56 protein-coding genes (2 of these 56 running past the window's edge) are annotated in these 54,770 nt (G+C 72.6%); 29 read left to right on the forward strand and 27 right to left on the reverse strand.

The features are described 5' to 3' along the window. From ACTWPW_RS01850 to ACTWPW_RS01860, 3 genes are all read right to left on the reverse strand, one after another. Positions 1-836 carry the 5' portion of a hypothetical protein gene (locus ACTWPW_RS01850; protein ID WP_375109095.1) on the reverse strand. Its footprint begins 103 nt before the window's first position, so only the first 836 of its 939 coding nucleotides appear in the window; it begins with the start codon at positions 834-836; its stop codon lies beyond the left edge, outside the window. Next, a complete protein-coding gene (locus ACTWPW_RS01855) occupies positions 833-1,453 on the reverse strand; it encodes a TetR/AcrR family transcriptional regulator (RefSeq protein WP_375109094.1) in 621 nt (206 codons plus the stop codon). Before ACTWPW_RS01855 ends, ACTWPW_RS01850 begins: the two co-directional genes overlap by 4 nt. Before the next feature lie 62 nt (positions 1,454-1,515). Then, positions 1,516-1,977, reverse strand: coding sequence for an RDD family protein (locus ACTWPW_RS01860; RefSeq protein WP_364113549.1), 462 nt, complete (start codon positions 1,975-1,977; stop codon positions 1,516-1,518). A 77-nt stretch (positions 1,978-2,054) separates the two neighbouring features. On the opposite strand from ACTWPW_RS01860, the gene ACTWPW_RS01865 reads away from it, so the two are divergent. Beyond that, a complete protein-coding gene (locus ACTWPW_RS01865; protein ID WP_375109093.1) occupies positions 2,055-3,125 on the forward strand; it encodes a hypothetical protein in 1,071 nt (356 codons plus the stop codon). Between the two features lie 126 nt (positions 3,126-3,251). Further along, complete coding sequence (gene glnA / locus ACTWPW_RS01870; protein WP_364113553.1) at positions 3,252-4,676, forward strand: type I glutamate--ammonia ligase; 1,425 nt, start codon at positions 3,252-3,254, stop codon at positions 4,674-4,676. A 106-nt stretch (positions 4,677-4,782) separates the two neighbouring features. Here the strand turns inward: glnA and ACTWPW_RS01875 are convergent, their stop codons facing one another. Together ACTWPW_RS01875 and ACTWPW_RS01880 are read right to left on the reverse strand one after the other, a co-directional pair. After that, positions 4,783-5,484 (reverse strand): B3/B4 domain-containing protein, encoded by a 702-nt coding sequence (locus ACTWPW_RS01875; RefSeq protein WP_375109092.1) that lies wholly within the window; start codon positions 5,482-5,484, stop codon positions 4,783-4,785. Positions 5,485-5,489: 5 nt separating this feature from the next. Beyond that, positions 5,490-6,791, reverse strand: coding sequence for an MFS transporter (locus ACTWPW_RS01880; RefSeq protein ID WP_443167764.1), 1,302 nt, complete (start codon positions 6,789-6,791; stop codon positions 5,490-5,492). A 109-nt stretch (positions 6,792-6,900) separates the two neighbouring features. Here ACTWPW_RS01880 and ACTWPW_RS01885 point away from each other — a divergent pair, with 109 nt between their 5' ends. Continuing rightward, positions 6,901-7,269 carry an Mth938-like domain-containing protein gene (locus tag ACTWPW_RS01885; protein ID WP_364113559.1) on the forward strand — a complete coding sequence of 123 codons (369 nt, stop codon included), beginning with the start codon at positions 6,901-6,903 and terminating at the stop codon, positions 7,267-7,269. Positions 7,270-7,320: 51 nt separating this feature from the next. After that, a complete protein-coding gene (locus tag ACTWPW_RS01890; RefSeq protein WP_443167765.1) occupies positions 7,321-8,199 on the forward strand; it encodes a LysR family transcriptional regulator in 879 nt (292 codons plus the stop codon). 32 nt (positions 8,200-8,231) lie between these two features. Here ACTWPW_RS01890 and ACTWPW_RS01895 read toward each other — a convergent pair whose 3' ends face one another. Together ACTWPW_RS01895 and ACTWPW_RS01900 are read right to left on the reverse strand one after the other, a co-directional pair. Beyond that, a complete protein-coding gene (locus tag ACTWPW_RS01895) occupies positions 8,232-8,759 on the reverse strand; it encodes a GNAT family N-acetyltransferase (protein ID WP_375109088.1) in 528 nt (175 codons plus the stop codon). Beyond that, positions 8,759-9,184, reverse strand: coding sequence for a nuclear transport factor 2 family protein (locus ACTWPW_RS01900; protein WP_443167766.1), 426 nt, complete (start codon positions 9,182-9,184; stop codon positions 8,759-8,761). The genes ACTWPW_RS01895 and ACTWPW_RS01900 overlap by 1 nt, the downstream gene beginning before the upstream one ends. 85 nt (positions 9,185-9,269) lie before the next feature. On the opposite strand from ACTWPW_RS01900, the gene ACTWPW_RS01905 reads away from it, so the two are divergent. Then, a complete protein-coding gene (locus tag ACTWPW_RS01905) occupies positions 9,270-9,824 on the forward strand; it encodes a TetR/AcrR family transcriptional regulator (RefSeq protein ID WP_443167767.1) in 555 nt (184 codons plus the stop codon). A 29-nt stretch (positions 9,825-9,853) separates the two neighbouring features. Here ACTWPW_RS01905 and ACTWPW_RS01910 read toward each other — a convergent pair whose 3' ends face one another. Together ACTWPW_RS01910 and ACTWPW_RS01915 are read right to left on the reverse strand one after the other, a co-directional pair. Further along, positions 9,854-10,888, reverse strand: coding sequence for a hypothetical protein (locus ACTWPW_RS01910; protein WP_443167768.1), 1,035 nt, complete (start codon positions 10,886-10,888; stop codon positions 9,854-9,856). Between the two features lie 73 nt (positions 10,889-10,961). Continuing rightward, positions 10,962-13,883 carry a bifunctional [glutamine synthetase] adenylyltransferase/[glutamine synthetase]-adenylyl-L-tyrosine phosphorylase gene (locus tag ACTWPW_RS01915; protein WP_375109084.1) on the reverse strand — a complete coding sequence of 974 codons (2,922 nt, stop codon included), beginning with the start codon at positions 13,881-13,883 and terminating at the stop codon, positions 10,962-10,964. Between the two features lie 116 nt (positions 13,884-13,999). On the opposite strand from ACTWPW_RS01915, the gene ACTWPW_RS01920 reads away from it, so the two are divergent. Continuing rightward, the gene (locus tag ACTWPW_RS01920) at positions 14,000-14,662 is read left to right on the forward strand and encodes an HXXEE domain-containing protein (RefSeq protein WP_443167769.1); all 663 of its coding nucleotides are present in this window, start codon (positions 14,000-14,002) and stop codon (positions 14,660-14,662) included. Here the strand turns inward: ACTWPW_RS01920 and ACTWPW_RS01925 are convergent. After that, a complete protein-coding gene (locus ACTWPW_RS01925) occupies positions 14,637-15,323 on the reverse strand; it encodes a type 1 glutamine amidotransferase (RefSeq protein WP_375109082.1) in 687 nt (228 codons plus the stop codon). The genes ACTWPW_RS01920 and ACTWPW_RS01925 overlap by 26 nt on opposite strands. A 54-nt stretch (positions 15,324-15,377) precedes the next feature. Here ACTWPW_RS01925 and ACTWPW_RS01930 point away from each other — a divergent pair, with 54 nt between their 5' ends. Then, the gene (locus ACTWPW_RS01930) at positions 15,378-16,238 is read left to right on the forward strand and encodes an alpha/beta fold hydrolase (RefSeq protein ID WP_443167770.1); all 861 of its coding nucleotides are present in this window, start codon (positions 15,378-15,380) and stop codon (positions 16,236-16,238) included. Between the two features lie 57 nt (positions 16,239-16,295). On the opposite strand, the gene ACTWPW_RS01935 is transcribed toward ACTWPW_RS01930, so the two are convergent. Beyond that, a complete protein-coding gene (locus ACTWPW_RS01935) occupies positions 16,296-17,009 on the reverse strand; it encodes a PaaI family thioesterase (protein ID WP_375109080.1) in 714 nt (237 codons plus the stop codon). 381 nt (positions 17,010-17,390) lie between these two features. Between ACTWPW_RS01935 and ACTWPW_RS01940 the strand changes: the two genes are divergently transcribed. From ACTWPW_RS01940 to ACTWPW_RS01950, 3 genes are all read left to right on the forward strand, one after another. Further along, a complete protein-coding gene (locus ACTWPW_RS01940; RefSeq protein WP_443167771.1) occupies positions 17,391-18,146 on the forward strand; it encodes a potassium channel family protein in 756 nt (251 codons plus the stop codon). A 148-nt stretch (positions 18,147-18,294) separates the two neighbouring features. Next, positions 18,295-18,894 carry an AAA family ATPase gene (locus tag ACTWPW_RS01945; protein ID WP_375109078.1) on the forward strand — a complete coding sequence of 200 codons (600 nt, stop codon included), beginning with the start codon at positions 18,295-18,297 and terminating at the stop codon, positions 18,892-18,894. Positions 18,895-18,916: 22 nt separating this feature from the next. Next, positions 18,917-19,261, forward strand: coding sequence for a YciI family protein (locus ACTWPW_RS01950; protein WP_375109077.1), 345 nt, complete (start codon positions 18,917-18,919; stop codon positions 19,259-19,261). A 51-nt stretch (positions 19,262-19,312) separates the two neighbouring features. On the opposite strand, the gene ACTWPW_RS01955 is transcribed toward ACTWPW_RS01950, so the two are convergent. Then, positions 19,313-20,674 carry a glutamine synthetase family protein gene (locus ACTWPW_RS01955; protein WP_364113585.1) on the reverse strand — a complete coding sequence of 454 codons (1,362 nt, stop codon included), beginning with the start codon at positions 20,672-20,674 and terminating at the stop codon, positions 19,313-19,315. A 154-nt stretch (positions 20,675-20,828) separates the two neighbouring features. Between ACTWPW_RS01955 and ACTWPW_RS01960 the strand changes: the two genes are divergently transcribed. Beyond that, on the forward strand, positions 20,829-21,374 hold the full coding sequence (locus tag ACTWPW_RS01960; protein WP_375109076.1) for an EF-hand domain-containing protein: 546 nt from the start codon (positions 20,829-20,831) through the stop codon (positions 21,372-21,374). Between the two features lie 80 nt (positions 21,375-21,454). After that, a complete protein-coding gene (locus ACTWPW_RS01965) occupies positions 21,455-22,453 on the forward strand; it encodes a terpene synthase family protein (RefSeq protein WP_443167772.1) in 999 nt (332 codons plus the stop codon). 39 nt (positions 22,454-22,492) lie between these two features. Here the strand turns inward: ACTWPW_RS01965 and ACTWPW_RS01970 are convergent, their stop codons facing one another. Next, the gene (locus ACTWPW_RS01970) at positions 22,493-23,458 is read right to left on the reverse strand and encodes a DUF5937 family protein (RefSeq protein ID WP_375109074.1); all 966 of its coding nucleotides are present in this window, start codon (positions 23,456-23,458) and stop codon (positions 22,493-22,495) included. A gap of 58 nt (positions 23,459-23,516) precedes the next feature. Between ACTWPW_RS01970 and ACTWPW_RS01975 the strand changes: the two genes are divergently transcribed. From ACTWPW_RS01975 to ACTWPW_RS01995, 5 genes are all read left to right on the forward strand, one after another. After that, positions 23,517-24,749: an MDR family MFS transporter gene (locus tag ACTWPW_RS01975; protein ID WP_443167773.1), complete on the forward strand. Its 1,233-nt coding sequence runs from the start codon at positions 23,517-23,519 to the stop codon at positions 24,747-24,749. 93 nt (positions 24,750-24,842) lie between these two features. Next, a complete protein-coding gene (locus tag ACTWPW_RS01980; protein WP_443167774.1) occupies positions 24,843-26,321 on the forward strand; it encodes a histidine kinase in 1,479 nt (492 codons plus the stop codon). A gap of 45 nt (positions 26,322-26,366) precedes the next feature. Continuing rightward, on the forward strand, positions 26,367-26,696 hold the full coding sequence (locus ACTWPW_RS01985; RefSeq protein ID WP_443167775.1) for a sensor histidine kinase: 330 nt from the start codon (positions 26,367-26,369) through the stop codon (positions 26,694-26,696). 50 nt (positions 26,697-26,746) lie between these two features. Further along, complete coding sequence (locus ACTWPW_RS01990) at positions 26,747-28,201, forward strand: BTAD domain-containing putative transcriptional regulator (RefSeq protein WP_443167776.1); 1,455 nt, start codon at positions 26,747-26,749, stop codon at positions 28,199-28,201. 52 nt (positions 28,202-28,253) lie between these two features. Beyond that, positions 28,254-30,029 carry an NAD+ synthase gene (locus ACTWPW_RS01995; RefSeq protein ID WP_375109070.1) on the forward strand — a complete coding sequence of 592 codons (1,776 nt, stop codon included), beginning with the start codon at positions 28,254-28,256 and terminating at the stop codon, positions 30,027-30,029. A 34-nt stretch (positions 30,030-30,063) separates the two neighbouring features. Here ACTWPW_RS01995 and ACTWPW_RS02000 read toward each other — a convergent pair whose 3' ends face one another. Beyond that, a complete protein-coding gene (locus ACTWPW_RS02000; protein ID WP_443167777.1) occupies positions 30,064-30,414 on the reverse strand; it encodes a DoxX family protein in 351 nt (116 codons plus the stop codon). 90 nt (positions 30,415-30,504) lie between these two features. Here ACTWPW_RS02000 and ACTWPW_RS02005 point away from each other — a divergent pair, with 90 nt between their 5' ends. From ACTWPW_RS02005 to ACTWPW_RS02025, 5 genes are all read left to right on the forward strand, one after another. Beyond that, positions 30,505-31,428, forward strand: a complete 924-nt coding sequence (locus tag ACTWPW_RS02005; protein WP_443167778.1) for a LysR family transcriptional regulator — start codon at positions 30,505-30,507, stop codon at positions 31,426-31,428. Positions 31,429-31,442: 14 nt separating this feature from the next. Next, a complete protein-coding gene (locus ACTWPW_RS02010; protein WP_443167779.1) occupies positions 31,443-31,802 on the forward strand; it encodes a metalloregulator ArsR/SmtB family transcription factor in 360 nt (119 codons plus the stop codon). Continuing rightward, positions 31,799-32,314, forward strand: a complete 516-nt coding sequence (locus ACTWPW_RS02015; RefSeq protein WP_375109066.1) for an SRPBCC family protein — start codon at positions 31,799-31,801, stop codon at positions 32,312-32,314. Before ACTWPW_RS02010 ends, ACTWPW_RS02015 begins: the two co-directional genes overlap by 4 nt. A gap of 285 nt (positions 32,315-32,599) precedes the next feature. Then, the gene (locus tag ACTWPW_RS02020; protein WP_443167780.1) at positions 32,600-33,682 is read left to right on the forward strand and encodes a DNA alkylation repair protein; all 1,083 of its coding nucleotides are present in this window, start codon (positions 32,600-32,602) and stop codon (positions 33,680-33,682) included. Positions 33,683-34,016: 334 nt separating this feature from the next. Beyond that, the gene (locus tag ACTWPW_RS02025; RefSeq protein ID WP_443167781.1) at positions 34,017-34,730 is read left to right on the forward strand and encodes a GNAT family N-acetyltransferase; all 714 of its coding nucleotides are present in this window, start codon (positions 34,017-34,019) and stop codon (positions 34,728-34,730) included. Between the two features lie 89 nt (positions 34,731-34,819). Here the strand turns inward: ACTWPW_RS02025 and ACTWPW_RS02030 are convergent, their stop codons facing one another. After that, complete coding sequence (locus ACTWPW_RS02030) at positions 34,820-35,536, reverse strand: SDR family NAD(P)-dependent oxidoreductase (protein WP_443167782.1); 717 nt, start codon at positions 35,534-35,536, stop codon at positions 34,820-34,822. Positions 35,537-35,610: 74 nt separating this feature from the next. Between ACTWPW_RS02030 and ACTWPW_RS02035 the strand changes: the two genes are divergently transcribed. Further along, positions 35,611-35,973: a MerR family transcriptional regulator gene (locus tag ACTWPW_RS02035; protein WP_443167783.1), complete on the forward strand. Its 363-nt coding sequence runs from the start codon at positions 35,611-35,613 to the stop codon at positions 35,971-35,973. A 212-nt stretch (positions 35,974-36,185) separates the two neighbouring features. Here the strand turns inward: ACTWPW_RS02035 and ACTWPW_RS02040 are convergent, their stop codons facing one another. Next, entirely contained in the window at positions 36,186-36,992 is an 807-nt protein-coding gene (locus tag ACTWPW_RS02040; protein ID WP_443167784.1) for a nuclear transport factor 2 family protein, read from the reverse strand. 36 nt (positions 36,993-37,028) lie between these two features. Beyond that, positions 37,029-38,075, reverse strand: coding sequence for a sigma-70 family RNA polymerase sigma factor (locus tag ACTWPW_RS02045; protein WP_443167785.1), 1,047 nt, complete (start codon positions 38,073-38,075; stop codon positions 37,029-37,031). Positions 38,076-38,278: 203 nt separating this feature from the next. On the opposite strand from ACTWPW_RS02045, the gene ACTWPW_RS02050 reads away from it, so the two are divergent. After that, positions 38,279-39,223 (forward strand): PP2C family protein-serine/threonine phosphatase, encoded by a 945-nt coding sequence (locus ACTWPW_RS02050; protein ID WP_375109059.1) that lies wholly within the window; start codon positions 38,279-38,281, stop codon positions 39,221-39,223. 17 nt (positions 39,224-39,240) lie between these two features. Here ACTWPW_RS02050 and ACTWPW_RS02055 read toward each other — a convergent pair whose 3' ends face one another. Then, entirely contained in the window at positions 39,241-39,921 is a 681-nt protein-coding gene (locus ACTWPW_RS02055; RefSeq protein ID WP_443167786.1) for a TetR/AcrR family transcriptional regulator, read from the reverse strand. 77 nt (positions 39,922-39,998) lie between these two features. Here ACTWPW_RS02055 and ACTWPW_RS02060 point away from each other — a divergent pair, with 77 nt between their 5' ends. After that, positions 39,999-41,147, forward strand: coding sequence for a hypothetical protein (locus ACTWPW_RS02060; protein ID WP_443167787.1), 1,149 nt, complete (start codon positions 39,999-40,001; stop codon positions 41,145-41,147). Here the strand turns inward: ACTWPW_RS02060 and ACTWPW_RS02065 are convergent. After that, the gene (locus ACTWPW_RS02065; RefSeq protein ID WP_443167788.1) at positions 41,121-41,888 is read right to left on the reverse strand and encodes a TetR/AcrR family transcriptional regulator; all 768 of its coding nucleotides are present in this window, start codon (positions 41,886-41,888) and stop codon (positions 41,121-41,123) included. The two genes, ACTWPW_RS02060 and ACTWPW_RS02065, sit on opposite strands and share 27 nt — an antisense overlap. A 53-nt stretch (positions 41,889-41,941) precedes the next feature. Here ACTWPW_RS02065 and ACTWPW_RS02070 point away from each other — a divergent pair, with 53 nt between their 5' ends. Both ACTWPW_RS02070 and ACTWPW_RS02075 read left to right on the forward strand, forming a co-directional pair. Next, positions 41,942-42,892, forward strand: a complete 951-nt coding sequence (locus ACTWPW_RS02070) for an ATP-binding cassette domain-containing protein (RefSeq protein WP_443167789.1) — start codon at positions 41,942-41,944, stop codon at positions 42,890-42,892. Further along, entirely contained in the window at positions 42,889-43,671 is a 783-nt protein-coding gene (locus tag ACTWPW_RS02075) for an ABC transporter permease (protein ID WP_443167790.1), read from the forward strand. Before ACTWPW_RS02070 ends, ACTWPW_RS02075 begins: the two co-directional genes overlap by 4 nt. 7 nt (positions 43,672-43,678) lie before the next feature. Here ACTWPW_RS02075 and ACTWPW_RS02080 read toward each other — a convergent pair whose 3' ends face one another. From ACTWPW_RS02080 to ACTWPW_RS02105, 6 genes are all read right to left on the reverse strand, one after another. Then, on the reverse strand, positions 43,679-44,995 hold the full coding sequence (locus ACTWPW_RS02080; RefSeq protein ID WP_443167791.1) for a hypothetical protein: 1,317 nt from the start codon (positions 44,993-44,995) through the stop codon (positions 43,679-43,681). Further along, entirely contained in the window at positions 44,992-45,372 is a 381-nt protein-coding gene (locus ACTWPW_RS02085; protein WP_375109052.1) for a hypothetical protein, read from the reverse strand. The genes ACTWPW_RS02080 and ACTWPW_RS02085 overlap by 4 nt, the downstream gene beginning before the upstream one ends. Beyond that, positions 45,369-47,474: a right-handed parallel beta-helix repeat-containing protein gene (locus ACTWPW_RS02090; protein ID WP_443167792.1), complete on the reverse strand. Its 2,106-nt coding sequence runs from the start codon at positions 47,472-47,474 to the stop codon at positions 45,369-45,371. Before ACTWPW_RS02090 ends, ACTWPW_RS02085 begins: the two co-directional genes overlap by 4 nt. Positions 47,475-47,656: 182 nt before the next feature. After that, positions 47,657-48,262: a TetR/AcrR family transcriptional regulator gene (locus ACTWPW_RS02095; RefSeq protein WP_375109050.1), complete on the reverse strand. Its 606-nt coding sequence runs from the start codon at positions 48,260-48,262 to the stop codon at positions 47,657-47,659. 7 nt (positions 48,263-48,269) lie between these two features. Further along, positions 48,270-49,823: an MFS transporter gene (locus tag ACTWPW_RS02100; RefSeq protein WP_443167793.1), complete on the reverse strand. Its 1,554-nt coding sequence runs from the start codon at positions 49,821-49,823 to the stop codon at positions 48,270-48,272. 378 nt (positions 49,824-50,201) lie between these two features. Further along, positions 50,202-51,467 (reverse strand): MFS transporter, encoded by a 1,266-nt coding sequence (locus ACTWPW_RS02105; protein ID WP_443167794.1) that lies wholly within the window; start codon positions 51,465-51,467, stop codon positions 50,202-50,204. A gap of 151 nt (positions 51,468-51,618) precedes the next feature. Here ACTWPW_RS02105 and panB point away from each other — a divergent pair, with 151 nt between their 5' ends. Continuing rightward, entirely contained in the window at positions 51,619-52,449 is an 831-nt protein-coding gene (gene panB / locus ACTWPW_RS02110) for a 3-methyl-2-oxobutanoate hydroxymethyltransferase (RefSeq protein ID WP_375109047.1), read from the forward strand. A gap of 20 nt (positions 52,450-52,469) precedes the next feature. Here the strand turns inward: panB and ACTWPW_RS02115 are convergent, their stop codons facing one another. Next, positions 52,470-53,396, reverse strand: coding sequence for a threonine/serine dehydratase (locus ACTWPW_RS02115; protein ID WP_443167833.1), 927 nt, complete (start codon positions 53,394-53,396; stop codon positions 52,470-52,472). A gap of 36 nt (positions 53,397-53,432) precedes the next feature. Next, positions 53,433-54,626: a trans-sulfuration enzyme family protein gene (locus ACTWPW_RS02120; protein ID WP_375109046.1), complete on the reverse strand. Its 1,194-nt coding sequence runs from the start codon at positions 54,624-54,626 to the stop codon at positions 53,433-53,435. A gap of 60 nt (positions 54,627-54,686) precedes the next feature. On the opposite strand from ACTWPW_RS02120, the gene yczR reads away from it, so the two are divergent. Beyond that, a protein-coding gene (gene yczR / locus ACTWPW_RS02125) for an aminotransferase class I/II-fold pyridoxal phosphate-dependent enzyme (RefSeq protein ID WP_443167795.1) crosses the window boundary here: on the forward strand, positions 54,687-54,770 show its 5' portion. It continues 1,338 nt past the right edge of the window; 84 of the gene's 1,422 nt are visible here — the first part of the coding sequence; its start codon is at positions 54,687-54,689; the stop codon falls past the right edge of the window.

Here is a 54,770-nt window from a genome sequence, read left to right on the forward strand (position 1 = left end):
CCGCCCGGCCGGTTGTAGGCCGCCCAGGTGAACCACAGCGCCGTCTCGACGCCCTCCCGCTCGAAGAGGTCGACCAGCTCTTCGAGGTAGCGGACCTGCTCACCCTCGTCACGCACCGCGCCGTCCGGCACGGACCAGGCCATGCCGCCCAGCTCCCCCGCCCCCGTGTACGCGCAGGTGCCGAACTCGGTGACCGCGACCGGCTTGCCGTGCTTGAAGTGGGCGCGCAGCTCCTCGGTGAAGGTGTCCTTGTTGTACGCCGCCCGGTAGGCGTCCGTGCCGACCAGGTCGAACGGGGCCCAGTCGACGTCCTCCCACGGCCCCGAGGCGTAGGTGATCCGGCCGCCGAACCGGGCCCTGGCCACCTCCGCCGCCTCGCCCAGGAAGTCGTTGAAGCGCCGCATCACGGGCCCCAGCGAGGTCCACCAGTCCAGGTCGGCCGTGCCCATCCGCGTCAGCCGGTCCATGTAGCCGTCGCCGGGGATGTAACCGGGGCAGAAGGCGCTGGTCTCGCAGCCGGTGACGAGGACGACCTCGGCGCCGGTCCGGCGGACGGCCTCGGCGCGCTCGGCGCAGTCGGCGTACAGGGAGAGGGTCTCCTCGGCCGGGACGTCCACCGGGAACGGCGCGAACCAGACCTCCAGGCCCGCCGCGGCGGCGTGCTCGGCGGCCACGCTCAGCCGCTCGGGGTCCCCGCCCGAGACCCGGACGACCCGGCAGTGCAGCTCGTCGGCGATGACCCGCATCTCGCGGGCGACGGTGCCGGCGTCGAACACCTTGCGCGACCTCTCATCGCCCGGCAGGAATCCCGTGTCGTAGTTGATGCCCTTTTTCACGATTTTTCCCCTTTTATCAATGAGAAGCCATGTTCCAGGAGGTCGAAAGCCAGCTCGACCTCCTCCCCCAGCAGCCGTCCCGCCTCCTCCAGCGGCACCCCCGTGGAGAGCCGGTGGAAGAACGCCTCCTGCAGGGTCGTGACGGCGGCGGTGATCTGCGCGGCCATGATCTGGGGCGCGAGGCCGTGGCCCGGCATGGCCTCGGCGAGCGCGGTGGCCAGCTCGTAGCGCTGACCCATGTTCGTCTGGTGGACGCCCGCGAGCAGGGCCGGGCTGGCCGAGATCACCCGGACCCTGGTGATCATGCCCTCGACGTCCACCTCGCCCGTGTCCTGCCGGGCCATCCCCCGGTAGTGCTCGCGCAGGGCGTCGAGCGGCGACTGACCGGCCTCGCGCCCGGCCACGATCGCGGCCGTGTCGTCCTTGACGGCGTCGAGGACCAGGCACTCCTTGGACGGGAAGTAGTTGAACAGCGTGACCTTGGCGACCCCGGCCGCCTCGGCCACCTCGTTGACGGTCACGGCGTCGTAGCCGCGCTCGTCGAACAGCCGCAGCGCCACCTCGGAGATCCGCCGCCGGGTCTGCTCCTTCTTGCGCTCCCTGAGCCCCGCCATCATGCGGACAGCATAAACCGTACCGGGTACATTTTTGAACCCGGTACGGCTTTTTACCCGCTCAGCTACATCCGGACGACCATCGTGTTGGAGGCGCGGTCGTGCACCCCGCGATGGTCGCGGTCCCAGATCAGGGCGGGCACGGCCAGGGCGAGCAGCGCCGTACGCACCAGGACGGGCAGCAGCCGCGGGTCACCGCCGTCCATCGCGGCGACCCGGACGCCCATCAGCCGGTGCCCGAACGTCTGGCCCATGAACCCGACCAGGAGCAGGTACTGCAGCGCGAACACGACCACCGGCGCCCACGGCGACTCCGCCGGGTTCATCCGGAGCAGCAGCTGCACGACGACCCACGTGCAGATCATCCAGTCGATGACGAGCGCGCCGATCCGGCGCCCCCACCCGGCGATCGAACCGCTGCCCTCCTCGGGCAGCCCCAGGCGCTCTCCCGGGTATCCGAGATCGACCCCGGCGGATCTCACCCCACCCAGCCAGGTCTGCGTCCATCGAGGCTCGTTCCTGCTCATACCCTCAAAGGTAGCCGCTGCCAGGGCCGGTCCCGATTGTGACCCAACCGCGTCACAAGACGGACATCATGTACGCCATGCCACACGGGGATGACCTTGACCAGCGCTTCAACGAGCTGGTCGCGCAGATAGACGCCGACCAGCAGCGCAAGATGCGCGCGGCGGCGAAGAAGGGGGCCAGGCAGGCCCCGGAAGCCGTGTCCCGCCCCCCGCGCGAGACCCGTCCCGCCCGGACGCCGCGCCGGATCGGGCGGGCCTGGCTCGCCATGGCCGGGATCTCCTCGGTGATCGCGGCCGCCGGGGTCGTCATCACCCTCCGCCCCGACCTGCTCGCCGCCGCCGGCCCGGTGCCCGAGGAGACCATACCGGTGGCCGCGGCCCCCCTTCCGCCGGAGACCTCGGCCGCCACGGGTCCCGTGCCCGAGGAGACGCAGCCGGTGGCGACGGTGCCCGACGCCGCCAGGCCGTTCGAGGGCTCCAAGGCGGAGGGCTGGGCCGAGGGCGCCGCCGGTTTCGACATGCCCGAGGCCAAGGCGGTCGGCGGGCTGTCGAAGAAGGACGTGGCCAAGGGGATCGAGCGGACGCGCGAGCTACTGACGGCGGCCCTGCTCGACCGCAAGACGATCCTGGGCGGCAAGCCGGCGGCGTTCATGGAGCTGCTCCACCCCGAGGAGCGCGCCTGGTTCCGCAAGGGCCTGACCCGCAAGGGCGACAAGACCACCCGCGGATGGGTGACGAGCTTCGCCCCCAAGACGGCCGAGCTGGTCAGCGACGTGATCAAGGTGCACGGCAGGACGAAGCTGTCGTCGTTCAAGAAGGACGGGCGCACCGGCGCGAAGCTGGAGACCAACTACATCGTCGTCTACGCGATCCAGCGGCCCGGCCAGGCGGAGACGCTGACGCGGCTCGTCAAGCACCAGCGCGGCTCGGCGCTGGTGTACCGCGAGGCGGGCGAGACGGTCGTCTGGATCCAGAAGTGGGGCGGCAGCACGACCCCGGCCCGGTGTGACGTGAATGACGGGTACATCCACCCCTTCTACGACGACTCCGTGCCCGACAAGGTGGGTGCGGAAGGAACGCCGACAGACCCGTACGAGCTGGATGAACCCGAGCTCAAGGGTGACTGCGCCGCCTCGAAGGGAACGTGAACAACGTTCGACACACCGCTGCGTCGGACTGACGCTGCGTAACACGTGCGAAACAATCGAGACACCATACGGAAACGGCCAAGCCCTAGCGTCGGCATGATGGCCAGTCCCCAGGGAGGTTCGAGAGTGTTCAACTCCGCCGACGACGTCCTGAAGTTCATCAGTGACGAAGGGGTGCAGTTCGTCGATGTCAGGTTCACCGACCTGCCGGGGACGACGCACCACTTCACCTTCCCGGTTGAGAACTTCAGCGCGAGCGTCTTCACCGACGGACTCATGTTCGACGGCTCGTCGATCCGCGGATTCCAAGCGATCCACGAGTCCGACATGCTCCTGCTGCCCGACCCGACCAGCGCCGTGGTGGACCCGTTCCGCCAGCACAAGACGCTCAATCTGAACTTCTTCGTGCACGACCCGCTGACCGGCGAGGCCTACAGCCGCGACCCGCGCAACGTGGCTCGCAAGGCAGAGGAATTCCTCAAGGGCACGGGCATCGCCGACACGGTCTACTTCGGCCCCGAGGCCGAGTTCTACATCTTCGACGACGTGCGCTTCGAGACGAAGCAGAACGCCGGCTACTACTACATCGACTCCATCGAGGGCGCCTGGAACACCGGCAAGGCGACCGAGGGCGGCAACCTGGGCTACAAGCCGCGCTACAAGGGCGGCTACTTCCCGGTCCCGCCGATGGACCACTTCACCGACCTGCGCTCGGAGATGGTGCGCAACCTCATCGAGTGCGGCGTCGAGGTCGAGATGCAGCACCACGAGGTCGGCACGGCCGGTCAGGCGGAGATCGACTTCAAGTTCGGCACGCTGCTCAAGACCGCCGACAACCTGATGCTGTACAAGTACATCATCAAGAGCACGGCCATGGAGTACGGCCACACGGTCACGTTCATGCCCAAGCCGATCTTCGGTGACAACGGCTCCGGCATGCACTGCCACCAGTCGCTGTGGAAGGACGGCTCGCCGCTCTTCTACGACGAGGTCGGCTACGCGGGCCTGTCCGACACGGCCCGCTACTACATCGGCGGCCTGCTCAAGCACGCGCCGTCGCTGCTGGCCTTCACCAACCCGACGGTCAACTCCTACCACCGCCTGGTGCCCGGCTACGAAGCCCCGGTCAACCTGGTCTACTCGCAGCGCAACCGCTCGGCCTGCGTGCGCATCCCGATCACGGGTTCCAACCCGAAGGCCAAGCGCATCGAGTTCCGCGTCCCGGACCCGTCGTGCAACCCGTACTTCGCGTTCGCGGCGATGCTGATGGCCGGCATCGACGGCATCCGCAACAAGATCGAGCCGCCGGAGCCGGTCGACAAGGACCTCTACGAGTTGCCGCCGGAGGAGGCCCGCCAGGTGCCGCAGGTGCCGGGCTCGCTGACCGACGTGCTCAACGCCCTGGAGGCGGACCACGACTACCTGCTCGAGGGCGGCGTGTTCACGCCTGACCTGATCGAGACGTGGATCGCGTACAAGCGGGAGAACGAGGTCGACCCGATCCGGCTGCGGCCGCACCCGCACGAGTTCGAGCTGTACTACGACTGCTAGGCCGCACGCGTGACGGCCCGGGATCCGGCTCTGCCGGTCCCGGGCCGTTTCCGTGTCCGCCCGATCGCCCGCCCCAAACGTCCGCCCGATCATGCCCCGTGCGGGCTCACTCCCCCGTGAACTCGAAGCTCGGGGAGGACCGGGTCAGGATCGCGTGTTTCGGGGTGACCGGCCACAGGGCGTTCAGCTCGGCGGCGAGCGCGGACGTGAGGGACTCGATGTCCTTCCCGGCCGTGTCGTGCAGCGCCTCCGCGACGATCAGGACGTTCGCCGTCGTGTCGCGTACGGCCGAGAGGCCGCTCTGGCGGTTGGTCCAGCGGCGGGCGTGCGCCTGGCCCGCCGCGTCGGCGAAGATCACCTCCTTGGCGGGCGGGTGCTCCGTCTCGCCGGAGAAGGTGAGGTACGTCTCCTCGCCCGTGGCGTAGCCGACCTCCACGTAGCCCTCGATGCGGGAGACGTCGAAGACCGCGATCGGGACGGCGTAGGCGATGGAGACGGCGTTGCACAGGTCGATCAGGGGATGGAGCCGGGGCAGCGCCCCCTCCTTCCTGAAGCGGCGCAGCAGGGACTCCGACGCGCATCTGTACTGGGTCGGCTTGAGGCCCATCCGGGAGAAGGCGCGGCGCCACGCCTGGATCTCCGGGAGCTCGCCCTCGGAGGCGGCCGCGAGGCGGGCGGCGGCGACCTCGCCGTAGGCGGCGATCCGGGCGTCCGGGACGGCGTCCGCCGTGATGCCCTCGGCGTGGAGCGCCGCCGGGACGAGCTCGGGGAAGTCTCTCCAGATGTCGTCCGAGTGCTGGAAACGCATGGCTCTCACTCCGCGAGGCGGCTTACGGATCTTCTCTGGAAGCCTACAGCGCCGTAGGCGGCGCAGGTCACCGCCGTGAGGACGGACGCGGTCAGGAGCGGGTCGGCGTGGGTGAGGCCGCCGAGGACGGCCACGCCCAGGGTCGCGCCGACCTGGCGGGAGGCGTTCAGTACGCCGCCGGCCGTCCCGGCGGTGCCGGGAGGCGCCCCCGCGATCATGCCCGCCATCAGGGCGGGGAAGCAGAACGACAGGCCGAGGCCCATCACGGCCAGCCACACCGGGAGGCCGCCGACGAGTGCCGCCCCGGCCAGGCCCGCCGCGAGCAGGGCCAGGCCGGCCAGGATCGGGGGGCGGGCGCCGTGGCGGGCGACGATCCGGCCGGTGAGCACGGGGTTGACGACCATGGGCAGGGTGAGCGGGAGGAAGGCCAGGCCGGTCGCCATCGGGGAGAGGTGGCGGGTGTCCTGGAGGAGGAGGGTCAGGACGAACAGGGCGCCGGAGAAGGCGAAGTTCGCGACGGCGCCGGCGAGGAGCTCGGGCCAGGTGGCGGAGAGGAGGCCCGGAGGGATGGCCGCGCCGCGGTGGGGTTCGGCGGGCGGCTTCGGGCGGGCCGGCGTGGCGGTGCGGCGTTCGATGGCGATCAGGGACGCCAGGGCGATCAGGGACAGGGCCGCGGCCGGGAGGGAGGCGTCCGTCAGCGCCTCGGCCAGCAGGCCCAGGAAGGCGCACATCAGGCCCTGCGCGTACCAGTCGATCCGGCGTGTCCCGCGCGGCGAGCGGATCCGCGCCACGGCCAGCAGGCTGACGAGGGCGACGGGCGGGTTGATCAGGAAGACGGCGCGCCAGCCGTACAGGTCCACCAGCAGGCCGCCCAGCAGCGGGCCCGCCGCCAGGGCCGTGCCGGTGACGGAGGCCCACACGCCCGTCGCGCGGGCCCGGGCGGCCGGGGACGGGTACAGCTCGGCGATCAGCCCGAGCGAGCCGCCCAGGCACAGCGCGCCCGCCACGCCGAGCAGGGCGCGCAGCGCGACCAGCACCCCGAGGTGCGGGGCCGCCGCGCTCAGCAGCGAGAGCACCCCGAACGCCGCCACCCCGGCCTTGAACACCCTGGCCGCCCCGTACCGGTCGGCCACCGCTCCCCCGGTCAGCAGGGAGGCGGCGAAGGCGACGGTGTAGGCGTTCACGGCCCACTGCTGGCCGGCCACGGAGCCGCCGAGCGAGGCGCGCAGGTCCGGCAGGGCGATCGTGAGCACGGTCGTGTCCAGGAGCACGAGGAAGTAGGCGAGGGAGAAACCGGCAAGCTTCATGAGGTTCAGCCTGCGCAAACGCGATATGTCCACTCAACAGGCGCATCCGCACGGGGCATTCGGGAAAACCGTCGGCACCCGCGCCCGCGTCGCGACGTAGTCTCGCGCCATGGAGCATCGATCCCCGCTGATCACGCACGTCTCCTGGGGCCGGATGGTGGTCGAGGGCCTCGGCGAGGGCAAGGACTTCAAGCTCTACCCTGGCGGCGGGCGGCCCTGGGACTGGAACGAGACCGGCACCAGGCACAGGCCCGGCATCCAGCCCGCGGACGTGCGGGAGCTGCTCGACCACGGCAGCCAGGCGATCGTCCTGTCCCGGGGCATGGAGCTGGTCCTGGAGACGTGCCCCGAGACGCTGGAGCTGCTGAAGGGGAAGGGCGTGGAGGTGTACGTGGAGGAGACGACCGCCGCCGTCCAGCGGTACAACTCGCTCGCCGGGACCGTCCCGGTCGGCGGTCTGTTCCACTCCACCTGCTGACCGGGGGCACGCGCGGACGGCGCATCGTGGCGGAACCGTATGCTGGCGGGCGTGGAGCTGCGTCATGTGCGGGTGTTCGTGGCGGTCGCGCGGGCCGGGACCGTGGTGGGGGCCGCCAACGACCTCGGGCTCGCCCCGGCGTCGGTCTCCGAGCAGGTGCGGCGGCTGGAAAGCGGTCTCGGGGTCGCGCTGTTCGAGCGGACCCCTCAGGGGATGGTGCTGACCGGCCACGGGCGCGCGCTGCTGGAGCGGGCGCAGGGGCTGCTGGACCACGCGGAGGACGTACGCAGGGCCGTCACCGGGCAGCGGCGGCGGGTCACGGTCGGCGCCCTCGAGACGCTGGCCGCCACCCGGCTGCCGGGCGTGGTGCGCCGCCTGGCGGAGCGCCGGCCCGACCTGGACGTGGACGTGCGCACGCTGGGCAGGAAGGAGCTGCTGGCCGAGGTCGCCGGCGGCGGGCTGGACGCGGCGCTGCTGCTCGACTCCGGGATGCGGGTCGGCACGCTCGGCTTCGCGGCCCCGCCGGGGCTGGACTTCCTCGACGTGGGCGAGGTCGCGCTGCGGCTGGTCGCGGCCCCCGGCGTCGCCGCCCCCGGCATGGGCCCGCGCCGGAACGGGAGGCCTGGAGCCGATGCCGGCACGCTGCTGGTGTCGCCGCCGGAGTGCTCGATCCGGATGGCGGTGGAGCGGATGTTCGGGGCAGAGGTGCCGCGGCGGGAGCTGACCAGCATCGCGACCGCCCGGGAGTGGGCCAGGCAGGGGCTGGGGAGGTCGCTGCTGCCGGACTTCGCGGTGGACGGCGACCTGGCGTCTGGGGCGCTGGTGGCGCTCGACGACGCCTCCCCCGCGCCGACGCTGGCCCTCCGCCTGGTCTGGCTGCGCGGACGGGAGCCCGGCCTGCGCGATGTCCTGTACGCGATGAGCGCCTGACCCGGGAACCCCTTCCGGCGCTTGAGGCGGGCTTACGGGCGCTTGAGGCGGTAGACCACATGGCGCAGGATGGGGCTGTCGCGCGCCACCCACGGATGGTCGAAGTCCTCGGCCGCGTCGTGCGTCATCCCGAGCCGCTCCATCACCGCCCGGGACCGCGTGTTGCCGACGGCCGTCATGGAGATGATCTCGTCGAGGCCCGCCTCCTCGAACCCGTGGGTGAGGGCCCGCCGGGCCGCCTCCGTCGCGTACCCCTGGCCCCAGGCCGAGCGCGCCAGCCGCCACCCGATCTCCACCGCGGGCAGGAACGGCGCGTCGAACGTCTGCAGCACCAGCCCCGTGAACCCGATGAACCGGCCGCTCGCCCGCTCCTCCAGCGCCCACAGCCCGTAGCCGAACACCCCGAAGTCCCGCTCGATCCGGTCCACCATGGCGTCGCTCTGCCCGCGGGTGAGCCGGTTGGGGAAGTGGCGCATCACCTCCGGATCGGCGTTCAGCTCGGCGAAGGGGGCCCGGTCGGTGTCGCGCCACCGGCGCATGATCAGCCGCTCTGTCTCCATCAGGCCAACGATAGTGCGGCGACGAGATCGGGGAGGCGGCCGGTCGCGGCGGCCAGGGCAAGCGGGTCCTGGTATTCCCGCCAGTGCGCGATCTGGCCGCCGCGGGCCCTGAGCACGCCGGCGAACGGGGCTGACACGCGCTGCCCGGTGCCGGGGAGGGTGGCGCCCAGCTCGTACTCGACGATGATCACGTCGGGGTCGGCGGTGTCGTGGACGACCAGGCCGTGCATCTCCAGCCGGAACGGCAGCGCGGCCCGCCCGGCGCGGGCGTACTCGAGGAACGCCTGCCGCCCCTCGAAGCGGCGCGGCGCGCCGGGCGGCGCGAACGGCGTCTCCACGACGACGTCCTCCGCCCACAGCTCCTCCGCCACCGGGTCGCCGGTCAGCTCCTGTCGCAGCCGGTCGAACACCTCGCGTGCGCTCATCGCTGACTCCCTTCTAAGATGAGTCTCCACTCACGATTGGAAACATAATGAGTCGTCACTCATCTTGTCAACGGGAGCCCCGCCGATGACCCAGCTGCGCGCCGACGCCCGGCGCAACCGCGAGCGCATCCTGGCCGCCGCCGAGGCCGTCTTCGCCGAGCGGGGCGCCTCCGCCTCGACGGAGGAGGTCGCCGCGCGGGCGGGGGTGGCGATCGGGACCGTGTTCCGGCACTTCCCCACCAAGAACGACCTGCTCGGCGCGATCGTCAAGGCGCTGCTCCACCGGCTGACCGAGGAGGCCGCGAGACAGGCCGGGGCGGGCGCCCCGGAGACCGCGCTGTTCTCCTTCTTCACGCACGTGGTGGAGGAGGCGGCGGCCCGCAGGACCGTGGCCGCGCTGCTGTCGGGCGGCGGGGTGGACGTACGCGTGGACAAGCCGCTGACGCAGCTGGAGGAGCCGGTCGGCACGCTGCTGCGCCGCGCCCAGGAGGCCGGCGCGGTCCGCGCGGACGTGCGGCCGGACGAGGTGATGGCCCTGCTCGCCGCCGCCTCCCAGGCCGCCCTGCTCGGCGGCTGGACCCCGGACCTGCGGGACCGCACGCTGCGGATCGTCTTCGAGGGGCTCGGAGCACGCGGCTGAGGAACGCCTTCGTACGCGGGCCGCCCGGGTCAGCGCCTCGGCCTGATGCCGGTGATGCGCCGGAACACGTCCCACCAGAACGGCGCCCCGAACAGCAGCGCCACGTACGTCAGCAGGAAGCCCGGCCAGTGGCTCGGCGTGCTGATCCGATCCCACCACGTGCCGCCGTTCCAGTGGACGCTCGGGTCGCCCTGCTCCGGGATCGACACGCTGACCAGCGCCTGGTCCATCATCTTGACCAGGGCGGGCTGGCTGAGCACCTCCGTGACGCACGGCACCGGATCGCCGCCGGTGCAGCGCGCCTTGAGCTCGTCGTACGCGTCCGGCCCCGCCCCCGCCACGGCCGTCACCGAGGCGCGGAAGGCGTTGTCGCGCAGCAGCGTCTTGGCGTACTCCAGCCCGTCCATGGTGAACAGCAGCGTCACCCCGAGGCCGAGCACGGCGACGACCCACTTGACGTAGCGCCTGTAGAGCATGGACAGCCGCTGCATCTCCCCGTCGAACCAGGTCTCCACGCCCTGCCGGAACCGGTCGAGGTCGCGCTGCGCGGTCTCCCACACGCCCTTGAGGTGGCCGTACAGCGGGCTGTCGATCTTCTGCAGCTTGGCCAGGAACTGCTCGACGTCGCCGCCCTGCGCCGCCGCCAGCTCCATCACCGCCATCGCGAACCGCGCCGGCGGGATGTTCGCGATGCTCGTCTTTCCCCTCTTGGCGTGGTCGATCTCCCGGACCCGCTCGTAGAGCAGTTTGATCATGGAGTCGCCGGACTGCGTCTCGGGCTCCGGCATCCTGCCGGGCTCGGAGGGCGCGGGCAGGTCGTTGTGCCGGGGACGGGGGTCGCGCAGGAACGGCAGCACCCGGAACACGTCGAGCACCCCGGCCGGCAACCAGGAGCCGGTCTTCTTGTCGGCGCCGTCCATGGTGTCCCTGAGATAGGCCCACAGGAACTTGCTGCGGATGGCCAGCACGCGTACGAAAGCCTCGTTGAGCCCGCTCACCAGCAGCGACAGCAGCAGGAACGCCACCACCAGGCCGAGGGCCAGATCCACATAAACGGATAACACCGCGCATTGATACACCCACGGCGTGTGGCAGCGCAATGACGCACAGATCAGGCCCCTTGATCAGAGCCGTTGATCAGGCGCCGTAGAAGACGCGGTCCACCACCTTCCGGGCCCGGCGCGTCACCCTCCGGTAGTCGTCGAGGAAGTCCTCGGAGCCGTCCGGCGGGTAGCCGAGCGTCTGGGCGATCAGCTTGCGCTCGCCCGAGTCGCGCGGCACGTTGTCGCCCGGCCGCCCCTTCACCAGCATGAGCGCGTCCCGGATGCGCGAGGCGAAGCGCCACGCCTCGGCCAGCACCGCCTCGTCGGCCGGGGCGAGCAGCCCCTCGGCCACGGCCGCGCGCAGCGCGTCCAGCGTGCGGGTGGTGCGCAGGGACGGCAGCGTGCCGGCGAAGCGGAGCTGCAGGAGCTGCGCCACCCATTCCACGTCGGACAGCCCGCCCGGGCCGAGCTTGGTGTGCAGGGCGGGGTCGGCGCCGCGCGGCAGCCGTTCGGCCTCCATGCGGGCCTTGATCCGCCTGATCTCCCTGACCGCTTCGTCGCGCAGCCCGCCCGCCGGGTAGCGCAGCTCGTCGACCATGGACGTGAACTCCGCCCCCAGCGCCGCGTCCCCGGCCGAGAACCTGGCCCGCAGCAGCGCCTGCGCCTCCCACGGCGACGACCAGCGCGAGTAGTAGGCGCGGTAGGAGGCCAGCGTGCGCACCAGTGGCCCCTGGCGGCCTTCAGGCCGCAGGTCGGGGTCGATGATCAGGGGCGGGTCGGGGGCGGGCAGGGACAGCAGCCGGCGCAGCTCGTTGGCCACGGCGAAGGCCGCGTCGGTGGCCTCGCGCTCCGCCACCCCGGGCAGGGGCGAGTGGACGAACACGACGTCGGCGTCGCTGGCGTAGGAGCACTCCATGCCGCCGAGCCGGCCCATGGCGATGACCGCGAAGGAGGTGGTGCCGGCGGCCCTGCTGAGCGCGGCGTCGAGGGCCGCCTGCAGCGTCACGTCCGTCAGCTGCGACAGCGCGCTCCCGACGCCCTCGATGTCGATGAGCCCGGACAGGTCGGCCACCGCCGTGCGGAACAGCTCCTTGCGCCGCAGCGCCCGCACCGCCGCGACGGCGGTCTCGGGATCGCCGGCGTGCCGGGACACCGCGGCGGACGCCTCGCCGAGCAGCGACTCCGGGGAGCGTACGGCCAGCTCGGCGTCGGAGCCCAGCATGGCGACCGCGTCGGGGGCGTGCATGAGCAGGCCGGTGGCGTAGCGGCTGGTGCCCAGCACGCGGGCCATCCTGGCGGCCACGGCGGTCTCGTCACGCAGCAGCCGCAGGTACCACGGCGTGCTGCCCAGCTTGTCGCTGACCTGCCGGAACCCGAGCAGCGCCGCATCCGGGTCGGGCGTGTCGGCGAACCAGCCGAGCATCACCGGCAGCAGCGTGCGCTGGATGGCGGCCCGCCTGGACACCCCGGTGGCGAGGTTGGCGATGTGGCGCAGCGCGCCGGTGGGGTCGACGTAGCCGAGCGCTTCGAGCCGGTGGGCCGCGGCCGTGGTCGACAGCCGCGCCTCCGACTCGGGCAGCCGCGCCACGGCCTGCAGCAGCGGCCGGTAGAACAGCTTCTCGTGCAGCCGCCGCGCCTCCATCGCGTGCCGCCGCCACCGGGCCGTGAACTCCCCCACCGGGTCGGCCTGCATGCCCAGCGCCCGGCCCAGCCGGCGCAGGTCGGCCTCGTCGGTGGGCACGATGTGGGTGCGCCGCATCCGGTGCAGCTGCAGCAGGTGCTCGACCTGCCGCAGGAACGAGTACGCCTCCGCCAGCCCCCGCGAGTCGTCGCGCCCCACGTAGCCGCCCCGCGACAGCGCGGCCAGCGCCGGGAGCGTGGCCCGGCGGCGCAGCAGCGGATCGAGCCGGCCGTGCACGAGCTGCAGCAGTTGCACCGCGAACTCGATGTCGCGCAGCCCGCCGGGCCCCAGCTTGAGCTGCCGCTCGCCCTCGGCGCGCACGTGCGCCTCGACCCGGCGGCGCATGGCCTGCACGTCCTCGACGAAGTCCGGGCGGGTGGCCGCCGTCCAGACCATCTCGTTGACGGCCTCGACGTACGCGGCTCCCAGCTCCAGGTCGCCCGCCACGGGCCTGGCCTTGAGCAGCGCCTGGAACTCCCACGTCTTGGCCCAGCGCCGGTAGTAGGTGAGGTGGCTGGCCAGCGTACGCACCAGCGGCCCGGACCGGCCCTCGGGCCGCAGCCCGGCGTCCACCTCCCACAGCGAGCCCTCGGGGGTGGTGGCGGTGCAGGCCCGCATCATGGCCTGGGCCAGCCGGGTGGCCGCGCGCAGCGCCTTGGCCTCGTCGGCGCCCTCCCGCGGCTCGGCCACGAAGATCACGTCGACGTCGCTGATGTAGTTGAGCTCCCTGGCGCCGCACTTGCCCATGCCGATGACCGCGAGGCGGACCTCCTCGGCCTCGACCTCGGTGCGGGCGACGGCGAGCGCGGCCTCCAGCGCGGCGCCGGCCAGGTCGGACAGCTCGGCCGTGACCTCCTGCAGGGTGGCCTGGCCGGTGAGGTCGCGGGCGGCGAGGTGGGTCAGGCGGCCCCGGTAGGCCACGCGCAGCGCCACCAGGGCGTCGGGGGCCGTGGCGAGCGGCTCGCTCTCGTCCGGCTCGGCGCCGACGGCGCGCAGCAGCTCGGCCCTGGCCCCGCCGAGGCGCGGCTGGGCCAGGAGCGCGACCTGGCCGGGGTGGCGTACGAGGTGCTCGCCGAGGGCGGCGCTGACGCCCAGCACGGCCAGCAGCCCGCTCCTCAGGTGCTCGTCGGCGCGCAGGGCGTCGAGCACGGCGGGCTCGCGCTCGATCAGCCGGGTGAGGGAGGCCAGTGCCTGGTCGGGATCGGCCACGTCCACCAGTGATTCCAGGACGTCGTCGAGGTCGGCCTCCGACTGGCGGACGAGCTGGGCGGCCCGGGCGCCGTCGGCGAAGCCGAGCTTGGCGAGCCGCGCGGCGGTGGATTCGATCCTGGGCACCCCTCCATCTTGACAGCTCTCGCCCGCTTCGCCGTAGCATGAAACGCAACGTTGCGTTGCATTTTGCGGAGTGCTGTCCGGGGGTTCTTCGGGACGCACCTGCCGGGAGGGTGGGAATGATGGCGCGCACGCGTGGGGTGGCGGCGGCGTTGGCGGTTGTGCGCGGGGCGGTGAACTCCCGTCGAGCAGCGGGCTCCAGCGCGGTGGCGGGCGCGGGCGGGACGGCGGGGCCCGGGCGGGTGCCGACCGCCGTGGCGTGGGGGTTGCTGGGGGCGTGGGCGGTGCATGACGCCGAGGAGCTGGTGACCATGGCACGGTGGACCCGGGCGGCCCGGCCCCGGCTGGCGGAGCGCTTCCCGGGCGTGCCGTGGGAGCGGCTGGAGGTGTCGCAGGCGCACGTGAACGTGGCCATCGGGCTGATGGGCGGGGTCGTCGCGGTGGCGGCCGCGGCGGGGGCGCGTACGGGCGGGCGCAGTCCGGTGTTCCAGGCGGCGCGGGCCGGGTTCGGGGCGCACGGCGTGGTGCATCTGGCGCAGGCGGCGCTGGTGCGCGGCTACACGCCGGGCGTGGTGACCGCGCCCGTCGTGGTGATCCCGTACGCGGTGTGGGCGTGGCGGCGGCTGCGGCGGGCGGGGGTGCCGGTGCACACCGGGCGTTCAGGGCCGGTGGCGCTCCCCCTGGTCCTGGCGGGCGTGCACGCACTGGCACACGCCCTCGTCAGGAGGCGCCCGACCACGTCACCGCACGCCCTCGTCAGGAGGCGCGGGCAACGCTCCTGACCACGTCGGCGAACGCCTCCGCCACCGGGCGCCAGGTCGCGACCAGATCCCGTTCGGCGGCCTTGACCTCGGCGTTGAGCTCCTCGGCCGCGTCGAGGTCCGAGTCCGCCGTCCACGAGGCGAAGATCTCCGGCGTGGCCTCGGGGTGGAACTGCACCGCCCAGGCGGCCTCGCCGAGCCGGTAGGCCTGGTTGGCGTACTGGGAGCCGGTCATCAGCGGCACGGCGCCCTCGGGCAGACGCGTCATGGCGTCCTGGTGGTACTGGACGGCCACGGCCCGCCCGACGCCCGACAGCAGCCGGTCGGTGGCGGCGGCGGGCAGCGCGGTCACCTCGCGGGCGCCCACCTCCAGGCCGTTCGCGCCGCGCTCCACCGTGCCGCCGCAGGCCATGGTGAGCAGCTGCGCCCCCAGGCAGACGGCCAGCGTGGGGGTGGCGTCATCGACGGCCCGGCGCAGCAGGTCGCGGGTGGCGGGCTGCCAGGGGCTGCGCTCGTCCTCCCACGCGGCCGCCGCCCCACCCAGCACGATCAGCCCGTCCGCGGCCCGTACGGGGATCTCCTCCCCCACGTACGGCCGCACGACCTCGCAGGTCAGCCCGAGCCAGCCGGCGAGGTAGCCGAGCCCGGCCTCGGCCTCATGTTCGATGACGGTAATGCGCATATACGCAATTATCAGGCCTGTTCCCCACATTTCGGATACACCTAAGCTCCCTCCATGGATGTCGAATTCGATGAGGTCGGCGGGCAGCGGATCGCCACGTTCGGGACCGGGCCGCGCAAGATCATCGCAGTGCACGGGATCACGGCCTCGCTGATGGCCTGGGGCGCGGTGGGGCGGCGGCTGCCGGAGGGATGGTCGCTGGTCGCGATGGACCTGCGCGGGCGCGGGCACAGCGCGTCCCTGCCGGGTCCGTACGGGCTGGCGCGGCACGCCGAGGACGTGCTGCGCGTGGCCGAGCACGTCGGGGCGGGGCCGGACGCGGTGCTGACGGGGCACTCGATGGGCGCGTACGTGGCGGCCCTGGTGGGCGCGCGGCGCGGCTTCGCCCGGGTCGTGCTGGTGGACGGCGGGCTCCCGCTGCCCCCGCTGCCCGAGGGCATGGACGCGGACGCGGCGACGGAGGCCACGCTGGGGCCGGCGCTGGCGCGGTTGCGACAGACGTACCCCTCGGCCGAGGCCTACGTCGAGTTCTTCCAGGCCCATCCGGCCTTCGCCGGCCGCTGGAACGCCGACGTGGAGGCGTACGTGCGCTACGACCTGACCGGCCCCGAGGGCGCGCTGCGGTCGCGGGCCGTCGGGGAGGCGGTGCTGGAGGACGGGCGGTGGCTGCGCCTGGAATCGGCGCGGATCGCGGCCGCGCTGGAGGCGATCACCTCGCCGCTGCTCCTGCTCAGGGCGCCGCGCGGGCTGCTCGACCAGGAGACCGGCCTGCTGCCCGACGACCTGGCCCGGCCCTGGGCCGCCCGGCTGCCCGGGCTGCGGGACGAGGTGGTGCCGGACTGCAACCACTACACGATCCTGTTCGACGAGCGCTGCGTGGCCACCGTGGTGGACCGCCTCACCTCACCGGGCTGACCGGCGGGCGGAAAGACGAAGGCCCCCGAGGGTCTCGGGGGCCTCGCGTGACCGGTTCTAGCGTGGAGCGATCCAGGTGGCGCGGGCGGCGGCCACGAGCGTGCCGTCCGCCTCGTAGATGGCGCTCTGGCCGTACATCTTGCGGCCGTCGCGGCCGGTCGGGCGGGCCACCACGGAGTAGCGTCCGCCGGGGACGACGGTGCCGTGGATCTGCACGGCCAGCCGGCCGAGCAGGGCGCTCTCGCCCGGGCCGAAGTGGGCCCAGCCGGTGATGCAGTCGAGCACCGCGCCCACGATCGAGGCGGGCACGCCGTCCTCGCCGGCCACGGTGAACGGCACCCGCCAGCCCGCGGCCACGAGGTCCGTGCCCTCCACCGGGCCCGGGAAGATGCGCAGGCCGTCACCGGGCTCGCGCAGGCCGCACGCGAAGCACTCGGCGAACGGGTGGGCCTTCAGGCCGGCGAACCCGGCCTCGGCGCGGGCCGCGTCGTTGAACGGTACGAACCCCGGCCCCTCCAGGTCCTCGGCCACCGGGATGGCCTCGACCAGCAGCCGGTCGCCGTGGAAGAGGGACACGGAGTTGGCCACGTGCTCCAGCCGCAGCTCGGTCTCCAGAGGCGAAGGGGCGTGCAGCGTGACCTCGACGGCTGATCGACCACCGTTCAGAGCCTCCGCCATGGTCCCTGCGATCCAGCCGCCGTTGGCGACACCCACGGGCCCCCGGAAACGCTCGGGAACGGTCAACACGGTCTGCAGGGCAGCCGTCGTCATGCCACACCCTCCTATATCGCCACACAAGGCGAGAAGTCCGGAAATATCATAAAGAGAAGGCCCATTTTACTGGACTCCCGGTTTACCAAGATGCTGGGGGTCCTGTGGCGGCCACTCCGTACCACTCCACAACGCCTCGAAGGTGCCCGGAACTTCCCCACCCCGGGTACGACGACGCTACGCATCGGACATCGCACGGATGTGACTCGGGGGTCAGAAGCAACGAAAATCGGCCTCACTCCGAACCGCTCCGGGAGTGAGGCCGATCAAGGCGCTGCCTGTACCTTAACGGGGTTCTCCCGTTCCTCGCGACCAATCGCCTGATTCCGAACGTGACGGGGGGCACTCCGGACGTCGGGGCCCGTGCCGCACACTGTCCGCATGGACCGGCTGACCTCCTGGGAGCGGCGCACCAGCCTCGCGCTCCTCCTCATCGGCTGTGGCTTCTTACTCGGCTGGGCAGTCCCGGTGCTCGTCCCCGGCCTGTCCGCCCCCGCCCGCGACGCGTTCTGGTACCTCCAGGTCGTCACGTGGGCCCTGTTCACCGCCGACTACCTCATCCGCGTCGCCCTGGCCCCGCGCCGCCTGCGCTTCGTCATCAGGAACATCCCCGCCCTCCTGGTCGTGCTCCTCCCGCTCCTGCGCCCGCTCTGGCTGCTGCGGGCGCTGCTCCTGCTGCACGTCATCGCCGAGCGCGTGCAGCTCCCGCTGCGCCTGCGCGCCGTGGTGTACGTCAGCGGCACCGCCCTCTTCCTCTCCATCGTCGGCAGCATCGCCGTCCTCGACGTGGAACGCGGCAATCCGGACGGGAACATCAAGACGATCGGCGACGCCATGTGGTGGTCGCTCACCACGATGACGACGGTCGGGTACGGCGACCGCTTCCCCGTCACCTCGGAGGGGCGGCTGGTGGCCGCGGGGCTGATGCTCGCCGGGATCGCCCTGCTGGGCGTCATCACGGCGGCCATCGCCTCCTGGTTCGTCGAGCGGTTCGAGCGAACGGCGGCCCTGGAGCGCCGTACGGAGGCCGAGCTGTCCGAGATCGTCGCCGAGCTCGCCGAGCTGCGCAAGGCCGTGGCCGAGCTCGCCGCGCTGCGCAAGGCCGTGGGAGAGCTGACGGCACGGCTGTCCCCCTGAGCGGACGGCCCCTCAGGGATGCGCTTTCCGTCCGGGGGTGCGCATCTTGGCCCGGCCTCGGAGAGGCTGGTAAGAGCGCGGCCTATGCTTGCGCAAGCAGGGACAAGACGGTGGATCATGCGGGGGTGGGCCTGTGCAGGGTGCGAGGTTGCGTTATCCGCCGGGGTCCCTGGTCATCCTGACCGGGCTCCCGGGCGCGGGCAAGACCACCCTGCTCGAACGCCTGTACGGCCTGCACGGCGCGGAGAGCCTGCCCGTCGTCGCGGGCACGGCGGTGGTGATCGACTCGTCGCAGTCCAGGCGGCACTGGCAGGGCAGGCTGACCTGGGCCCCGTACCCGGTGCGCCGCGCCGTGGTGTTCGTCACCCACGTGACCCGCATCCGGCAGGCCCTGACCCAGGGGCATGCGGTCGTGGCGCACAACCGGGGCTGCGCCCCGTACGTGCTGCGCGGCTTCGCCTGGCTGGCGCGCTGGCACAACGCGAGCTTCCACCTGCTCCTGCTGGACGCGCCGGCGGACGCGGCGCTGGCCGGGCAGGTGGCCAGGGGCCGGGTGGTGGCGCCCAGGACGTTCGCGCGCCACCAGCGCAGGTGGGAGAGCCTCCTGACGCGGGTCAAGGGCGGCGACCCGGCTCCGGCGACGGGCGCGCGCATCGTGGACCGCGCCGAGGCGGGCCTGCTCGAAGCCATCGTTTTCGATCCCGCCCGGGGTGTCGATCCGGGCCCGCGCCGTTCGTTCAGGAGGTGAGAGACTCACGGAAGGAAGGCTCATGAAGCAGTACGTGCTCACCATTTTCCAGCCCGACGGCCCGCCGCCTGGCCCGGAGATCCTGGACCCCGTCATGCGGGACCTGTACGCCCTCGAGGAGGAGATGAAGGCGGCCGGCGCGTGGGTCTTCTCCGGCGCGCTGCGACCGGTGGAGGAGGCCGCCGTGGTGCGGCTGCGCGAGGGCGAGGTGCTGGCCACCGACGGCCCGTACACCGAGGGCAAGGAGCACATCGGCGGCTTCACCGTCATCCAGGCGCCCGACCTGGACGCCGCGCTCGAATGGGCCCGCAAGATGGCCAGGGCGGTGGCCCTGCTCCCGATCGAGGTCCGCGAGTTCCACGGCTGACGGCACAGGGGGCCCCGCCGCGCGGCGGGGCCCCCTGGCAGCCGGAACGGCTCAGAGCACGGGCAGGTAGCGGCCGAGCTCGAACTCGGTGACGTGGCGGCGGTACTCGCGCCACTCGGACCGCTTGTTGCGCAGGAAGAAGTCGAAGACGTGCTCGCCCAGCGTCTCGGCCACCAGCTCGCTGCGCTCCATGACCTCGATGGCGTCGTTGAGCGAGCCGGGCAGCGGCTGGATGCCGAGGGCGCGCCGCTCGGCGCTGGTCAGCGTCCAGACGTTGTCCTCGGCCGCGGCGGGCAGCTCGTAGCTCTCCTCGATGCCCTTCAGCCCGGCCGCCAGGATCAGCGCGAAGGCCAGGTAGGGGTTGCACGCCGAGTCGAGCGAGCGGAACTCGATGCGCGTGGAGCCGCCCTTGTGCGGTTTGTACATCGGCACCCGGACCAGCGCGGAGCGGTTGTTGTGGCCCCAGCACACGTAGGAGGGCGCCTCGCCGCCCTGGCCGGCGATGGCCTCGGCGCCGCCCCAGAGCCGCTTGTAGGAGTTGACCCACTGGTTGGTGATGGCGGTGATCTCGGCGGCGTGCTTGAGCAGCCCGGCGATGAACGAGCGCCCGATCTTGGACAGCCGGTAGTCGGAGCCGGCCTCGTAGAAGGCGTTGCGGTCGCCCTCGAACAGCGACATGTGCGTGTGCATGCCGGAGCCCGGGTGCTCGGTGAACGGCTTGGGCATGAACGAGGCCCAGATGCCCTGCTCCAGCGCGACCTCCTTCATGACCAGGCGGAAGGTCATGATGTTGTCGGCCGTGGTGAGCGCGTCGGCGTAGCGCAGGTCGATCTCCTGCTGGCCGGGCGCGCCCTCGTGGTGGCTGAACTCGACCGAGATGCCCATCGACTCCAGCATCATGATCGCCTGGCGGCGGAAGTCGTGGCCGGAGCTGTGCGGGGTGTGGTCGAAGTAGCCGCCGGAGTCGATCGGCTCGGGCCGCTCGCCGGGCTCGGGCCGGTTCTTCAGCAGGAAGAACTCGATCTCCGGGTGGGTGTAGAACGTGAAGCCCATGTCGGCGCACTTGGCGAGCGTGCGCTTGAGCACCCAGCGCGGGTCGGCGTGGGACGGCGACCCGTCGGGCATGAGGATGTCGCAGAAGATGCGCGCCGCGCCCGGCGTCTCGCTGCGCCAGGGCAGAATCTGGAACGAGGCCGGGTCGGGCTTGGCGAGCATGTCCGACTCGTAGACGCGGGCGAAGCCCTCGATCGCCGAACCGTCGAACCCGATGCCTTCGGCGAAGGCCCCTTCGAGCTCTGCGGGCGCGATGGCCACGGACTTGAGGAAGCCGAGCACGTCAGTGAACCACAGCCGGATGAACCGGATGTCGCGTTCCTCGAGCGTGCGGAGCACGAACTCCTGCTGGCGGTCCACAGCATCCCCTCGTTAGACAGACAGTACAGGCTATATACCAGCATGCCGTGTCCGTGTTTCGCACACGTTACGGGGGGTGCCGGTGCGAGCCTCGCTGACAAAGGGCCCGCCCCGACTTACTGTGATCACGCAGTCAGTCTCGGGGGAGGCATTGGTGGCTATCGACCTGCTCAATCACAAGCTCGATCGGGCGTTCGACCACATCGACGCGAGCGGCAACGGCGTCGTCGAGCGTGAGGACCTGCTGGGGCTGGGCGCCCGCATCCTGGTGGGCTTCGGGGAGTCCCCCACCTCGGTCACCGGAGCGAGTCTCGTGGACAGCTTCGACGGCATCTGGTCCACCCTGTCGGAGGCGCTCGAACGCGACGGCGACTCCGGCATCGCGCGCCCGGACTTCCGGAGGGGGATGACGGAGGCGTTCGTCAAGGGCGACCGGTACGACCCGGTGTTCCGGCCGGCCACGGTGGCGGTGGCGGAGCTGTGCGACGGCGACGACGACGGGGAGATCGGGCCGGGCGAGTTCCGGACGATGTTGTGCGCGTTCGGGGTGGCCTACGACGACGTGGACGAGGCGTTCGACCGGCTGGACCGGGCGGGCAGGGGCGCGCTGACCGTGGACGAGCTGGTCCTGGCCGCCGCCGACTTCTACCGCAGCGACGACCCCAACGCCGCGGGCAACTGGCTTTTCGGACCCCTGTGAAGGTCCCAGTGAAGATGCCGGTGAAGACCCCAGTGAAGAGCTCGACGAAGAGCCCAGCGAAAAGCCCGGTGAAAAGCCCAGTGAGCAGCCCAGCGAGCAGCCCAGCGAGCACCACCGTGCTGGCCACGGTGCGCACCGCCCTGCGCTCGGCCCTGACGTCCCTGCTGCCGCTGCCGCGCAGGGGCGGCTCGGCCGCCCTGGCGCTGCTGCCGCTCACCGAGACGGTGCCCGCGATGGCGGCGCCGTGCCGGATGCACCCGGCCGTCTACGCGATCGAGGCCGCGGTCATCGACTGGGCCAGGAGGACCGGCCTGCGGGCCGATCCCGGCGTCGGCTACCACCGCATGGCGGGCCGGGCGTTCGCCGAGTTCGACGCGGCCGCGGCGGCGCTGTTCGCGCAGTGGCTGACCTGGCTGTTCCACCTGGACGACGAGCTGGACGAGCGGTCGGGCCCGCTGGACATCTTCCACGGCATGCTCAAGGGCTCGGCGCGCCACCCGCTGGAGGCGGCCTTCGCCGACCTGTGGCGGGTGACGAGCGTGCGGATGAGCGACCGGTGGCGGGCCAGGTTCGCGGTCGGGCTGCAGAGCCAGTACGACGCCTGCCGCACCGAGGCCGACAACCGGGCGGCGGGGCGGATGCCGACGCTGGAGGAGTACCCGGCGCTGCGCAGGGGCACGGTGGGGCCCTACCTGTACGACCTGGTCGAGCCGTGCCTGCGGGTGGAGGTGCCGGCCTGGGTGCACGAGTCGGAGCCCTGGCAGCTGCTGGTGAACGCCTGCAGCGACGTGACCGCCTGGTGCAACGACGTGGCCTCGCGGCCCAAGGAGCGCGGCGACGTGCACAACTTCGTGGTGCTGGCGATGCGCCAGCTCGGGCTGAGCGAGCGCGAGGCGACGGCCTGGGTGCTGGAGCGGATCGCCGGGCGCTGCCAGGACATGCGCAAGGCCGCCAGGCGGCTGCCGCTGGACGACCTGGAGCCGAAGACGGCCCGGGACGTCAGCAAGGTCGCCTGCGCGTACCTGGCGGCGCCGCGCGCCCACCTGGACTGGCTGCTGGAGTCGAAGCGCTACGCCTGAGACGTGGGCCCGAGACGCGACGGCCCGGAGCCGCGGGCGCTACGCCTGAGCGCCCGCGAGCATGTCCCCGGCGGGGGTGCGGCGGTAGACGACCTGCTTGCCGACCCGCATCCCCACCGCGAGCCCGCCGCCGCTGAGCACGCCGAGGTGCTGGCTGACCGCGCCGGGCGTGAGCGCCATGCGGGTGGCCAGCGCCGAGGTGGTGGCGGGCTCGGCGAGCGCGAGCAGGATCTGCGCCCGGCTCCTGCCGATCAGCGCGGCGAGCGCGCCGGGGGCGGGCGGCGGGCCCTGCTCCCACAGCGTGCCGACGCCCCGCACGGGGTAGACGAGCATCGACTGGTACGGCGCCGACATCACGGCCACGGCCGGCCAGTAGAACGCGCTCGGCACGAGCACGAGCCCGTCGCCGTGCAGCCCGCCCGTCGCGCACCAGGGCCGGTCGATGAGCAGCCGCTCCCCGGTCCACACCACGGCGGGGTCGAGGGCGGCGAACAGCTCGCGCGCCCCGCCCTGGGCGAGCTGCCGCGACCGGAGCAGCACGTCCCGTTCGAGCAGCGCGTACACGCGGGGCCAGAACTCGGCGAAGCACTCCCGCCAGTACGCCTCCAGCGCGTCCGCGACCCTGGCCACGCCCGCCGCCGGGTCGGCCATGAACCGCTCGATCACCGCCGGGTCCGTGCCCCGCACCAGCGCGGCCTCCTCCCGTGCCCGCCCGGGGTCGGTGCCCCTGACCCGGTCGAGCTCGGCGGCGAAGTCGGGCAGGGGCGTGTCGGGCGGCGGGGTGATGAAGTCGGCCAGGTAGCCGGCCGGCGGCACGAGCGCGAACACCTCGGCCAGGTCGAGCCCGGCCAGCCGGGGGCGTACGGCCTTGATCCAGGGCAGGTGGATCGACTGCCTGGCCGGCTGCTGGAGGGTGCGCAGGCTGGCCACCAGCTCCCACATCGGCGAGAACGCGAACCGGATGCGCGCCACGTCCTCCGGCCTCAGCACCCACGTGACGGACATGCTTTTAGTGTCGGCTAAATCGTTCGCGCCGGCAAAACGGAGATCTCACGCTTGTCGCGTGTCGAGCGCAACTGTCGAGAAGTCACCCTTCCTGCCGCCCTTCCTGAAGTCGAAGGTCGGCGGGCTGCCCCGCCCGTTCTGGGCGCTGTGGGGCGGCACCCTGGTGAACCGCCTGGGCACCATGGTCATGCCGTTCACCGGCGTCTACCTGACCCAGACCCGCGGCCTGTCGGTCAGCACCGCGGGCCTGGTGATGGGCGCGTTCGGGGCGGGCTCGCTGCTGTCGCAGTTCATCGCGGGCGTGCTCACGGACCGGATCGGGCGGCGGGCCACGCTGTCCGGGGGCATGCTGGCCACGGCCGCGGCCATGCTGGCGCTGGGCTACAGCATCTCGCTGCCGGCGATCCTGGCCTCGATGTTCGTGCTCGGCCTGGTGATCGACGTCTACCGGCCGGCCTCGAACGCGCTGGTCGCCGACCTGGTCTCGCCGGAGGAGCGGCCCCGGGCGTACGGGCTGCTGTTCTGGGGGATCAACCTCGGCTACGCGGTCGGCATGACGGCCGGCGGATGGCTGGCCGGGCTCGGGTTCGTCTGGCTGTTCTGGATCGACGCGCTGTCGAGCGTGGTCTTCGCCGTGCTGGTGTGGCGGGCGGTGCCCGAGACCAGGCCGGCGGGCCGGCAGTCCGCGGGCGGTTTCGGGATGGTGCTGCGCGACCGGGTCATGGTCGGGTTCACGCTGGTCGCGCTGGGCAACGCGCTGGTCTACTCGCAGACGATGACCATGCTGCCGGTGGCGATGACCGGGGTGGTGAAGCTGTCGCCCGGGGAGTACGGGCTGGCCATGGCGCTGAACGGGGTGCTGATCGTCGTCGTGCAGCCGCTGGTGTCGGGCTGGCTGGGGCGCAGGGACCCGGCCCGTACGTTCGCGCTGGGGCTGGCCGTGATGGGGGCCGGATTCGCGATGACCGCGTTCGTCACGAACACGCTCGGGCTGACGGCCACGATCGCGGTGTGGACGGCGGGCGAGATCATCACGGCGGGCATCCCCGGCGCCGTCGTGGCCGCGCTGGCCCCGGCCGAGCTGCGGGGACGCTACTCGGGGCTGTTCGGGTTCGCGTGGTCGCTGGCGGCGGTGCTGGCGCCGCTGATCGGCGGGCCGCTGCTGGAGCTGGGCACGCGGCCGCTGTGGTTCACGATCGGCGCGGTCGGGGCGGCCTCGGCGATCGGCATGCTGCTGCTCGGCCCCGCCATCAGACGCCGCGATGCGGAGCCGGCGCTCCAACCCTCCTGAGCAGGCATGACGCCGCGTTGAGAAAATTTTGATCGGACGGCGACAGGCGCCCGATAATTTCCACCCAGCCATGGGGTGGGAAGGACGGGTGGGATGCGCCGCGCAGGTCTGGCGCGAGGCGTGGCGATCGGCATGGCCACGCTCGCCGTCGTGTTCGAGCTCACCGACATCTGGGTGACGGCCCAGCTGCCGCAACCCTCGTGGACGCCGCTGCCCTTCGCGCCGGAGGACATGGCGGGCACCGCGTTCCCGGTCTTCGGCGCGATCCTCGTCCACAGCAGGCCGCGGCTGGTGATCGGCTGGCTGCTGTGCGCGGGCGGGCTGAGCGCCGCGGCCAACATCCTGTCCGCGAACCTGTTCCACCTCGTGTACGGCCACCCCGCCGCCGGCTGGCCGGTCGTCAACCTCTCGTGGCACGTCCTGCAGCTCACGCTCGGCGTGCTGCTCCCGCTCCTCTACCCGGTCGGCCGGCTGCTGTCCAGGCGCTGGCGCGGGGTGATCGTGCTGGCCGTCCTGGGCATGGCGCTCGACTGGGGCGCCGTGCTGAGCGGGCAGAAAACGTTTCGGGAGCCGGCCCACCTGATGGTGTCGGCGGCCATGGCGCTGGCGTTCGTCTCGCTCGTGGTGCGGTTCCGGCGCGGGGACGCGGTCGAGCGGCGGCAGCTGCTGTGGTTGCTGGTGACGCTGCCCGGGCTGCTGATCCCGTGGATGCTGGGCGACCCGGTCTGGTGGGTGGCGACGCTGTTCATCCCGCTGATCCCGGCGGCGATCGCGGTGGCGGTGCTGCGCTACCGGCTCTTCGGCATCGACACGCTGATCACCAGGGCGCTGATCGGCACCGGGCTGGCGATCGTGACCACCGGCGTGTACGTGGCGGTGAGCGCCGCCTCCAGCCTGTTCCTGGCCGAGGTGGACCGGGTCGCGGGGATCGCGGCGGCGGTGTTCGCGGGCGCGGCCTTCCAGCCGATGCGGCGCGGCATGCAGCGCGGCGTGGACCGGCTCCTGTACGGCAGCACCGGCGTCCCCGCCGCGCTGGCCGGCCGGCTGCGGCACCGGCTGCAGCACGCCGACCCCGTGCACGGCCTGCTGGCGACGCTGGACGTGCTGCGCGAGGGCCTGTCGGTGACCGGCGTGGCGGTCGAGCTGGACGGCACCACGACCACCTCGGGCTCCCTGGACGCGCCGGCCAGGGTGATCCCGCTCGTGTGGCACGGGGAGCCGGTCGGGCTGCTGCTGGTCGGGCCGACGGACCGGCGCAGGTTCGCGGCGGCGCACGACGAGCGGGTGATCGCGACGCTCACGCCGTACATCGCCGACGCGGCGCACGCCGTGCGCCTGACGGCCGCGCTCCAGCGCTCCCGCGAGCGGATCCTGACCGCGCGCGAGGAGGAGCGGCGGCGGCTGCGCCGCGACCTGCACGACGGGCTCGGCCAGTCGCTCACCGGCATGGCCATGTCGATCAACACGGCGCGGCTGGCCATGCGCAACGCGCCGGAGCGCGCCGAGCGGTTGCTGGCCGACCTGCGGGCCGGCATGGACGCGGTGAGCGGCGACATCAGGCAGCTCGTGTAGGGCCTGCGCCCGCCCGCCCTCGACGAGCTGGGCCTGGCGGGGGCGGTGGAGGAGCTGGCCGGCACGCCGGTCGAGGTCTCCGGCGACCTCGGCGGGCTGCCCGCGGCGGTCGAGGTGGCCGCGTACCGGATCGTCCAGGAGGCGCTCACGAACGCCCGCAAGCACTCCGGCGCCGCCCGGATCGCGATCGCGCTGCGGCGCGAGACCTGCCTGCGGGTGACCGTCACCGACGACGGCGCCGGGATCCCCCCGGACGCGCGGGCGGGCGTCGGGCTGGCCTCGATGCGCGAGCGCGCCGCCGAGCTGGGCGGCACCTGCGTGGTAGGGGAGGCCGAAGGAGGGGGCACCGTTGTCGAGGCGGAGCTGCCGCTGTGAAATTTCGCCATATACCCGAGCTGCTTCTTCCCTCTACAGTTACGCCTGACATGCTGACCTTCACCGCGCTCGGACCGTTCCAAGCCTGGGCCGACGGCGCCCCACTCGATCTCGGCGGCCAGCGGCAGCGGGCGGTGCTCGCGCGCCTGCTCGTCGCCGGCGGCCGCGCCGTGCCCGTGAACACGCTCATCGACGAGCTCTGGCCGGGCAGCCCGCCCGCCCAGGCCCTGTCCACGATCCAGGGCTACGTCTCCCGCCTGCGCCGCGCGCTCGAACCCGGCCGCGCGCCCCGCGAGGAGGCCGGCGTGCTGGTCTCCGCGCCGCCGGGATACGCCCTGCGGGCCCGCACCGATCAGGTCGACGCCTGGCACTTCGAGAGCCTGGTGAAGTCCGACGGCGCGCCGGCGCAGGTGTGGGCGGCCATGGAGACCGCCCTCGGGCTGTGGCGGGGGCCGGCGCTGGCCGAGTTCGAGGAGCTGAGCTGGGCCGCGACCGAGGCGGGCCGGCTGGAGGAGCTGCGGCTGATCGCCGTCGAGCGGCGCGCCGACGCCGGGCTCGCGCTGGGCCGGGCGACGTCGCTGGTGGCGGACCTGGAGGCGCACGCGACGGCGTACCCGCTGCGGGAGGAGGCATGGCGGCTGCTGGCGCTCGCGCTCTACCGGATGGGCCGCCAGGGCGACGCGCTGGCGGCGCTGCGCAGGGCGCGCGCCGTGTGGCGCGACGAGCTGGGACTGGACCTGTCGGCCGGGCTCAGGCGCCTGGAGGGCGACATGCTGGCCCAGCGCCTGGAGGAGCCCGCGCCCCCGCCCCCGCTCATGCCCGGGCCTGGGCCCGGGGCCGCCGACCCGGGCGTGCTGCGCGTGCTGGTGGCCGATGACCAGGCCCTCGTGCGCGCCGGGCTGCGGGCCATGCTGGCGAGCGAGGACGGGGTGGCCCTGGCGGGCGAGGCGGCCAACGGCGAGGAGGCGATCGCGGGCGTCCGCGACACCCGGCCGGACGTGGTGCTGCTCGACATCCAGATGCCGCGCCTGGACGGGCTGGCCGCCGCCCGCCGGATCCTGGCCGGCGAACGGCCGCCGAAGGTCGTGATGATGACCACGTTCGGCAGCGACGAGAACCTGTACGCGGCGCTGCGGGCGGGGGTCAGCGGGTTCGTGCTGAAGACGTCGCCCCCCGAGCAGTTCCTGGCCGCGATCAGGGCCGCGGCGGCCGGGGACGCGCTCATCGACCCCGCGGTCACCACGCGGCTGATCTCGGCGTTCGCCGGGCGTACCGACCCCGACTCGCCCCCGGCGCTGGCCGGGCTCTCCGACGAGCGGCTGGACGTGCTCAAGCTCGTCGCGCGCGGCCTGACCAACCGCCAGATCGGGCAGACGCTGTCGCTGCCCGAGGAGGAGGTGAGCCTCATGGTCAAGTCGCTGCTGGAGCACCTCGGGCTGTTCGACCGGGCGCAGCTGGTGATGGCCGCGTACGAGTCGGGGCTGGTCACTCCTGGCGGGAAATGATCTGCTTTTCGTCGCTTTGACGATAAAAATCGTCCCGTACTAGGCTGTTCGCGTGGCACAACTGCGCATTGCCCTGGCCCAGACGAACCCGACCGTAGGCGACCTGAGCGCCAACGCGGACCGGCTGGTCGCGTGGACCCGCGACGCCGCCGAGCGCGACGCTCACCTGGTCGTCTTCACCGAGATGTTCCTCACCGGCTACCCGGTCGAGGACCTGGTGCTGCGGACGTCCTTCGTGGACGCCAGCATCAGGACTTTGGCGGAAGTTGCGCGCAGGCTGTCCCGGGAGGGCCTGGGCGACCTGCCGGTGGTGGTCGGCTACGTCGACCGCGCCGGGCTGGCGCCGCGGGTCGGGCAGCCGAAGGGCGCCCCGCTGGACGCCGCCGCGCTGCTCTACCGGGGCGAGGTGGTCACCCGCACGGCCAAGCACCACCTGCCGAACTACGGGGTGTTCGACGAATACCGCTATTTCGTCCGCGGTGACCGGCTGCCGGTCTTCCGGCTGCACGGGGTGGACGTGGCGATCGCGGTGTGCGAGGACCTCTGGCAGGAGGGCGGCCCCGTGTCCGTCGTGGGGCAGGCGGGGGCCGGGCTGCTGGTGGTGCCGAACGCCTCCCCGTACGAGAAGGAGAAGGACGACGTACGGCTGGAGCTGTGCGCGCGGCGCGCCCGGGAGGCCGGGTGCGCCCTCGTCTACGTCAACCAGGTCGGCGGGCAGGACGAGCTGGTCTTCGACGGCGACTCGATCGTGGTGGACGGCACGGGCGAGCTGGTGGCGCGGGCCGGCCAGTTCAAGGAGGAGCTCCTGGTCGTGGACCTGGACGGCCTGCCGGTCGCGGACTCGGAGCCGGGCACGTACCCGTACGACGCGGGCGACGGCTCCACGATCACGGTCGAGCGCCTGGTGCTGTCGGACGACCCGGTCGCGCCCTACCCGCCCGTGCCCGCCCCGATCGCGGAGCGGCTGGACCTGCACGGGGAGGTCTACTCGGCGCTGGTGCTCGCGGTGCGCGACTACGTGGCCAAGAACGGCTTCCAGTCGGTCATCCTGGGCCTTTCCGGCGGGATCGACTCGGCCCTGACCGCCACGATCGCCTCCGACGCCATCGGCCCCTCGCGCGTCAACGTGGTGCTCATGCCCTCCCGCTACTCCTCCGACCACTCGCTGGCCGACGCCGAGGAGCTGGTGCGGCGGCAGGGCGTCTCGTCGCGGGTGGCGCCGATCGCCGACATCGTCGACGCGTACGAGAAGGAGATCGAGCTGTCGGGCCTGGCCGCCGAGAACCTCCAGGCCAGGGTGCGCGGCATGATCCTCATGGGGCTGTCCAACGAGCACGGCCACCTGGTGCTGACGACCGGCAACAAGAGCGAGCTGGCCACGGGCTACTCCACCCTCTACGGCGACTCGGCGGGCGGCTTCGCCCCGATCAAGGACGTGCCGAAGACGATGGTGTGGGAGCTGTCCCGGTGGCGCAACGCCCACTCGGACCCCGGGTTCCTGCTCCAGGCCGAGCGGCCGATCCCGGAGAACTCGATCGTGAAGGAGCCGAGCGCCGAGCTGCGGCCGGACCAGCGCGACACCGACTCGCTGCCGCCGTACGAGGTGCTGGACCGGCTGCTGGACGACTACGTGGAGAAGGACATGGGCTCGCAGGAGCTCATCGCGGCCGGCCACGACCCGGCGCTGGTGACGCGGGTGATCCGCCTGGTGGACCTGGCCGAGTACAAGCGGCGCCAGTATCCCCCGGGTCCCAAGATCACCCCGAAGAACTTCGGCCGCGACCGCCGCCTGCCCATCACCAACCGCTGGCGCGAGACCACCACCTGACCCGCCCCGTCCCCGCTCCGGCGGCCCCGGGCGGTCAGTGTGCGGCGGCGAGGGCGAGCGAGGCGCCCGCCAGCGCCAGGAACCCTCCGGGGAAGACGATGTTGCCGAACACCCGGGCGCGGACGTGCACGGCGACCGCGCCCAGGAAGAACAGCACGAGCCCCGTCGCCGCCGCGAGCCCCAGGATCCGGACGCCCAGGAGACCGAGCACGAGCCCGGCCGCCCCGGCGGCCTTCAGCGCGCCCAGCCACGGGACCCAGGACGGCGCGACGCCCACCTGATCCGCGTTGGCGAGAACGGCCTTCGCGCCCGCGAAGTCGGCGATCGCCGCCGCTGCGTTGGCCACGATCGTGACGGCGGTGACCACCACATATGCGGTGAACATACGAACGACCTCCGTTCGATCCGGCGTTCGCTCACCAGCTTTACCGAGTGGCACCCTGGCGTCCAATACCTGCATCTATAACCTGATGGCATGGATGTGGACACGCGGTTGCTGCGCTACTTCATCGCCGTGGCGGAGGAAGGCGGGCTCACCCGCGCCGCCCAGCGGCTTTACGTGTCGCAACCGGCTCTCACCAAGCAGATCAAGCAGCTGGAGGCCCAGCTCGGGGTGCTGCTCTTCACCCGGTCGCGGACCGGGATGTCCCTCACCGAGCCGGGCCGGGCGCTGGCCGAGCGGGCCCCCGAGCTGCTGGCCGCCTGGAACCGGGCGCTGCGCGAGACCCGGCACGCGGCCGACCGCGCGGCCCGCGTGCTGCGGGTCGGCTTCCTGGCCAGCGCCGCCAACGAGGCCACCCAGGAGATCGTGGCCGCCTTCGCGCTCCGCCGGCCGGGCTGGCGGGCCGACATGCGCCAGGCGTCGTGGTCGAACCCCACCGCCGGGCTCGCCGACGGGAGCGTGGACGTCGCGCTGCTCCGCGTACCGTTCCCCGGGCAGGACGGCCTGCGGGTGGAGGTGCTGTTCAGCGAGCCCCGCTGGATCGCCCTGCCCTCGTCGCACCCGCTCGCCACGCGGGACCTGATCCCCTTCAGCGAGCTGTGGGACGAGCCGTTCGTCGCGGCTCCGGAGGAGACGGGCCCGTGGCGGGACTTCTGGGTGGGCGCGGACGAGCGCGACGGCCGTCCTGTGCGCATCGGGGCCGTGGCCGACCAGCCGGACGAATGGCTCAGCGCGATCGCCAACGGCTACGGCGTCGCCCTGGCGCCCGAGTCCGCCGCCCGCTACTACGCGCGGCCCGGCGTCACGTACCGGCCGGTGAGCGGCATCAGCCCGACCCGGGTGGGCGTCGCCTGGGACCCGGCCGACGACGCCGACCCGATCGTCCAGGACTTCGTCCGCTGCTGCCTCGACAGCCGCGTCTCCGCCGACCCCTCTGGCGAAACGCGTAACCAGTAGGTTACGCTTTCCAGGTGGACGAGGTGGCGGGTGCGATCGCGGATCCGGTGCGGCGGCAGATCCTGGTGCTGCTCAGGGACGGGCGGCTGTCCGCCGGCGAGGTCGCCGAGCGCTTCGCGATCAGCCGGCCCGCCGTGAGCCGTCACCTGCGGGTGCTCAGGCAGAGCGGGCTGGTGCGCGCGGAGCTCGTCGGCAGGCAGCGCTTCTACACGCTCGACCCGGGGCCGTTCACCGAGCTCATCGCGTGGCTCACCCCGTTCGTCCGGCCCTCCGGGTGGGAGCACCACCTTGACGCGCTGGAAACAGAGGTCTACCGGATCCGCCGCGAGCGCCGTGACGCCGCCGCGGACAGCAGGAAGGAAGGCACCGCATGAGTCTCATCCCCACAGGCAGGTTGTTCCGTACGGACGGGGGCAGCGACCTCGTCCTCACCCGAACCTTCCGCGCGCCCGCCGAGGACGTGTGGGCCAGCCTCACCGAGCCCGAGCGCACGGCCCGCTGGTTCGGGCCCTGGGAGGGCGACGCGGGGCCCGGGCGCACGATCAAGGTGCAGATGCTCTTCGAGGAGCAGACGCCCTGGTACGACATGCGCATCGACGCCTGCGACCCGCCGCGCCGGCTGGCGGTGTCGTCGCTGGACGAGCACGGGGCCTGGCACCTCGAGCTGCTGCTGTCGGAGGCGGGCGGCACGACGGAGCTGCGCTTCGTCCAGCACCTCGAGACCGAGGACGGCCTCGGCGAGATCGGCCCCGGCTGGGAGTACTACCTGGACCTGCTCGTGGCCTCCCGCGACGGCTCCCCCACGCCGGACTTCGACGACTACTACCCCTCGATGAAGGCGTACTTCACCGGCCTGACCGCCCAGGACGGCCCCGACAAGGCGTGACGAAACGGGCGGCACGGATGCGCCGAACGCACCCATGCCCCTCCCCCACCGGCACCCGTGCCCCACTCCCGCCGACACCCGCGCTCCACTCCCGCCTGCACCCACGCCCCTCCCCCGCCGGCACCCGTGCTCTACTCCCGCCGCCACCCGCTCCGCGACGCAGGCGAGCGTCACGACCGGGCGGGCACCGCAGCCGGCGGGGCGTCCCAACCGGTGGCGTTTCGACCGGCGGGCATCCAGACCAGCGGGCGGAAGATTGTCGGTGGCGGCTGGCACAGTTGGCGCGTGGCCCAACCCCTGAAAGAAATGATCAACGCCCGGTCCGTGTCGGTGCTGGCCGACGGGCTGGCCGCCGCCTGGGCGCCGTTCCCGCGGGACCGCTTCACCGCGCAGGCCCTGGGCGGGCTCGACGGGCTCGAGCTGAAGGCCCGGGTCGCCCACGTCGCCGCGGCCCTGCACGACGCGCTGCCCCTGCCCTACCCGCAGGCGGCCGAGCTGGTGCGCGAGTGCGCCTCGCGGGCGGCGCTGGACATGTGGAGCGGCTGGCCGGCCACCGAGCACACGGCCGTGCACGGGCTCGACCACCTGCACGCGGCGATGGACACGCTGGCCGTGCTCACGCCGTACGCGACGGGCGAGTTCGCCGTGCGCCCCTTCCTGGAGCACCACCGCGACGACGCCCTCAAGATCATGTACGGCTGGGCGGAGTCACCCGACGAGCACCTGCGCCGGCTGGCCTCCGAGGGTTCGCGCCCCCGGCTGCCGTGGGCCGGACGGGTGGGCTGGCTGATGGCCCCGGGCCCGACGCTGCCCCTGCTCGACCGGCTGCGCGACGACCCGAGCGAATACGTCCGCCGCTCGGTCGCCAACCACGTCAACGACCTGGCCAAAGACCATCCCGAGGTCGTGGTCGAGCTGCTGGCGCGGTGGCGCTCCGCCGGCGGCTCATACGTGGAGAAGGTGCTGCGCCACGCCGTGCGCGGGCTGCTGCGCTCCGGCCATCCGGAGGCGCTGACGCTGGTGGGCGCCACACCGGGCAGCGGCTCGGTCGACGCGCTGGCCCTGGAGGGCGACGTCGTGGCGGTGGGCGGAAAGCTGGCCTTCACGGTCACGGTGACGGCGGGGGCGGCGGGGCCGGTGCTGCTGAAATACGCGATCCGGCGGGCGGGCTCGCGCCGCGTGTTCCACCTGGGCCAGCGGGAGGCGGGCAGGGTCGGGGAGACGTTCACCGTACGCAAGAGCCATTCCTTCCGCCCGGTCACGACCCGCGACGAGCCGCCTGGCGCAAGGGAGCTCGACGTGATCGTCAACGGCAGGGTGGCCGCGAGCGTCCCGTTCACCCTGGTGCCCGAGGGGGCCGATTCGTGACGGCGAGATGACCCCGTGGCTGGAGGCGACGCCGTACGGCCGGGGGCGACTTCGTGACCCAGAAGGCCCCGCAACCCAGAAGGCCCCGCAACCCAGGAGGCCCCGCGACCCGGGAGGCCCCGCGACCCAGGGGGCACGTGACCAGGGGGCCCCGCGACCTAGGAGGCCCCATGGACCCGGGAGGCTCGTGACCCGGGACGGGCCCGCAACCCCAGGCGGCGACGCCGTGAGTCCTCACGGGAGGCGATGGCCGTGATCCTGGAAGGCGGAAGCGTGATGGCAGGCGGGAGGCAACGTCATTAGTCCTGACGAAGGCGGAGACGGAGGTGGAGGCGTGACGGAGGCAGCCCGGGAGCCTCGGGACATCGACCTGCTCCGGGTAGAGCTGGGCGTCATCTGGCGCCTCGACGACCGTGGCCGACTGCCCGGGCCGGAGGACGTGGTGATCGGCGTGGCGGCCGACGGCCTGATCGTGGCCGTGGCCGACTCCGTGTCCGACACCCTCGCCGGGCGGCTGCTCGACCTCACCGCGGGAGGCACCCCGTCCCCCTTCGGCACGCCGCCGGACGTGCTCGAGGGCTGCCGGGCACTCCTGGGCGGTGAACGGGTGGCGGTGTCCGGCGGGCCGAGCTACCTGGTGAGGCCACCGGTGCGGTTCGACGTACCGGTGCGGGTGCTCAGGTCGGACGAGCCCGCGCACGTCCGGCTCGTACGCCCCTTACGGCCCGGCAACTGGGCCCCCGAGGAGTGGGAGTCGCTCTGCGACGGCGGTGAAGGCGCACCCTGGGCGATGATCGTCGAGGACGGGCAGGTGGCCGCGATCTGCCATACGGCCCGCTTTACCCCGGCCGGCGCCGAGGCGGGCACCTGGACGTCTCCCCTCTACCGAGGCCGCGGATACGCCGCCGCGACCACCGCCACCTGGGCCGACCTCCTGCCGGGCCTCCAGCTGTTCTACAGCACGAGTGCGGACAACCGCTCCTCACGGCGGGTTGCCGAGCGGCTCGGGCTGCGCGCACTCGGCTGGCTCTGGAAGCTCACCACCTGAAGACCCGACCGCGCCCACACCGACGACGCTCAGCTTCCTCGCGCGGCTGTCCCTGACGGCCACACGCCCCCGTGCGTCCGGAGGACGCCTCAGGGGCCGGTGAGCTCACGGACCCGACCGACCACGCACAGGGCAGACCGACGCACGGGCCCGATCGGCTCAGGGGCGGGGGCGGGGGCGGTGCCTGCGTGGAGGATCTCCTGCTCCCATCGTTCGCGTGGCTGGGTGTGCAGCCGCCAGTAGTGCTCGGCGATGTCGTCCGGGTCGAAGTCCGTGCCCGGCGCGACCGGCCCGGCGACGGTGACGCTGGCCACGTGGACGCCGGACGGCCCGTACTCCTCGTCCAGCATCGTCACCAGCGTCCGCACGCCCGCCTTGCCGAGGGAGAGGCTGACGTAACGTGCCTTGGGTTCGGGCATGCCGCCGGTGACGATGAACGTACCGCTGCCGCGCCGCGCCATCGCGGGCGCCACGTGCGCGGCGGCGACGAGCGCGCCCACCACGTTGACCGCCCACGCGTCGAGCTGCGCCCGCGCGCTCACCTTCCCCGGCGTGTCCGGGCGGATGATCGCGGCGTTGTAGACCACGACGTCCGGTGGGCCCAGCTCGCCCGCCGCCGCGTCGAGCGCGGCGCGCAGCTCGCCCTCGTCGGCGCAGTCGGCCCGGTACGAGAGCGCCCCCTCCAGGTCGAGGTCGTTGCCGGTACGCGAGACGAGGGCCACCGGCAGGCCCTCCTTCGCGAACCGGCGGGCGACGGACCGGCCGATCCCCGGACCCGCCCCGATAATCACCGCTCCCGGCATCATCAGCTCCTTTCACGTTGTTGCGAGTGACAGTCGGACGGTAGGGCGTCACATCGATGTGAAGGTCAAGGGAGCGCATGAGAATCGGTGATCTGGCCCACGAGACCGGGGTGAGCAGGCGGCTGCTGCGCTACTACGAGGAGCAGGGGTTGCTGCGGCCCCGGCGGCTGCCCAACGGATATCGCGAGTACGATGACGCGGACGTGGCCGCCGTGCGCCACATCCGTACGATGCTCGCCGCCGGCCTGCCCACCGCCGTCATCGCGCGGCTGCTGCACTGCGTGCACGACGACGGCGAGCGCATGGTGCCGACCGCCTGCCCCGGCATGGTCAGCAACCTGCGGCGGGAACGCCGGCGCATCGCCGAGACGATCGAGCAGCTCCAGGTCTCGCAGCAGGCCCTCGACACGATGCTCGCCACCGTCCTGGAACAGCGCTGACACCCGGCCCGACGCGCGCCACCGGCGAACGTCTCCACGCGTCCACCGGGATCTCCGGCGAACGTCCGCACGCGTCCACCGGGCTCTCCGGCGGACTGTCCCCGCATGTTGTCCACCCACCCGGAGGACGGCCTCGTGCGGCCTCGGGAGGACGGGGCCACGCGCCGCCAGCCAAGCGCCGCCGGGTAAGCGCCCCGAAGATCAGCCCGGGGTCAGGGCCGTAGGTCGGTTCTCGCCCGGCCGGTGGCCGGGTCCTGCGGGACGGACCGGTGCTGGTGGATCATCAGCCACGCGCCGTCCCGCCGCTGGAACACCCTCGTCGCGCGCGACCAGCTCTCCTCCGACCCGTCGACGCGCACCAGGTCCAGCCCCCACGCCACCGCCATATCCTCCCGGACCATGACCTTCAGCTCGGGAACGTCCAGGGTGACGCCGGCGTCGCCGCCCGCGTCGAGCCCGCGGGCGCAGAACTCGCGCACCGCGTCCACGCCCACGTATTGGAGGGGCACCTCCTGCTCGTACGACACCACGTCGCCGGCGATGGTCGCCATCATGCCGTCGAGGTCGTGGGCGGCGGTGCATTCGTACCACCGCTGGTACACCTGCCGCACCTCCTGCTCGGCCGCCCCCGCGTCCGTGATCGGGAAGGAGTGGTGCTCGTGGGCCACGACCCACTGCCCGCCCTCCTTGCGCAGGCCGAACGTCAGCCGCAGCCGTCGTGAAAGGTCATCAGCGGTGATGCCGCAGCGCAGCAGCGCGTACGCGAAGGCGACGTCGGCCCCCGCCGTGACCTCCAGCGACTCGATCTCGAACAACGCCCCCTGCGCCTGCCACCGCAAGAACGGCGGCCAGGTCTTCCGGTACGCCTCGATGCCCCGGACTCCCTCCTGGGGCGGCGGCACGTCGTACATGACGATGTCGTCGGCGTGCCCGGCGACGACCCCGGCCAGGTCGCACGCGTGCACGGCCTCGGCCCAGCGCTCGATCAGGGTGCGGATCTGCTGCTCATCGGTGTTCATGGTGGGTTCCCTCCGGATCGGATCATCCCGTCGGGACTACAACCCGCCCCGATCCGGAAACTCATCGCGCCCCAGCAGAATCGGCAGCCCGAACTCCGCGAAGTCCGCCGTCAGGAACGAGACCACCTCGGCGATCTCCGTACCGCGCACGACGATCAGGTCCAGGCCGGTCGGCACGTAGCCGTCCCGTTCCTCGTCCCACATGTACGTACCGAACGCCAGCTGCCCGTTCGCCCGCGCCGGCAGGAACCGCCACCGGTGCTTCAGCGGCGCCGCCAGCAGGAAGCCCCGGATGCCGGCGCGGCCCCGGTACCAGGCGGTCAGCGGCGGCATGGAGTATTTCGCGTCCTCGGCCAGCATGGCCACGATGGCGTCGACGTCCCCGGCCTCCCAGGCGGACATGTAGCGCCGGGCGAGCTCCCGCTGGGCCGCCTCGCCGGGCGCGCGCAGGGTCTGCTGCTGGGTGGCCTCGGGAAGCAGCCCCGCCACCTCCTTGCGGGCGCGCTGCAGGGCGCTGTTGACCGCCGCGACCGTGGTGTCGAGCAGGTCGGCGACCTCGCGGGCGGCGTACCCGAGGACGTCGCGCAGCAGCAGCACGGCGCGCTGCACGGCCGACAGGTGCTGCAGCGCCGCCACGAACGCCAGCTCCACGCTCTCCCGCGCCAGCACCCGCGCCTCCGGCTCGAGCCCGGCCGTCCAGCCCATCAGCCGATCGGGGTACGGCTCCAGCCAGGCCACCTCGGTGGCCGGCGCGCCACCGGGGCTGAGATCGGTGGGCAGCTCGCGGCGTCCCCGGCGCTCGATGAGGGTCAGCGACCGGTTCGTCGCGATCTTGTAGAGCCACGCCCGGATCGACCCCCGGTCCTCGAACCGCGCCAGACCCCGCCACGCCCGGTCCAGGGTCTCCTGCACGGCGTCCTCGGCATCGTGAACGGAGCCCAGCATCCGGTAGCAGTGGGCCCGCAGCTCGTCCCGCAACGGCCCGACCAGCCGCCCGAACGCCTTCTCGTCCCCGCCCCGCGCCGCGGCCAGCAATTCCGCCAGCCCCGCGCCGTCATCCTCCTCGGCCCAGGCCCGCCCCATCACCCACCCCATCCGTGTCGCGTGCCAAGCTACCGCGCCACCCACAACCCAGGCAGCGCCGCCCGGACGAGCAACACGCCGTCCCCAGTGACAGCCGAGGCGGGGGACGGCGACCAGCGGCCTCGGGGCTTCTGAGGCGTATAGCTGAGACTTCGTCCCGCTCGACGGAGAGACGGTGCCGGATCTGAGACGATCGTGGTGCCATGACGGAGATGACACATTGCGTCTCGTGCGGCGGCGGCGCCGTGGCCCCCGACGGCCGCTGCTGGGACTGCGGTCACGCGCAACCCGCCTTCCGCGCCCATCTGGAGCTGACAGTGGACGGTGGCGCCGCGGGGGTGAGCGATCGCGGCCTGCGCCGCGCGGTCAACGCGGACGCGATGGCGCTGACCAGGATGGGCGCATGGACGGTCGGCGTGGTCTGCGACGGTGTCTCCATGTCCCCCCGCTCTGAGCGCGCCGCCCAGGTGGCCGCCGAGGCGGGCGCGGCCGCGACGGCCGCGCGCCTGCGTGCGGGCGCGCTGCCGGAGACGGCTCTGACGGAGGGCGCACTCATGGCGGGCCGAGCGGTCGCCGCCCTGGCCGGGATCCGCACGGCCCACCCACCAACCGCCCCGGCCGCACCCGGGACGAGCAACGCGACCCTCCCCACTGGCCCGGCCACACGCCGGCCGACCAGCGCGGTCGCGCCCGCCGAAGCGATCACCTCGCTCGCGGCGGCGGAGCTCGGGGCGCCCGCCTGTACGTACGTTGCGGGCGTCGCCGGTCCGGAAGGCGTCTGGAGCTGCTGGGTGGGCGACAGCCGCGCGTACTGGCTGCCGGACGAGGGCACCGGCATGGCGTTGACCGAGGATGACACCGGCGAGCACGAGGCGCTGTCCGCCTGGCTGGGCGCCGACGCCGGCGCACCGGAGCCGCGCGTCCGCAGCTACCGTCCCTCAGCCCCGGGCCGCCTGCTGCTGTGCACCGACGGCCTCTGGCGCCACCTCCCCGACCCGGGCTCTCTGCGCGCCCACGCCGCCCCGGCGGGCGACCTCCTGAAGGCGGCGCGCGCACTCGTCGAGCACGCCATCGCCGCGGGCGGCCAGGACAACATCACCGCCCTGCTGATCCCCTTCAGGCCGACGGACGTGCCGCGGCGGCCCTGACCCGATCCCGACACGGGTCAGGCCGGTTCAGGTGGCAGGCGGGCTGCGATGCCGTCGAGGATGAGGTCGAGGCCGAGCAGGAACTGGCTGTCGAAGTCGCCGTTGTCCACCTGCGAGTGCCGGGCGAGCTCGGCCTCCCGCTCGTTCAGATGGCCCGCGACCCGGGCCCGGATCTCGGCGTCGGCCGCAGGGGTGCGGACGGTGGCCCACCAGGTGTTCTCGGAGGCGACGAAGCCGTTGACGTAGGAGGACAGGGTCCCTACGGCGGCGGTGAGCTCGGGGCCGGTCAGGCCGGCGCGGGCGAGGGCGGAGTAGAACAGGCGGGAGCGGGCCAGCGCGTTCGGGCCGAGCAGGGGCCGGGTGGCGGTGAGTGCGGGGACCCAGGGGTGGCGGCGCATGACGGCCCGGCTCTGGGTGAGCTGCCCGACCAGGGTGCCGCGCCACGGGCCCGGCTCGCGCGGCTCCTCGATCTCGCCGATCACCTCGTCCAGCGCGAGGTCCAGCACGTCTTCCTTGCTCCGTACGTACTCGTACAGCGACATCGTGCCGGCCCGCAGGCGTGCGGCGAGGGCCCGCATGGAGAACCCGGGCACGCCCTCGGCGTCGAGGAGGCCGACGGCGGCCTCGACGATGCGCTCACGGGACAGCCGCGGCCGGCGCGGACGCCCGTCCTCGCGTAACCAGATCGACTCCGGCATCCCCGACGTCCTTCCGTGCACTGTACGGAAAACCGTACGGCTAGCTTAGGCGGCCCCGAAGGAACGGAGGAACAGTCATGGACTGGGAGCGGGACCACGCGATGCTGGCCCTGCGGATCGACCGCCTGGCGACCGGCGGCCTGTCCGGCACGATGCTCATCTACCGGGGCCCGGCGGAGTGGAGCGACCGGGTCGCGGCCGAGCCGCCCGCCGAGCCCGCCGCGCTGGCGGAGGAGGCCGAACGGCTCATGGAGTGCGCCCCGGACCCCTACCTGGCCGCCCACGTACGGGCGATGCGCGCCGTGGCCGGCCATCTGGGCGGCGAGCGGCTGCCGCTCGCCGAGTACGGCAGGGAGTGCCTGGGCCTGGAGCCGCGGTGGGTGCCGGAGGAGGTGTTCGAGCAGGCGCACGCCGAATTGGACCGGGCCCTGCCGGGGACGCCCGGTTCGCTGGCCGAGCGGTTGCGGGCCTGGCAGGCGGCCCACACGCTGGAGCCGATCGAGCGGCTGCCCGAGCTGGTGGACAGGGCGGTCGCCGAGACGCGGCGCAGGACGAACGCGATCATCCCACTGCCGCCCGGCGAGGTGGTGGAGTGCCGGCTGGTGGAGGGCGTGGGGTTCCACGGGGCGGGCGCCTACGAGGGCGGGCTGAAGTCCACGATCCACATCAACAAGGAGATCCCGTTCAACCTGGCCGACCTGCTGTATCTCGTCGCCCACGAGGGACATCCGGGGCACATCGCCGAGTCGATGCTGAAGGAGGCACACCTCGGGGAGCGGCAGCGGGTGCGGTTCATGCTCTCGCCGTCGTTCGTGCTCAGCGAGGGGCTCGGGCTGCTCGCCGAGGAGCTGCTGTTCCCCGGGGACGAGGCGCAGGTCTGGCTGAACGCGAACGTCCTGCCCGAGGCCGGGATCCGGCCGGACGGGAGCGACTTCGCGGCCGTTCATCATGCCAAGAACGTGCTGTGGGGCGTGTGGGGCAACGCGGCGTTCCTGGCGGCGGAGGGGCGCGGGGAGGCGGAGCTCGCCGCGTATCTCGGGAAGTGGTCGCTCTACGGTGACGGCGAGATCGCGGGCGCGCTCGGGCTGTTCAGGCCGTCGGCGATGCGCCCGTACATATTCGGTTATTTCCATGGATGGGAGCTGCTGCGGCCCTGGGTGACCGGCCCGGACCTGGTCCGCCGCCTGCTCACCGAGCAGCTACTCCCCGCCGACGTCACTCCCTGACGCGCGCCGCGCGATCAGCTGCTCGACGCCGTCGAGCAGCAGGTCGAGGCCGAAGCGGAAGTCCGCGTCGTCCGCCCAGGAGTCGGCACCGTGCATGACGCCCCCGCGCACGGCCGCCGAGAGGGCGGGGTAGGTCTCGGGGTCGAGCACCTCGGCCAGCACCTCGCCGTAGTCGAAGGGGCTGTCGATCCCGCTCTCGTCGAACTCGGCGAACCCCGTGCCCATGGTCTGGACGAGCGCCGCGTCGGTCAGCGCGTAGCCGGTCAGCGCGCTGGCCACGTTGATCTTCTCGCCGTCGTCGAGCCCCGTGCCGTCGAGCGCGGCCAGCGCGCGGTCCAGCCAGAGCAACCGCCGCGGGCCCAGGGGCGGGGCGAACCGGGTGATCACCAGCAGCCACGGGTGCCCGAGCACGAGGTCGCGCTGGGCCCGGGTCCACCGGCCGAGGTAGTCACGCCAGGGCAGGCCGCCCGGGTCCGGCGGGTGGGGCGCCACGTAGTCGGCCATCGAGGTCAGCAGGTCCTCCTTGCTGCCGACGTACCGGTACAGTGCCGTCGCCGCGACCCCCACCCGCGTGGCCACGCTGCCCATCGACACCCCGGCCAGCCCCTCGGAGTCGGCGATCTCGATGGCGGCGGCGGTGATCGTGGCCAGGTCGAGCCGCGGCCGCGGCCCCCTGCGCGACGCCGGCTCGCGCCCCCACATCCGTTGCAGCATGGGGGGAAGCCGCCGTTCCTGCGCCATCCACATCCTCCTCGGCTTGACTCGCTCCTAGGATTCTGCATTACCTTGAAACTATGAACGCCGTACACAGTAGGCCATTCACAGATGCCATTGTCGCCCGGGGACTCACCAAGTCCTTCGGCGACACGCGGGTGCTGACCGGGATCGACCTGACCGTGCCCACCGGGTCGCTGCTGGCCGTACTCGGCCCGAACGGCTCGGGCAAGACCACGACCGTACGGATCCTGACCACGCTGCTCGCCCCCGACGGCGGCACCGCCATGGTGGCCGGGCACGACGTGACCCGGGAAGGCGTGGCGGTCCGCCGCGCCATCGGGCTGGCCGCGCAGCAGGCCACCGTGGACGCCCTGCTGACCGGGCGGGAGAATCTGGAGCTGTTCGCCGGCCTCTACCACCTGGGCCGCCGCCCCGCCCGGAAGCGGGCCGACGAACTGCTGGAGCGCTTCGACCTGGCCGCCGCCGCGAACCGGCGGGCCGGCACGTACTCGGGCGGCATGCGGCGCCGCCTGGACCTGGCGGCCAGCATGGTGTCGGCGCCGCCGATCCTGTTCCTCGACGAGCCCACGACCGGGCTCGACCCGCGCAGCCGGGCCGAGCTGTGGTCGGTGATCCGCGAGCTGCTCGGGTCCGGCACCACCATCCTGCTCACCACGCAGTACCTGGAGGAGGCCGACCACCTCGCCGACCGCGTCGTGGTCATCAACGGCGGCCGGGTCGTCGCCGACGACTCCCCCGCGGCGCTGAAGCGCCAGGTCGGCTCGGAACGCCTGGCGCTGCGCCTGGCACAGGCCGCCGACCTGCCCCGCGCGGGCGCCGCCCTGACCGGCTTCGGCGCGCACCTCGACGCCGAAGCAGGGGAGGTCACGCTGGCCGTCCAGGACCCCGACCACCTGCGCCGCACGCTGGAGGTGCTGCACGGGGCGGGCATCGCCGTCGAGCACGTGGAGCTGCGCACGCCCACCCTCGACGACGTCTTCTTCGAGCTCACGGCGGCCGCGGCATGAGCACCCCCATCACCGCCGCGGGCGACCTGAGCCGCCTGGTCGTCCGCGACCTGCGCCGCGAGCTGCGCGTCCTGGACGGCCTGATCGTGAACACGGCCCTGCCCGTGATGATCATGGTCCTCTTCGTGTACGTGTTCGGCGGCGCGATCACGACCGGCTCCAGCGGCCTCGACTACATCGACTTCGTCGTGCCCGCCGTGCTGCTCATGTCCGGCGGGTACGGCGCCGCGCTGACCGCCGTGACCATCTCCGACGACATGACCGGAGGCATGATCGACCGCTTCCGCACCCTGCCCATCAGCGGCTGGGTGGTCCCGGCGGGGCACGTCGTGGCCTCGGTGATCCGCAACGTGGCGTCCTCCGCCATCGCGCTGGCCGCCGCGCTCCTGCTGGGCTTCCGCTCCGACGCCACGCTCGCCGACTGGGCGCTGGTGCTGGCCCTGGTGATCGGGTACGTGCTGGCCATGTCCGCGCTGGCGGCGGTCTGGGGCCTGCTGGTCAGGTCGTCCCAGGCGGCCGGGGCGTTCAGCTTCTTCGTGCTCTTCCTGCCGTACGTGTCGGACGGCATCGTGCCCGCCGAGACCATGCCGGGCGTGCTGCGGGCGTTCGCCACCCACCAGCCGCTCACGCCGATCATCGAGACGATGCGGGGGCTGCTGCTGGACCTGCCCATGGGCTCGTCGGGGGCGGTGGCCACGGCGTGGCTGGCGGGCACGGTCGTGCTCGCCCTGCCGGTGGCGGCGGTGCTGTTCCGCCGCAGGACCGCGTCAGGCGGCTAGCGGGGCGTCAGGCGGCCAGAAGGAGGGTCAGGCCGCCGACCGTGTAGCAGACCATCAGCACGAACAGCGGGATCTGCCCGGCGACCGCGCGGGCGGGCGGCAGCAGGCGCACCGAGCGGTCGTGGGCGGCCACCACGCCGGCGACGTGGCCGAGCACGATGGCCAGCACCTGCACGGTGGCGATCGTCGCCGGCGCGACGGCGTTCAGGTCCGGCTCGGCGTCCAGGCCGAGCGCCAGGGCGACGGCGTGCCGGCCCTCGACGACCAGCAGCGAGAAGTAGTGCGCGATCAGGTAGCCGACGGCGATGGGCAGCAGCGAGTGGGCGAAGCGGGCGGCCAGCCCTCTCCTGCCGCCGATCAGCCCGGCCGCGCCGAGGCAGGCGGCGTACAGGACGGCCACGCCGGCCACGGCCGCCAGCAGGCCGAGCGTGCCCAGGCCGGTGCGGCCGAGCGGCCCGGACTGCAGGGCGTCCACCCAGACGGGGGCCGAGGAGAAGCCGTCGTAGCCGGTGCTGCCGAGCAGCACGCAGACCGTGGCGACCAGGCCGGGGGCGGGCTCGACGGCGTCGAGGCCGTCGAACGGGTTGCGCAGCACCCGCCTGCCGTCGGCGCGCCGGCCGAGCGGCGACAGGTGGCCGATCAGGGTCGAGTACACCTCGAACGGGTCGCCCCGCTCCAGCCAGGCGTGGCCGTAGACGAGGGTGCCGGCCAGCTGCGCGGCGCCGTACAGGGTGAGGAAGGTCAGCAGGGTGAGGGGCGCGGCGGGCTCGGGGGCGGCCAGCTCCATCCACGTGAACGCGAGCAGGCCCGCGGCCGCGGGCCAGTAGCCGAGCCCCGGCGGGTACGGGCGGCGCGGCCGGTCCGGCAGCAGCCGGAACGGGTTCAGCGCCCGCCACACCGGCCCGAGCAGCAGCGACGCCGGCACGAGGCCGACCCAGAAGAGCACGTACACCAGGTACGGCCCCGCGTTCTCCGTGTCCGGGCCGACCGCGAGCCAGCCGAGGGTGTGGACGGCGGCCAGCAGGGTCAGGACGCGGGCGGGGCGCGCGGGCAGGCGTACGGGGATCACCCGGCCGGCCAGGTCGCCGCGGAAGCGCGAGTCGGCCCAGAGCAGGCCGAGGGCCAGGAACGACACGACGAGCGCCGCGAACGCGCCCGCGTAGGCGTAGAAGAGCGGGATCGGCAGGTCGGCGCGCTCGCCGACACCGTGCGCGAGCACGCCCACCGGTCCGGGACCGCCGCCGGGTGCGAGCACGCCCACCGGCTCGGTGTCGCCCGGTACGAGCACGCCCGCCACCGGCGAGCCGACCGGGTCCGCCGTCATCGGACGGCCAGTTGTGTCAGGACCAGCCTGCTCCCGTGGGTCTCCACCTGGAACACCCCGGTCAGGTCCGCCGTGAACCGCACGGTCGCGGGCACGCCGGGCCGCAGCTCGGCCGTGATGTCGTACCCGTGGACGTGCACCTCGTCGGCCACGTCGCTGGTGACGGTGATGCCGACCTGGCGTCCCTTGCCCACCTCCAGCCAGCCGGGAGCCGGGCTGACCCGGCCGCGCGCGATGGTGATCTCCGCGTCCGCCCGCCCGCTCGGCGCGCCCGTCGCCACCTCGTGGCTGTTGCCGGGGTCGCGGTGGCCCTGCGCCAGCGGCCCGCACCCCGCCACCAGCACGCACGCCAGCACGGGGACCAGGCCGCCTCTCACGCGGAGACCTCGGCCCCGGCGGGCCGCTCCTCCGCCGCGGCCCGGCCGCGCCCGGGCGCCAGCACCACGACGGCGCACAGCACCCAGAACCCGGTGACCAGCCCCCGGATCCACCCCGGCCCCAGCGGGATGACCGGAATCAGGTACACCAGCCGGTCGAACGCGTCCACGCAGGCCAGCACGCCCACCACGATCGTGGACCAGCCGAACACCGGCCGCCCGGCCCGCAGCGCCGCCCCCAGGCACAACCACCACGCCCCCATGAGCAGCAACGCCACCCCCGCCTGCGCCGAGCTGCCCAGGGCCCCGGCCACGACGTCGAGCGCCAGCCCGACCGCCCCCGCCGCGGTCCCGGCCACGACGAGCCGGTCCCGGCGCAGGCCGATCGCCGCCGGCCCGGCCGCCACCCCGCTCCCCGGCGACGTTTCCCCACCGCCGCCGTACTGCCGGGCGATCCGCCGCGATCGCCACCAGAACAGCCCCGCCAGCAGCCCCAGCACCACCGACCCGCCCAGGGCGAGCTGGGCCTCCACCTTGCCCAGCCCCGAAGCGCCGAACCAGTCGCACCCGGCGGGCAGCCGCGCCTCGAAGGCGCTGAAGTCGGCGCACAGATACAGCTTCACCAGCTTGACCGGCTCGGCCAGCAGCCGGTTCGACCCGCCCGACAGCGCGGGCGCCGCCGCCGCGCAGACCGGCAGCACGGCGGGCGAGGACGCGCCCACGTCCCCCTGCCAGCAGTTGCCCGTGCCCTGCCCGTCCCACCACACGTCCAGCCCGTTCGGCCGCCGCTCCCCCGCCGGGCCCACGCCGAACACGTTGCCCTCGTAGCGGTTGTGGTCCGACGTGTCGGCCTGCTTGGCCAGGTCGTTCTCGCCCCTGATGAACGCCGGCACGCCGAAGAGCTGGAACGCCGCCCGCCGATGCCCCCAGACCTGGTTGCCGGCGAAGACGTTGTAGTTGCCGCCCGCCACGATCACGCCCGTCCCCGGCGGCACGCCCACCTGCGAGCACACCACGCCCCGCTCGTATCCGCGCTCGGCGGGGGGCTTGGCGCAGGTGCCGTCCCGGGTGTGCCGGTAGTAGTCGCGGTTGTTGTCGTAGATCTTGTTGTTCTCGAACCTGGCGTGGTTCTGCGGCAGGCCGGGGTGGGAGGGCCAGAGGCTGTCCATCGTGGCGCCGACCATGTTGTCGTAGAACTCGTTGTCGTGCACCCAGAGCGAGTCGCCGGCGGTGCCCAAATAGCCGAGCGCGTTGTCGTGGCTCTTGCACCGGCGGATCTCGATGGCGTAGCGGGGGACGTCGTGGCCCCGGCCCTCGTTCAGGTTGGAGGAGCTGCCGGGGTAGAGGCCGCCGTCGCCGTTGCCGTACGCCTCGCAGTCGGTGTACAGGCCGTGGTCGCTGGCGAAGGTGAGGAAGCCGTACTCGTCGTTCCACCGGGTCAGTACGCGGTCGATGACGAAGCCGTCGGTCTCCAGGACGTACAGGGAGTTGAACGTCGTGCGCTGGGCGGTCAGGTTCCGGAAGTAGACGCCGTCGGCGCGGTCGGCGCGGATGGCGTTGAGCTTGCGGTATTCGGCGTCGACGATCACGTCCAGCGGGCCGGCGCCGGTGCCCTCGATCTGGAGGTCGCGCTTGCCGAGGATGGCGACCAGGTTCTGGTTGTGCGGGCACTGGAGTTGCTGCTCGTAGCTGAGGATCTGGTAGCCCCAGTCCGACCGGCGGGCGGGGAGGTTGGCGCAGTCGCCGGTGGGCGCGGGCTGGCTGGGCTCCTCCCGGTAGAGGCCGGGGAGGAGGGCGATGGTCATTCCGGGCCGGTCGACCTGGTCGACGGCCTCTTGCAGGTGCCGGACCCCTTTTTCCTGACATTTCGCGAAAAGGTCAAGGTTGCGGGCTTTGAGGTCCGCCGGAAAATTCGCGATCCGACGCTCGAAGTCTGCTTTGTCGGACTTGCAGACCAGCAGGTCCGGCTCGCCCGTCCGCAGCACCGGCACCGTACCCGTGCCGTCGGGGAACGTGACCGGGCGCTCCTCGTGGGCCAGGGCGGCCCCGCCGGGTAACAGCAGGCCCGACGCGAGCACGACGATCAACGCGAATTTTCGCATGGGGGGCATGGTCGCGAGAGTAGAACAAGGCTCATGTTCTGCCTAGGCCGGAACGACCGGCCGGAACGCCGGAACGCCTCACGAAGGCACCGTCAGGTGCGCCTTCGTGAGGCGTTCCGGAAGAACCGCGCGTCAGACGTTCCGCAGGGATCGCCCGCGAGACTTTCCAGGAGGACCGTCCGTCAGGAGGCGGTCATCCCGCGAAGGACCGCGTCCACGACCCGTTCGGCCAGATCGGGCGCGAGCCCGCCGGCGGGACCCCACTTGGTGTGCCACAGCATGGTCCCGGAGATCATGGCCATGCCCATCTCGACGTCCAGGTCGGCCCTGAGCTCGCCGGTGGCGATGCCGAGCTCGATCACGGCGCGCATCGCCTCCCTGCGTGGCTCGACGGCGCGCTTGAGGAAGCGCTCCATCAGCTGGGGATAGCGGTCGGCCTCGCTCATCGCGATGTTCATCACGCACCGGCTGCGGAGGTCACCCGACTCCTGGCGCATCGCGTCGACCAGGCTGATCAGGTCGTCGCGTACGGACGTGCCGGACAGCACCGGCAGCGGCGCCTTGAGCGTGGAGAGGGCGTCGACGATCAGGTCCTCCTTGTTGGACCAGCGCCGGTAGATCGTCGTCTTGCCGACGCCCGCCTTCGACGCGATGGCCTCGATGGTCAGCTCGGACACCCCCATGCCCTCGCCGATCAGATCGAGCGTCGCGTCGATGATCGCCTTCTCGGCCTTCTCGCTGCGCGGACGACCCGCCGGGCGGGCAGTCCCTGAATCCTGGATCGTCATCGCGGCCTCACACTACCGCTGGTTCCTTCTGTTCCGCCGCATGCTTGGCGGGGCGTGCCTTGCCGGGCATCCACCGTGCCACCACGGCGATGCCGAGCAGCCCGATCACCGCCGACACGAGCGCCGTGACGTGCATGCCGTCGAGGAAGGCGTTGAACGCCGGCTGCACCAGCGCCTGCCCCCTGTCGCCGAGCGACTGCACGACCCCCATCGTCGCCATGATCGACTCACCGGCCGCGTGCTGCGCGTCGGCCGGCAGCCCGGCCAGCGCGGGCGCGATCTCGCCGCGGTAGCTGGACGACAGCACCGAGCCGAGCACGGCCACGCCGAGCGCGCCGGCCACATGGCGGACGGTGTTGCTCATGGCCGAGCCGACACCGGCCTTCTCCCTGGGCAGCGCCTCCATGATGGCGGTGGTCGCGGGCGGCATGATGTTGGCCATCGCGGCGCCCTGGAGGAAGAAGACGACCTCGATCAGCACGATCGGCGTGTTCTGGTCCATGAGCGCGTAGCTGGCCAGCGCCAGCGTCACCACGATCATGCTGACCGTCGCCGACAGCTTGCCGCCGAACCGCTCGTTCACCCGCTGGCTGAGCGGCGCGAAGATGAGCTGGGCCGCGGCGAACGGGATCATCAGCGCGCCCGCCTGGATCGGCGTGAATCCCAGGACGATCTGCAGGTAGAACGTCAGGAAGAACATCCCGCCCATCATCGCGAAGAACACGATGCCCATCATGCCGATGGCCGAGCTGAAGCGGACGTTGGAGAAGTTGCGCACGTCGAAGACCGGGTGGTCGATGCGCCGCTCCCACCACACGAACACGCCCAGCACCGCCACGCCGAACAGCGTCGGCACGAGCACCTCGGCGCTGGCCACGGTGGCCAGCTCGCCGCCGCGGATGATGCCGTACACGATGGCCACCAGACCGATGATCGACAGCACCACGCCGACCGGGTCCAGCCTGGACGGCTTGGGGTCACGCGACTCGGGCACGATGGTGGCGATGAGGATCATGCCGATGATCACGATCGGCACGTTGATCAGGAAGACCGAGCCCCACCAGAAGTGCTCGATCAGCAGGCCGCCCGTGATCGGGCCGATCGCCACCGCGAGCCCCACACCACCGGCCCACACGCCGATCGCCTTGCCACGCTCACCGGGCGGGAAGACATTGGAGATGATCGCCAGTGTGGCCGGCATGATGGCCGCGCCGCCGATGCCCATCGCCGCCCTGGCCAGGATCAGTTGCATCGGATCCTGGGCGTAGGCACTGGCGAGCGAGGCCAGGCCGAACAGCGCCATGCCGATGAACAACATGCGCTTTCGCCCTGTTCGGTCACCGATCACGCCGAAGGTGAACAGCAACCCGGCGAACACCAGCGTGTAGGAGTTGATCGCCCATTCCAGCTCGCTCTGAGTGGCGCCCAATCCGACGGTCTCGTCGGCGATGGTCTTCATCGCCACGTTCAGGATCGTGTTGTCGAGCACGACCGCCAGCAGGCTGAACACCAGCACGCCGAGGATCCCCCACCGGCGTGGATGCCCTGAGTTCGGGTCCATGGAAACATCCCTAATTTCGATACGTCTGAGTTTCGCAACGTCACCGTATCGCAAGCTATTCCGATACGCAACGGTCCCGTTTCGTAAACCCTCGGTTAACTCTCCCCCACCGCAGCCCGACTTCCACCGTCAGCCCAGCTCAGCGCCCGGAGGCACGACGGCTCGCCCGCCTGGCCTCACCGCTCACAGGCCCGCACGGCACGGCCCTGTGGGGGCACGACGGCCCACCCCCAAACGCCCGTACGAGCGCCACCCGCGCACCCCACCGCAAGCCCGCTGGGCGTGCCACTGCCGCGGGAAACCCGCCCACCGGGCAGGCCGTGTCGTCGGCATCGGCCGCCACGGCCCCGCCCCGCACGCACCGGGAGAAGCCCCCGCCTACTCCCGGGGCGACGGGGTCACGGCAGGCTCCACGACCTCGACCGACGGCTCGGGCACCACCGGCGCCACCGGAGCCGGCGCCACCGAGGCCGCGGGGACCGCCGGACGGCGGCGCCAGAACGGCAGGGCGACCACCACCATGGCGACGCCCACCAGCCCCGCCACCGCGAACGCCCACTCCGGCCCGTGCCCGTCGATGACGGCACCGGCGATGGGGGCCGAGGCGGCGCCGCCGATCAGCAGCGCGGTGCCGTGGAAGCCCATGGCCTCGCCTCTCGCCCCACTGGGCACCCACCGGCTGAGCACGTCGACCGTGGCCGACAGCGAGGGCGCGCAGAGCAGGCCCGCGGGCAGGAGGGCGAGGATCAGCCAGTGCCAGCCGCCCTCGACCAGCGCCACCGGGACGGTCAGCAGGCCCATGGAGGCGATCAGGACCAGGGGCGACAGGCCCCGCGACAGCCCGCCGTACACGAAGCCGCCGACGAGCGAGAACACGCACCAGATGGCCACGGCCAGGCCGACCCACGCGGTCTGATTCGCGTCGGTCATGGTGGCGACCAGCGACAGCTCGGTGGCGGTGAGCACGAACGTGGCCGCCGCCGTGGTGCCGAGCAGCGCCACGAACGCCGGCGTGATCCACTGCCGCCTGGGCACCTTCACCGCCCGCTCCACGAGCTCCGCGGCCGAGCGGGTGGGCGGGTTGAGCACGATCAGCCCCACGCCCGCCATCGACATGCCGGCTCCGATGACCGTCATGGTCACGCCGCTGCCGAGCGTCGTGATGCCCGCCACGGCGAGCGCGGGCCCCATCATGTACGACAACTCGACCAGCATCGAGTCGAGCGCGAACCCGGTGCGCCGCTGCGGAACCGGCACCATGGCGGCCAGGCACTGCCTGGTCACGCTGAACACCGGCAGCGCCAGCAGCCCCGCCAGCGCCGCCGCCGCGACCAGCGCCGGGAACGGCAGCGCCCACGCGCACGCCCAGAACGCCGCCTGCGCCACGGTGGTGACGGTGAGCACGGGACGCAGGCCGTGCTTGTCGACGAACCTGCCCGACAGCGGGGAGGCGATCGCCATGCCGATGGTGCTGGCCATGGCGACCACCCCCGCGGGGGCGTAATCGAGGCCCATCACCTCGGCCACGTGCAGCGTCAGCGCCATGCCGGTCGCCGTGGACGGCACCCGGGCGAGCAGCCCCACCAGGAGCAACGTGGGAACGCCAGGCAGCTTGAGCAGTTGCCGGTAAGGATCCAGAGCCATTTTTGTTCGTTACCTCCGCGTTGATTGTGGCAAGAGGCACCGACAGTTTGGCCACAGGTTTTCTTGGGCCCGGCGAATCACGCATGACATCATCAAAGGGAGTCCGGGGACGCCGCTGGGGCGCCTCGAGACGTTTCTGGAGGGTTAACCCATGTCCTCTTCAACCACGTTGTACGGCGGCGTGTCCGGACGCCGTGTCACCGTACGCGATCTCACCGCCGCCAAGGAGCGCGGAGAGCGGTGGCCGATGCTCACCGCCTACGACGCGATGACGGCCCGGGTCTTCGACGCGGCGGGCATCCCGGTCCTGCTGGTGGGCGACTCGGCGGCCATGGTCGTCTACGGCTACGACTCCACCCTGCCCGTCACGGTCGACGACCTCCTGCCCCTCACGGCGGCCGTCGTACGCGGCTCGTCGCGTGCGCTCGTGGTCGCCGACCTGCCGTTCGGCTCCTACCAGTCCTCGCCCCAGCAGGCGCTGGAGTCGGCGGCCCGCTTCATGAAGGAGGCGGGCGCCCACGCGGTCAAGCTGGAGGGCGGCCGCCGGGTCCTGCCGCAGGTCGAGGCGCTGGTCTCGGCGGGCATCCCGGTCATGGCCCACCTCGGGCTGACCCCCCAGTCGGTCAACGTGCTGGGCGGCTACCGCGTCCAGGGGCGGGGGCAGTCGGGCGACGAGCTCATGTCGGACGCCAAGGACCTGGAGCGGGCCGGGGCGTTCTCGGTGGTGCTGGAGTGCGTCCCGGCCGATCTGGCGCAGCGGGTGACGACGTCGCTGGCGATCCCGACGATCGGCATCGGGGCCGGGGCGTCGACGGACGCGCAGGTGCTGGTGTGGCAGGACCTGATGGGGCTCACGCCGCGCCCGGCCCGGTTCGTCAAGCGGTACGCGGATCTGGCCGGGGACATGGACCGCGCCGTCCGCGCCTTCGCCGGCGACGTGACCTCCGGTGCGTTCCCCGCACCGGAGCACACCTACAGCTGACCGGCCAGCCGGTCAGCCGGTCAGCCGGTGACCAGTGTGGCGGGGTCGGTGTTGGAGCCGCACACCACCACGGCCACCCGCTCTCCCGGCGCGGGCGCGTAGACGCCCGACAACAGCGCCGCGTAGGCGGCCGAGCCCGCGTGCTCGGCCGCCACCCGGTGCCGCTCCCAGAGCGTACGCCGGGCCGCCACGATCGCCTCGTCCGTCACGAGCACGCTCTCCACCCGAGGCCCGGACAGGACCTCGAAGGCCAGCTCACCCAGCTTGGTGGCACCCAGGGCGTCGGCCGCCACGCCGCCGACCTGCACCGGCACCGGCCGGCCCGCCCGGAGCGCCTCGTGCAGGGTCGGGATGCGCTCGGGCTCGACGGCCACGATCCGCGGCCCGGCATCGCCGGAAGCGCCGGACGTGCCCAGCGTGATCCCGGCCCCGAAGCCGCCACCGCCGACCGCCACCAGCACCGTGTCCACCCCGCCGGTCTGCTCCATGAGCTCCAGCCCGGTCGTCCCCTGCCCGGCCACCACCTCGGCCTGGTCATAGGCGTGCACGGAAAGCGCCCCGGTCTCGGCGGCCCGCTTGGCGGCGGCCTCGGCCGCCTCGGAGTAGATGGCGCCGACCTGCGTGATGTGCGCGCCCAGCGCCTGGAGCCCGGCCACCTTCACCGGGCTGGTCACCTCGGGCACGAAGATCTCCGCCCGCACCCCGAGCGCCCGGGCGGCGAACGCCACCGCCAGCCCGTGGTTGCCGCCGCTGGCCGCGATCACCCCGGTGTCCGGCAGCGCGCCGGCGGACAGGATGCGGTTGAACGCCCCGCGTACCTTGAAGGACCCCGAGTGCTGCAGCAGCTCCAGCTTGAACCAGAGCCCGGGAGAGACCTCGAGGACGGGCGTGCGCAGCACGCGCCCGTCGATCCGTCCGGCCGCCGCCAGCACGTCGGCGTGGGTCACTGTGGTCAACGTTCCCCCTCAGTCGTCCCGACCAGGCTATGCCAGTGCCTGGGTCACGTCGGCCCACAGGTCCTCGGGATGCTCGATCCCGACGGCGATGCGCACCGTGCCCTCCCCGATGCCGCTGCGCCGCAGCTCGTCGGGGCTGAGCGCGCGGTGCGAGGTGCTGGCCGGGTGCAGGACGAGCGTCTCGACACCGCCGAGTGAGGGGGCCAGCAGCGCGACGCGTACGGAACTCATGAACTTCTCCCCCGCCGCCCGCCCGCCGGCCAGGTCGAACGAGAACACCCCGCCGAACCCCGACAGCAGCTTGCCCGCCAGCTCGTACGAGGGATGCGAGGCCAGCCCCGGCCAGTGCACGGCGGTGACGGCGGGGTGCTCGGCGAGCCGGGTGGCCAGGAGGTGGGCGTTGGAGCAGTGGCGTTCCATGCGCAGCGCGAGCGTCTGCAGCCCGCGCACGGTCAGCCAGGCCGCGAACGGGTCGGCCGAGGCCCCCAGCTCGATCGCGAAGTGCCACACCTTGTCGTGGAGCGCGGCCTCGGCGAAGACCGCGATCCCGCCCACGACGTCGGTGTGCCCGGACAGGTACTTGGTGGTGGAGTGGAGGACGATGTCCGCCCCGTGCTCGATCGGCCGGCACAGCAGCGGCGTGGCGAAGGTGTTGTCCACCACGGACAGGATCCCCAGCTCGCGGGCCGCCGCGCACATTCCGGGCAGGTCGGCCACCAGCGTCATCGGGTTGCTGATCGTCTCCAGGTAGACGAGCCTGGTCTCCGGCCGGACGGCGGCGCGCAGGGCGGCGGGGTCGTGCTCGGGCACGTACGTGACGCTGATCCCGAACCTGCCCACCAGGTCGTTGATCATGGCGGCGGTCCCCCCGTAGAGGGAGCGCTGGGCCACGAGGTGGTCGCCGGGCTTGAGCAGGCCGAGCAGCACGGTGTTGATCGCGCCCATGCCCGAGCCCGTGGCGATGGCGCCCGCGCCGCCCTCCAGCCCGGACACCGCCAGCTCCAGCGAGCGCACCGTCGGATTGGAGTAGCGCCCGTACACGAACGCCCCGTCCGGCCGCCCCATCGCCTCGGCCATCACGGCGGGGTCGTCGAAGGTGAACCCCGAGGTCTGGTAGATGGGCACGGTGATCGGGCTGCTGCCCTCGATGGTGGGCCGCGGCACGTGCACGGTCTTCGTCTCAGGACGCAACTCTGGGTGGGAGGGGTGGAAGTCGCTCATACCACCAAGGATCACTCGCCAAGGGATCCAACGTCAGAGCCAATACGCCAGAATTGGTCCATGAATGGGGCCAATCTCGATGATCTCGTCGATCTGCTGGGCCGGTGGGCGTCGGGGCGCGGGCCGCTGTACCTGCTGCTCGCC

The organism is Nonomuraea sp. KM90 (genome assembly GCF_052246675.1).
Classification (GTDB): domain Bacteria; phylum Actinomycetota; class Actinomycetes; order Streptosporangiales; family Streptosporangiaceae; genus Nonomuraea.

Coding starts and splice junctions, on each gene's coding strand:
- ACTWPW_RS01855 (WP_375109094.1), bottom strand. CDS start 1,453: ATGATGGCGGGGCTCAGGGAGCGCAAGAAGGAGCAGACCCGGCGGCGG.
- ACTWPW_RS01860 (WP_364113549.1), bottom strand. CDS start 1,977: ATGAGCAGGAACGAGCCTCGATGGACGCAGACCTGGCTGGGTGGGGTG.
- ACTWPW_RS01865 (WP_375109093.1), top strand. CDS start 2,055: ATGCCACACGGGGATGACCTTGACCAGCGCTTCAACGAGCTGGTCGCG.
- ACTWPW_RS01875 (WP_375109092.1), bottom strand. CDS start 5,484: ATGCGTTTCCAGCACTCGGACGACATCTGGAGAGACTTCCCCGAGCTC.
- ACTWPW_RS01880 (WP_443167764.1), bottom strand. CDS start 6,791: ATGAAGCTTGCCGGTTTCTCCCTCGCCTACTTCCTCGTGCTCCTGGAC.
- ACTWPW_RS01885 (WP_364113559.1), top strand. CDS start 6,901: ATGGAGCATCGATCCCCGCTGATCACGCACGTCTCCTGGGGCCGGATG.
- ACTWPW_RS01895 (WP_375109088.1), bottom strand. CDS start 8,759: ATGGAGACAGAGCGGCTGATCATGCGCCGGTGGCGCGACACCGACCGG.
- ACTWPW_RS01900 (WP_443167766.1), bottom strand. CDS start 9,184: ATGAGCGCACGCGAGGTGTTCGACCGGCTGCGACAGGAGCTGACCGGC.
- ACTWPW_RS01905 (WP_443167767.1), top strand. CDS start 9,270: ATGACCCAGCTGCGCGCCGACGCCCGGCGCAACCGCGAGCGCATCCTG.
- ACTWPW_RS01920 (WP_443167769.1), top strand. CDS start 14,000: ATGATGGCGCGCACGCGTGGGGTGGCGGCGGCGTTGGCGGTTGTGCGC.
- ACTWPW_RS01925 (WP_375109082.1), bottom strand. CDS start 15,323: ATGCGCATTACCGTCATCGAACATGAGGCCGAGGCCGGGCTCGGCTAC.
- ACTWPW_RS01930 (WP_443167770.1), top strand. CDS start 15,378: ATGGATGTCGAATTCGATGAGGTCGGCGGGCAGCGGATCGCCACGTTC.
- ACTWPW_RS01935 (WP_375109080.1), bottom strand. CDS start 17,009: ATGACGACGGCTGCCCTGCAGACCGTGTTGACCGTTCCCGAGCGTTTC.
- ACTWPW_RS01940 (WP_443167771.1), top strand. CDS start 17,391: ATGGACCGGCTGACCTCCTGGGAGCGGCGCACCAGCCTCGCGCTCCTC.
- ACTWPW_RS01950 (WP_375109077.1), top strand. CDS start 18,917: ATGAAGCAGTACGTGCTCACCATTTTCCAGCCCGACGGCCCGCCGCCT.
- ACTWPW_RS01970 (WP_375109074.1), bottom strand. CDS start 23,458: ATGTCCGTCACGTGGGTGCTGAGGCCGGAGGACGTGGCGCGCATCCGG.
- ACTWPW_RS01980 (WP_443167774.1), top strand. CDS start 24,843: ATGCGCCGCGCAGGTCTGGCGCGAGGCGTGGCGATCGGCATGGCCACG.
- ACTWPW_RS01990 (WP_443167776.1), top strand. CDS start 26,747: ATGCTGACCTTCACCGCGCTCGGACCGTTCCAAGCCTGGGCCGACGGC.
- ACTWPW_RS02000 (WP_443167777.1), bottom strand. CDS start 30,414: ATGTTCACCGCATATGTGGTGGTCACCGCCGTCACGATCGTGGCCAAC.
- ACTWPW_RS02005 (WP_443167778.1), top strand. CDS start 30,505: ATGGATGTGGACACGCGGTTGCTGCGCTACTTCATCGCCGTGGCGGAG.
- ACTWPW_RS02015 (WP_375109066.1), top strand. CDS start 31,799: ATGAGTCTCATCCCCACAGGCAGGTTGTTCCGTACGGACGGGGGCAGC.
- ACTWPW_RS02030 (WP_443167782.1), bottom strand. CDS start 35,536: ATGATGCCGGGAGCGGTGATTATCGGGGCGGGTCCGGGGATCGGCCGG.
- ACTWPW_RS02035 (WP_443167783.1), top strand. CDS start 35,611: ATGAGAATCGGTGATCTGGCCCACGAGACCGGGGTGAGCAGGCGGCTG.
- ACTWPW_RS02040 (WP_443167784.1), bottom strand. CDS start 36,992: ATGAACACCGATGAGCAGCAGATCCGCACCCTGATCGAGCGCTGGGCC.
- ACTWPW_RS02045 (WP_443167785.1), bottom strand. CDS start 38,075: ATGGGGCGGGCCTGGGCCGAGGAGGATGACGGCGCGGGGCTGGCGGAA.
- ACTWPW_RS02050 (WP_375109059.1), top strand. CDS start 38,279: ATGACGGAGATGACACATTGCGTCTCGTGCGGCGGCGGCGCCGTGGCC.
- ACTWPW_RS02055 (WP_443167786.1), bottom strand. CDS start 39,921: ATGCCGGAGTCGATCTGGTTACGCGAGGACGGGCGTCCGCGCCGGCCG.
- ACTWPW_RS02060 (WP_443167787.1), top strand. CDS start 39,999: ATGGACTGGGAGCGGGACCACGCGATGCTGGCCCTGCGGATCGACCGC.
- ACTWPW_RS02065 (WP_443167788.1), bottom strand. CDS start 41,888: ATGGCGCAGGAACGGCGGCTTCCCCCCATGCTGCAACGGATGTGGGGG.
- ACTWPW_RS02070 (WP_443167789.1), top strand. CDS start 41,942: ATGAACGCCGTACACAGTAGGCCATTCACAGATGCCATTGTCGCCCGG.
- ACTWPW_RS02075 (WP_443167790.1), top strand. CDS start 42,889: ATGAGCACCCCCATCACCGCCGCGGGCGACCTGAGCCGCCTGGTCGTC.
- ACTWPW_RS02080 (WP_443167791.1), bottom strand. CDS start 44,995: ATGACGGCGGACCCGGTCGGCTCGCCGGTGGCGGGCGTGCTCGTACCG.
- ACTWPW_RS02090 (WP_443167792.1), bottom strand. CDS start 47,474: ATGCGAAAATTCGCGTTGATCGTCGTGCTCGCGTCGGGCCTGCTGTTA.
- ACTWPW_RS02095 (WP_375109050.1), bottom strand. CDS start 48,262: ATGACGATCCAGGATTCAGGGACTGCCCGCCCGGCGGGTCGTCCGCGC.
- ACTWPW_RS02100 (WP_443167793.1), bottom strand. CDS start 49,823: ATGGACCCGAACTCAGGGCATCCACGCCGGTGGGGGATCCTCGGCGTG.
- ACTWPW_RS02105 (WP_443167794.1), bottom strand. CDS start 51,467: ATGGCTCTGGATCCTTACCGGCAACTGCTCAAGCTGCCTGGCGTTCCC.
- panB (WP_375109047.1), top strand. CDS start 51,619: ATGTCCTCTTCAACCACGTTGTACGGCGGCGTGTCCGGACGCCGTGTC.
- ACTWPW_RS02120 (WP_375109046.1), bottom strand. CDS start 54,626: ATGAGCGACTTCCACCCCTCCCACCCAGAGTTGCGTCCTGAGACGAAG.